Source organism: Ureibacillus sp. FSL E2-3493 (genome assembly GCF_038077515.1).
Taxonomy (GTDB): domain Bacteria; phylum Bacillota; class Bacilli; order Bacillales_A; family Planococcaceae; genus Ureibacillus; species Ureibacillus halotolerans.
This window is the reverse complement of the sequence record NZ_JBBOPK010000001.1, coordinates 2900001-2957671: the sequence shown is the minus strand read 5'-3', so window position 1 is coordinate 2957671 and position 57671 is coordinate 2900001. Positions and strand designations below refer to the sequence as shown.

Annotated in this window: 58 protein-coding genes, 1 pseudogene and 3 riboswitches (2 of these 62 cut by a window edge); of the genes and pseudogenes, 40 read left to right on the top strand and 19 right to left on the bottom strand. The window is 35.5% G+C overall.

Annotated elements, in window-relative coordinates:
- Positions 1–620: the 3' portion of an SMC family ATPase gene (locus MHH69_RS15315; protein WP_341362662.1), read on the top strand. Its footprint begins 2455 nt before the window's first position; the window shows 620 of its 3075 coding nt (coding positions 2456–3075); its start codon lies beyond the left edge, outside the window; the stop codon is at positions 618–620.
- A gap of 253 nt (positions 621–873) precedes the next feature.
- Positions 874–2442: an IS1182 family transposase gene (locus MHH69_RS15310; RefSeq protein WP_341361490.1), complete on the top strand. Its 1569-nt coding sequence runs from the start codon at positions 874–876 to the stop codon at positions 2440–2442.
- Between the two features lie 146 nt (positions 2443–2588).
- Here the strand turns inward: MHH69_RS15310 and MHH69_RS15305 are convergent, their stop codons facing one another.
- Positions 2589–3797, bottom strand: a complete 1209-nt coding sequence (locus tag MHH69_RS15305; RefSeq protein WP_341362661.1) for an ISL3 family transposase — start codon at positions 3795–3797, stop codon at positions 2589–2591.
- A gap of 305 nt (positions 3798–4102) precedes the next feature.
- Here MHH69_RS15305 and MHH69_RS15300 point away from each other — a divergent pair, with 305 nt between their 5' ends.
- The 6 genes from MHH69_RS15300 to map all read left to right on the top strand — a co-directional run bounded on the left by MHH69_RS15300 (position 4103) and on the right by map (position 8615).
- On the top strand, positions 4103–4831 hold the full coding sequence (locus MHH69_RS15300) for a hypothetical protein (RefSeq protein ID WP_341362660.1): 729 nt from the start codon (positions 4103–4105) through the stop codon (positions 4829–4831).
- A gap of 63 nt (positions 4832–4894) precedes the next feature.
- Entirely contained in the window at positions 4895–5383 is a 489-nt protein-coding gene (locus tag MHH69_RS15295; RefSeq protein ID WP_341362659.1) for a hypothetical protein, read from the top strand.
- Positions 5384–5609: 226 nt separating this feature from the next.
- Positions 5610–5981: a hypothetical protein gene (locus MHH69_RS15290; RefSeq protein ID WP_341362658.1), complete on the top strand. Its 372-nt coding sequence runs from the start codon at positions 5610–5612 to the stop codon at positions 5979–5981.
- Positions 5982–6093: 112 nt separating this feature from the next.
- A riboswitch (TPP riboswitch) is annotated at positions 6094–6201 on the top strand.
- 179 nt (positions 6202–6380) lie between these two features.
- Positions 6381–6836 (top strand): IS200/IS605 family transposase, encoded by a 456-nt coding sequence (tnpA, locus tag MHH69_RS15285; RefSeq protein ID WP_341362949.1) that lies wholly within the window; start codon positions 6381–6383, stop codon positions 6834–6836.
- A gap of 203 nt (positions 6837–7039) precedes the next feature.
- A complete protein-coding gene (thiT, locus tag MHH69_RS15280; RefSeq protein WP_341362657.1) occupies positions 7040–7600 on the top strand; it encodes an energy-coupled thiamine transporter ThiT in 561 nt (186 codons plus the stop codon).
- Between the two features lie 262 nt (positions 7601–7862).
- A complete protein-coding gene (map, locus tag MHH69_RS15275; RefSeq protein WP_341362656.1) occupies positions 7863–8615 on the top strand; it encodes a type I methionyl aminopeptidase in 753 nt (250 codons plus the stop codon).
- A gap of 26 nt (positions 8616–8641) precedes the next feature.
- Here the strand turns inward: map and MHH69_RS15270 are convergent, their stop codons facing one another.
- Positions 8642–9373 (bottom strand): hypothetical protein, encoded by a 732-nt coding sequence (locus MHH69_RS15270; protein ID WP_341362655.1) that lies wholly within the window; start codon positions 9371–9373, stop codon positions 8642–8644.
- 519 nt (positions 9374–9892) lie between these two features.
- On the opposite strand from MHH69_RS15270, the gene MHH69_RS15265 reads away from it, so the two are divergent.
- Positions 9893–10444 (top strand): GNAT family N-acetyltransferase, encoded by a 552-nt coding sequence (locus MHH69_RS15265; protein WP_341362654.1) that lies wholly within the window; start codon positions 9893–9895, stop codon positions 10442–10444.
- A gap of 60 nt (positions 10445–10504) precedes the next feature.
- Here MHH69_RS15265 and MHH69_RS15260 read toward each other — a convergent pair whose 3' ends face one another.
- Positions 10505–11116 carry a beta-class carbonic anhydrase gene (locus MHH69_RS15260; RefSeq protein WP_341362653.1) on the bottom strand — a complete coding sequence of 204 codons (612 nt, stop codon included), beginning with the start codon at positions 11114–11116 and terminating at the stop codon, positions 10505–10507.
- 95 nt (positions 11117–11211) lie between these two features.
- A complete protein-coding gene (locus MHH69_RS15255; protein ID WP_158599695.1) occupies positions 11212–11352 on the bottom strand; it encodes a hypothetical protein in 141 nt (46 codons plus the stop codon).
- 383 nt (positions 11353–11735) lie between these two features.
- Here MHH69_RS15255 and motA point away from each other — a divergent pair, with 383 nt between their 5' ends.
- The 4 genes from motA to MHH69_RS15235 all read left to right on the top strand — a co-directional run bounded on the left by motA (position 11736) and on the right by MHH69_RS15235 (position 15426).
- Positions 11736–12539 carry a flagellar motor stator protein MotA gene (gene motA, locus MHH69_RS15250; RefSeq protein WP_122971923.1) on the top strand — a complete coding sequence of 268 codons (804 nt, stop codon included), beginning with the start codon at positions 11736–11738 and terminating at the stop codon, positions 12537–12539.
- A complete protein-coding gene (gene motB / locus MHH69_RS15245) occupies positions 12523–13281 on the top strand; it encodes a flagellar motor protein MotB (protein WP_341362652.1) in 759 nt (252 codons plus the stop codon). The genes motA and motB overlap by 17 nt, the downstream gene beginning before the upstream one ends.
- A 139-nt stretch (positions 13282–13420) precedes the next feature.
- Positions 13421–14512: a PfkB family carbohydrate kinase gene (locus MHH69_RS15240; RefSeq protein ID WP_122971925.1), complete on the top strand. Its 1092-nt coding sequence runs from the start codon at positions 13421–13423 to the stop codon at positions 14510–14512.
- Positions 14509–15426, top strand: a complete 918-nt coding sequence (locus tag MHH69_RS15235; protein ID WP_341362651.1) for a pseudouridine-5'-phosphate glycosidase — start codon at positions 14509–14511, stop codon at positions 15424–15426. Before MHH69_RS15240 ends, MHH69_RS15235 begins: the two co-directional genes overlap by 4 nt.
- A gap of 47 nt (positions 15427–15473) precedes the next feature.
- Here the strand turns inward: MHH69_RS15235 and MHH69_RS15230 are convergent, their stop codons facing one another.
- Positions 15474–15695, bottom strand: a complete 222-nt coding sequence (locus MHH69_RS15230; RefSeq protein WP_122971927.1) for a DUF1128 domain-containing protein — start codon at positions 15693–15695, stop codon at positions 15474–15476.
- A 173-nt stretch (positions 15696–15868) separates the two neighbouring features.
- On the opposite strand from MHH69_RS15230, the gene MHH69_RS15225 reads away from it, so the two are divergent.
- Together MHH69_RS15225 and MHH69_RS15220 are read left to right on the top strand one after the other, a co-directional pair.
- Positions 15869–16201 carry a YtxH domain-containing protein gene (locus tag MHH69_RS15225; protein WP_122971928.1) on the top strand — a complete coding sequence of 111 codons (333 nt, stop codon included), beginning with the start codon at positions 15869–15871 and terminating at the stop codon, positions 16199–16201.
- Positions 16202–16228: 27 nt separating this feature from the next.
- Positions 16229–17155, top strand: a complete 927-nt coding sequence (locus MHH69_RS15220) for a YihY/virulence factor BrkB family protein (protein ID WP_122971929.1) — start codon at positions 16229–16231, stop codon at positions 17153–17155.
- Between the two features lie 34 nt (positions 17156–17189).
- Here the strand turns inward: MHH69_RS15220 and MHH69_RS15215 are convergent, their stop codons facing one another.
- From MHH69_RS15215 to MHH69_RS15205, 3 genes are all read right to left on the bottom strand, one after another.
- A complete protein-coding gene (locus MHH69_RS15215; protein ID WP_122971930.1) occupies positions 17190–19088 on the bottom strand; it encodes a heavy metal translocating P-type ATPase in 1899 nt (632 codons plus the stop codon).
- Between the two features lie 265 nt (positions 19089–19353).
- On the bottom strand, positions 19354–20904 hold the full coding sequence (locus tag MHH69_RS15210; protein ID WP_122971931.1) for a fumarate hydratase: 1551 nt from the start codon (positions 20902–20904) through the stop codon (positions 19354–19356).
- A gap of 183 nt (positions 20905–21087) precedes the next feature.
- Positions 21088–21285: an SE1561 family protein gene (locus MHH69_RS15205; RefSeq protein ID WP_122971932.1), complete on the bottom strand. Its 198-nt coding sequence runs from the start codon at positions 21283–21285 to the stop codon at positions 21088–21090.
- 394 nt (positions 21286–21679) lie between these two features.
- On the opposite strand from MHH69_RS15205, the gene MHH69_RS15200 reads away from it, so the two are divergent.
- On the top strand, positions 21680–22858 hold the full coding sequence (locus MHH69_RS15200; RefSeq protein ID WP_122971933.1) for an MFS transporter: 1179 nt from the start codon (positions 21680–21682) through the stop codon (positions 22856–22858).
- Between the two features lie 121 nt (positions 22859–22979).
- Here MHH69_RS15200 and nspC read toward each other — a convergent pair whose 3' ends face one another.
- Entirely contained in the window at positions 22980–24119 is a 1140-nt protein-coding gene (gene nspC / locus MHH69_RS15195; RefSeq protein ID WP_122971934.1) for a carboxynorspermidine decarboxylase, read from the bottom strand.
- Complete coding sequence (locus MHH69_RS15190) at positions 24120–25346, bottom strand: saccharopine dehydrogenase family protein (protein ID WP_122971935.1); 1227 nt, start codon at positions 25344–25346, stop codon at positions 24120–24122.
- Between the two features lie 447 nt (positions 25347–25793).
- Between MHH69_RS15190 and MHH69_RS15185 the strand changes: the two genes are divergently transcribed.
- The 5 genes from MHH69_RS15185 (at position 25794) to MHH69_RS15165 (ending at position 30643) form a co-directional block, all read left to right on the top strand.
- The gene (locus MHH69_RS15185; protein WP_122971936.1) at positions 25794–26606 is read left to right on the top strand and encodes an MIP/aquaporin family protein; all 813 of its coding nucleotides are present in this window, start codon (positions 25794–25796) and stop codon (positions 26604–26606) included.
- A 48-nt stretch (positions 26607–26654) separates the two neighbouring features.
- Positions 26655–28145, top strand: a complete 1491-nt coding sequence (glpK, locus tag MHH69_RS15180) for a glycerol kinase GlpK (RefSeq protein ID WP_122971937.1) — start codon at positions 26655–26657, stop codon at positions 28143–28145.
- A 203-nt stretch (positions 28146–28348) separates the two neighbouring features.
- Positions 28349–28726, top strand: coding sequence for a GntR family transcriptional regulator (locus MHH69_RS15175; RefSeq protein ID WP_122971938.1), 378 nt, complete (start codon positions 28349–28351; stop codon positions 28724–28726).
- Between the two features lie 13 nt (positions 28727–28739).
- Positions 28740–29840, top strand: a complete 1101-nt coding sequence (locus MHH69_RS15170; RefSeq protein ID WP_341362650.1) for a DUF1648 domain-containing protein — start codon at positions 28740–28742, stop codon at positions 29838–29840.
- Between the two features lie 11 nt (positions 29841–29851).
- Positions 29852–30643: a CPBP family intramembrane glutamic endopeptidase gene (locus MHH69_RS15165; protein ID WP_341362649.1), complete on the top strand. Its 792-nt coding sequence runs from the start codon at positions 29852–29854 to the stop codon at positions 30641–30643.
- Positions 30644–30904: 261 nt separating this feature from the next.
- Here the strand turns inward: MHH69_RS15165 and rlmD are convergent, their stop codons facing one another.
- Positions 30905–32266, bottom strand: a complete 1362-nt coding sequence (rlmD, locus tag MHH69_RS15160; RefSeq protein WP_341362986.1) for a 23S rRNA (uracil(1939)-C(5))-methyltransferase RlmD — start codon at positions 32264–32266, stop codon at positions 30905–30907.
- A 194-nt stretch (positions 32267–32460) separates the two neighbouring features.
- A riboswitch (FMN riboswitch) is annotated at positions 32461–32594 on the top strand.
- Positions 32595–32737: 143 nt separating this feature from the next.
- Positions 32738–32871: riboswitch (FMN riboswitch) on the top strand.
- Between the two features lie 123 nt (positions 32872–32994).
- On the opposite strand from rlmD, the gene ribE reads away from it, so the two are divergent.
- From ribE to ribH, 3 genes and pseudogenes are all read left to right on the top strand, one after another.
- Positions 32995–33633, top strand: coding sequence for a riboflavin synthase (ribE, locus tag MHH69_RS15155; RefSeq protein ID WP_341362648.1), 639 nt, complete (start codon positions 32995–32997; stop codon positions 33631–33633).
- Positions 33634–33656: 23 nt separating this feature from the next.
- Positions 33657–34247 (top strand): annotated as a pseudogene (gene ribB, locus MHH69_RS15150) (3,4-dihydroxy-2-butanone-4-phosphate synthase); the annotation flags it as partial.
- Between the two features lie 63 nt (positions 34248–34310).
- Entirely contained in the window at positions 34311–34778 is a 468-nt protein-coding gene (gene ribH / locus MHH69_RS15145; protein WP_122971943.1) for a 6,7-dimethyl-8-ribityllumazine synthase, read from the top strand.
- Between the two features lie 68 nt (positions 34779–34846).
- Here the strand turns inward: ribH and pdaA are convergent, their stop codons facing one another.
- On the bottom strand, positions 34847–35638 hold the full coding sequence (pdaA, locus tag MHH69_RS15140; RefSeq protein WP_122971944.1) for a delta-lactam-biosynthetic de-N-acetylase: 792 nt from the start codon (positions 35636–35638) through the stop codon (positions 34847–34849).
- A gap of 156 nt (positions 35639–35794) precedes the next feature.
- On the opposite strand from pdaA, the gene recX reads away from it, so the two are divergent.
- Genes recX through MHH69_RS15125 form a run of 3 tightly spaced genes read left to right on the top strand, consistent with a single transcriptional unit; the run spans position 35795 to position 37203 of the window.
- A complete protein-coding gene (gene recX / locus MHH69_RS15135) occupies positions 35795–36604 on the top strand; it encodes a recombination regulator RecX (RefSeq protein WP_122971945.1) in 810 nt (269 codons plus the stop codon).
- Complete coding sequence (locus MHH69_RS15130; protein WP_122971946.1) at positions 36597–36926, top strand: YfhH family protein; 330 nt, start codon at positions 36597–36599, stop codon at positions 36924–36926. Before recX ends, MHH69_RS15130 begins: the two co-directional genes overlap by 8 nt.
- Before the next feature lie 7 nt (positions 36927–36933).
- Positions 36934–37203 carry a YfhJ family protein gene (locus tag MHH69_RS15125; protein WP_122971971.1) on the top strand — a complete coding sequence of 90 codons (270 nt, stop codon included), beginning with the start codon at positions 36934–36936 and terminating at the stop codon, positions 37201–37203.
- 44 nt (positions 37204–37247) lie between these two features.
- Here MHH69_RS15125 and MHH69_RS15120 read toward each other — a convergent pair whose 3' ends face one another.
- Positions 37248–38234 (bottom strand): metal-dependent hydrolase, encoded by a 987-nt coding sequence (locus MHH69_RS15120; RefSeq protein WP_341362647.1) that lies wholly within the window; start codon positions 38232–38234, stop codon positions 37248–37250.
- Between the two features lie 121 nt (positions 38235–38355).
- Between MHH69_RS15120 and mutY the strand changes: the two genes are divergently transcribed.
- From mutY to nikC, 9 genes are all read left to right on the top strand, one after another.
- Entirely contained in the window at positions 38356–39408 is a 1053-nt protein-coding gene (mutY, locus tag MHH69_RS15115) for an A/G-specific adenine glycosylase (protein WP_341362646.1), read from the top strand.
- A 70-nt stretch (positions 39409–39478) separates the two neighbouring features.
- Positions 39479–39661 (top strand): hypothetical protein, encoded by a 183-nt coding sequence (locus tag MHH69_RS15110; RefSeq protein ID WP_122971949.1) that lies wholly within the window; start codon positions 39479–39481, stop codon positions 39659–39661.
- A gap of 357 nt (positions 39662–40018) precedes the next feature.
- On the top strand, positions 40019–40567 hold the full coding sequence (gene ntdP / locus MHH69_RS15105; RefSeq protein ID WP_122971950.1) for a nucleoside tri-diphosphate phosphatase: 549 nt from the start codon (positions 40019–40021) through the stop codon (positions 40565–40567).
- 150 nt (positions 40568–40717) lie between these two features.
- On the top strand, positions 40718–42463 hold the full coding sequence (locus MHH69_RS15100; protein ID WP_341362645.1) for an ABC transporter ATP-binding protein: 1746 nt from the start codon (positions 40718–40720) through the stop codon (positions 42461–42463).
- Positions 42464–42781: 318 nt separating this feature from the next.
- The gene (locus tag MHH69_RS15095; protein ID WP_341362644.1) at positions 42782–43804 is read left to right on the top strand and encodes an ABC transporter ATP-binding protein; all 1023 of its coding nucleotides are present in this window, start codon (positions 42782–42784) and stop codon (positions 43802–43804) included.
- A complete protein-coding gene (locus MHH69_RS15090; protein WP_341362643.1) occupies positions 43776–44750 on the top strand; it encodes an ABC transporter ATP-binding protein in 975 nt (324 codons plus the stop codon). Before MHH69_RS15095 ends, MHH69_RS15090 begins: the two co-directional genes overlap by 29 nt.
- 31 nt (positions 44751–44781) lie before the next feature.
- Positions 44782–46398, top strand: a complete 1617-nt coding sequence (locus MHH69_RS15085; protein ID WP_341362642.1) for an ABC transporter substrate-binding protein — start codon at positions 44782–44784, stop codon at positions 46396–46398.
- A 122-nt stretch (positions 46399–46520) separates the two neighbouring features.
- Positions 46521–47525 carry an ABC transporter permease gene (locus MHH69_RS15080; RefSeq protein WP_122971972.1) on the top strand — a complete coding sequence of 335 codons (1005 nt, stop codon included), beginning with the start codon at positions 46521–46523 and terminating at the stop codon, positions 47523–47525.
- 15 nt (positions 47526–47540) lie between these two features.
- Positions 47541–48443 carry a nickel transporter permease gene (nikC, locus tag MHH69_RS15075; protein WP_445954574.1) on the top strand — a complete coding sequence of 301 codons (903 nt, stop codon included), beginning with the start codon at positions 47541–47543 and terminating at the stop codon, positions 48441–48443.
- A gap of 30 nt (positions 48444–48473) precedes the next feature.
- On the opposite strand, the gene cysK is transcribed toward nikC, so the two are convergent.
- The 4 genes from cysK to MHH69_RS15055 form a co-directional block, all read right to left on the bottom strand.
- Entirely contained in the window at positions 48474–49400 is a 927-nt protein-coding gene (gene cysK, locus MHH69_RS15070; RefSeq protein WP_341362641.1) for a cysteine synthase A, read from the bottom strand.
- 150 nt (positions 49401–49550) lie between these two features.
- Complete coding sequence (locus tag MHH69_RS15065) at positions 49551–50570, bottom strand: ABC transporter substrate-binding protein (RefSeq protein WP_341362640.1); 1020 nt, start codon at positions 50568–50570, stop codon at positions 49551–49553.
- Positions 50571–50581: 11 nt separating this feature from the next.
- The gene (locus MHH69_RS15060; RefSeq protein WP_225230316.1) at positions 50582–51331 is read right to left on the bottom strand and encodes an ABC transporter permease; all 750 of its coding nucleotides are present in this window, start codon (positions 51329–51331) and stop codon (positions 50582–50584) included.
- Complete coding sequence (locus tag MHH69_RS15055) at positions 51297–52163, bottom strand: ABC transporter ATP-binding protein (RefSeq protein WP_122971959.1); 867 nt, start codon at positions 52161–52163, stop codon at positions 51297–51299. Before MHH69_RS15055 ends, MHH69_RS15060 begins: the two co-directional genes overlap by 35 nt.
- A gap of 127 nt (positions 52164–52290) precedes the next feature.
- On the opposite strand from MHH69_RS15055, the gene MHH69_RS15050 reads away from it, so the two are divergent.
- The gene (locus tag MHH69_RS15050; protein ID WP_341362638.1) at positions 52291–52908 is read left to right on the top strand and encodes a Crp/Fnr family transcriptional regulator; all 618 of its coding nucleotides are present in this window, start codon (positions 52291–52293) and stop codon (positions 52906–52908) included.
- Positions 52909–52981: 73 nt separating this feature from the next.
- Here MHH69_RS15050 and MHH69_RS15045 read toward each other — a convergent pair whose 3' ends face one another.
- Together MHH69_RS15045 and MHH69_RS15040 are read right to left on the bottom strand one after the other, a co-directional pair.
- The gene (locus tag MHH69_RS15045; RefSeq protein ID WP_122971961.1) at positions 52982–54070 is read right to left on the bottom strand and encodes an FUSC family protein; all 1089 of its coding nucleotides are present in this window, start codon (positions 54068–54070) and stop codon (positions 52982–52984) included.
- A gap of 126 nt (positions 54071–54196) precedes the next feature.
- Positions 54197–55486, bottom strand: coding sequence for a glutamate-1-semialdehyde 2,1-aminomutase (locus tag MHH69_RS15040; protein WP_341362637.1), 1290 nt, complete (start codon positions 55484–55486; stop codon positions 54197–54199).
- A 119-nt stretch (positions 55487–55605) separates the two neighbouring features.
- Here MHH69_RS15040 and bcp point away from each other — a divergent pair, with 119 nt between their 5' ends.
- The 3 genes from bcp to perR all read left to right on the top strand — a co-directional run.
- Complete coding sequence (gene bcp, locus MHH69_RS15035; protein WP_341362636.1) at positions 55606–56079, top strand: thioredoxin-dependent thiol peroxidase; 474 nt, start codon at positions 55606–55608, stop codon at positions 56077–56079.
- Positions 56079–57023 (top strand): D-2-hydroxyacid dehydrogenase, encoded by a 945-nt coding sequence (locus tag MHH69_RS15030; RefSeq protein ID WP_341362635.1) that lies wholly within the window; start codon positions 56079–56081, stop codon positions 57021–57023. The genes bcp and MHH69_RS15030 overlap by 1 nt, the downstream gene beginning before the upstream one ends.
- A gap of 217 nt (positions 57024–57240) precedes the next feature.
- Positions 57241–57671, top strand: partial view of a peroxide-responsive transcriptional repressor PerR gene (perR, locus tag MHH69_RS15025; protein ID WP_122971965.1) — the 5' portion only. It continues 16 nt past the right edge of the window; 431 of the gene's 447 nt are visible here — the first part of the coding sequence; its start codon is at positions 57241–57243; its stop codon lies beyond the right edge, outside the window.

Here is a 57671-nt window from a genome sequence, read left to right as displayed (position 1 = left end):
GTGAGCGACATGCGATTGATTTTTCAGAAAAACTTGATCATGTAGCGAACCAAATTTTCCAATTAGAAGAAAAGTCGAATCAAATTATTAACTTATATAATTTGTTGCGCGGTCAAAATAGTAAAAAAATATCTTTTGAACGCTACGTTCAAATGGGGTATTTGGAACAAATTACAGAAGCAGCTAACATTCGATTGAAAAATTTGTCCAATGGTCAATATTACTTACAATGTTCAGACCGTCAAGAATCCCATGGACGCCAAAGTGGTTTAAGCTTAGATGTGTATGATACGTATACTGGGCAATCAAGGGATGTAAAATCCCTTTCAGGAGGAGAGAAATTCAATGCTTCTTTATGTCTTGCTTTAGGAATGGCGGATGTTATTCAAAGTTTCCAAGGCAATGTAAAAATCGATACGATGTTTATCGATGAAGGATTCGGTTCCCTTGACGAAGAATCGCTTATGAAGGCCATTGATACATTAATCGATCTCCAAAAATCAGGAAGAATGATTGGGGTCATTTCACATGTTTCTGAGTTAAAAGCAGCAATGCCGGCAATTTTACAAGTTGAAAAATTAAAAGAGGGCTATAGTAAAACATCGATCGTCGTAAAGTAAAAATAGGCTCATTTTCTTATTCAATGAGAAATAGAGATTCTAAGAATAAAAAACTTAACAAAGAATATAAATAATCATAAATTTATAGCAAAAAGAAAAGAGGCTGGGACAAAACCCTCCTCTAAATAAAAAAAGCCGGTGAAATTTTACGAAAAGTAAAATTTCACCGGCTTTGAATTTTTTACAATAAAATAAGGACCTCTTCTGATAAAATTAAGTTACCACACAAAACCATATCGAAAGAAGGATCCTTATGTTTAAAGATTATAACATGAATCAACTCATTTTGCCTTTAGATTTAGAAGTAAAATTACAAAATAATGATATTGCTTTCCATATCCATCATCTAGTTGAAAGTATCCCTCATGAAGCGTTCGAACCATTTCTACGAAATGAGGGGTGTCCTGCCTATCATCCACGTATGATGCTTAAAATTATCTTATGTGCCTATACACAATCTATCTTCTCAGGACGGAAAATTGAAGCCCTATTAAAAGACAGTATCCGAATGATGTGGCTAGCCCAAGGATATGAACCAAGCTACCGTACAATCAACCGATTCCGTATTCAACCAGAAGTGAAAGATTTAATTCGTCAATGTTTCGTTCAATTCCGTTGCCAATTGATTGAAGAAAAGCTTATTGATCAAGAAGCGATTTTTATCGATGGTACAAAAATTGAAGCAAATGCGAATAAATTTACGTTTGTTTGGAAGAAAACCATTGAAAAATATCACCAAAATTTAATTGAAAAGTCAAACCAGCTATACAATGAGCTACTAGAGAGTGAAATCATACCTGAAATTCAACGTGAAAGCGATAAACAGTTATCATTGGAAGAACTCGCTCAATTAGTTCAAAAAGTGGACGATGTCGTAACTGAATATGATAAACAAATTGAAACATCATCAGATGTTCTAGAACGAAAAGCCTTAAGAAATAAACGTAAATACCCGAAACAATTACGCAAGCAGTTGATTGATTTTGTCCTACGTAAACAAAAATACGAAAGAGACTTTGAAATCTTTGGTACACGCAATAGCTATTCTAAGACAGATTCAGATGCGACGTTTATGCGAATGAAAGATGATTATATGCAAAACGGACAATTAAAAGCTGGATATAATGTACAAATCGCAACGGAAGGTCAATATACGCTTGCCTATAGTATATATACAAATCCAACAGATACACGTACGTTAATTCCATTTCTAGATGAGATTGAGCAACATTATTTTGAGTTACCAAAACACATTGTTGCAGATGCAGGTTACGGTAGTGAACAAAACTTTCATGATATCCTTTCGAATAGAAAACGAGAAGCACTTATTACGTATAGTATGTATTTGAAAGAACAAAAGAAAAAGTATAAACAAAACATATTTAATCCCGATAACTGGACGTATGATGAAGAAACCGATACATATACATGTCCTAATCAAAAACGTCTTGAATTTCAATATTATTCTGTCCGTAATGACCACACAGGCTTCCAACGGAAGCTCAAAATTTACGAGTGTGAAGACTGTTCGGGATGCCCATTCCGTTCATCGTGTACCAAAGCTAAAGAAGGCAACAATCGAAAATTAATGGTAAATGAAAAATGGGAACAGCAAAAAGAATATGTAAGAGCGAAGCTTTCAGAAGAGAAAACAAGTGCCATTTATCGAAGACGCAAAATCGATGTGGAACCAGTTTTTGGATTCTTGAAGGCTAATTTGCGTTTCACTCGATTTTCTGTACGAGGAAAATCGAAGGTAGAAAACGAAATGGGCCTCGCGTTAATGGCTGTGAATTTAAGAAAATTCACGGCCATTAACTAAAGAAAAAAGGTCCTTTGTCAAATCTGGGGGTGAAGTTTGAGAGAACAAGAGAATTTGAGGAACAGATTAATCTTTTCCTGCCATCCAATTCTTCCGAAGCGTAGCGAGGAAGAATTGGATGGCAGGTCGCGGCTCGCTTCGATCCCTCATCCAACATGCAACCCTATTTTTCTATACATGTGACCTAATAAAATTTTTGCTTTAAAGTGCTCATATTTGCGGAATCCATAAGCATTTCGCTTGAGCACTTTTGATTTATTGTTAATCCCTTCTAGAAATCCATTTGAATAATTAAATATAAAACTGTTCAAGATTTCTACCTGCCAGTTTTTTATCGTTTGAATACGTTTTATAAAAGATGGAATGTTTGCCTCTTCTACCTTGCGGTAAAACGCTTCTAAACCTTCTTTGACCTTTTGAATATTCTTCTCTTCCTTAGCTTGTGTAAACCACTTTTTATACGCTTCTTTTAACTCATAGGCTTTTTTCAATTCAGGTGATAATCCAAGATAACGGTTTAAATACCAACGCTCATCTTCTGTTAATTTTGCAGAGTTTTTATGTAAAACAAATCGCATACGTTTACATTTTTTGCGATCATAAGCATGCATTTCTTTTTGAACTTTCCTTCTGACGTCGTCTAAAGCCCAATGAATATAACGACAATAATGGAATCGATCCGCTACAATGATTGGCTTTGCTAATGCTTGATGGACAGCTGCTTTAAAGCTTCCATTCATGTCCATCACAACGATTTCCACATCTTGTCCATATTTTTGTAAATATGTTTTTATCGTTTGTAGTCGCCGATTCGGCAAAATATCAATTGGTTCATGTGTTTCCGCATTTGCTATAATTAGCTGATATTTCCCGGCATCTGTATCTGCTTTATATTCATCAATGGCAATCGCCTTTGGTAAACGAAACCCTTCTGGTAACGCTGCTTTTGCCTGTTTATTGAATCTACGTAGTATTGTTGAAATGGATGTACCGAGTATCATTGCAGCATCTTTAAATGTTTTTGATTTAACCGATTGAATAATCATGGCTTGATTTGTTTCTTTAGAAAAACGTTGGTAACGCTCAACAAATGGGGCCTTTTCGGCAAATCGCTTCCCACAAATACAACGATAACGGCGGCATTTATACATCAATTGCGTTGAACGTCCCCACATTGGAAGATGCCCAATCTTACGCATTCGATAGTCATGTACTTTCGACGTCTTTTCACCACATGCTGGACAAATGTGTTCTTTTATGGGTATTGAAATATACACTAAAATTCTATTTTCTTGTTCAACAATTTCCTCAAGGTTTACTCCTTTTAATCCTGGTAAATGCATGTTAAAATTCATACTGCACAACTCACCTTTACTACTTGTTTCTCGACAATTCAAGTATAGTAAAATAGGCGATGTTGTGCATTTTCTTTTTCATAATTGAATGAAAACCCCAACAATTATAATAGAACCAGAAAAAAAGAATTTACACACCAAAATAGAGAAAGGTGAATTTGAGTTTCCTCAAATTCACCTTTCTCACTATTTGAAGCTAGTTATGTCCCAGCCTCTTTGTTAGAATCTGGTACCATTATATTTATAAGCAATTTGAACTTGTGGAGTAAATTGGGGTTAACACAAAGGTAAAGGTAGGTTTATGAATGAAATTCGATTTAAAAAGGATAGGTAGATTATTAATCACACTCTCTATTGTAAGTCTATTAGGATGGAGTGATGTAAATGAAAAAATAGCTAAAATCATTGAGGAAAAGTTATCCGAAAAGTACAATGAATCCTTTGAAGTTCAATATTTAGGGGAACGGTGGGGGACGAAAAGTAATGATACGGTAACGACGTATGTGAAAGCATTAGAATCTGACATTCTATTTACAGCCATTATGGACAAATCAAAAAACATTATTGAAAATTACCCTGAGATGCTTTTAATGAATAAATTTGCATCGGTTTTTAATAAAGTGATTGAAGATCAAGGATTAGATGCTTCTTCATGGATTAATAGTTATACTGAACAATCCTTTGATATTACAACAGATATGACAATCGATGAATATATTGAAAAATCGAAAACGGACTATATTTTCGTTGAAATTGTCATGAAAAATGGTGATAGTATTACAGCAGAAAAATTAAAAACGATTGTACAACAAACTTACAATCAGTTTAATGGCCCTTCTATTTCCGCAACTTATTGGATATTTAATGATGATGAATATACAAAAGTGAATAAAACGTTAAAGAATGTGGCAAATATAGATCCCTCTGATTTAGAAGGTTATGACTATGATAGTAAAGTTTTTGTTGAGTTAACAAAAGATGGTTTCGTCGATTCGGACGAAGCTATAAACAACATGTTAAATCGGGGAAATTAATTAAAAGTTATGCGAGAGTAGGTTGGAAATGAAAACAAAATATTGTTTTTAGATAGTGTTGTGATGGTAGCTACACTCTTGACTCTATGTGGATGCAGCTCATTAAATGAAACAACGTCTAACAAGATTGAAACATCGCTTGAGGATAAATATGGTTTTAAATTTGAAGTGTCCTCAATTGGAGGAAGATCCCGTAGAGGTGGAAGCGGCACGGTTCAAACATATGTTTACCCCCAAAATGACGAAACACTCCATTTTAATGCGATTACAACAAAAGAGGGTGAATTAAAAGACGATTATATTGGACGAATTATTAGTGAGAATATAAATGAAGAAATAAAAGGTGAAATGGATGGAGTCGAATTACAGACTTCTACTAATATGTTTTATCTTAGTGCTAATGATAAAGAAGAAACAAATCTTGATATCACGCTAGCTGAATATGTTGAAAAATATTCTCCTAGATATATTACAACTTCAGTTGTTGTAAAAGAGAATTCGACAATTACATCTACTTCATTTCAGCTTATTATGGAAAAGATTCACAGCTAAATCCCAGAAATAGTATATTATATGAATGTTTTTTTAATTTCGGATAAGGATTACGAAAGCTTTTTTGGAAAAGCCTAGTAGCTTATCTTTCTTTGATAAATCTAATTTAAAAGATTATAAGATTTTGAATGAATATAGACTTTATATCGATAAAGATGGTTTTAAAGATTACACATCAAACAAGAATAAGTAGGATAAAAGGAAAAATTAACCAGGTTCCGAATATATGAACGAAATTGTACGAGAATACTTACCAAATGCGAATACAAAAATAAAATTATTAACACAAAGTATAAAAGAATACAAAGACGGTATTGAAGACTTTGAAGATTATTATAATAGTAAATATTTCTTGATTAAATTGTATGTTTTCGATAGCACTCTCTCATTTGAAAATAAAAGCAAAATTAATAGTGTTTTAGAGAGATTAAAAAGTAAACCAATCATGGTGGAGTTTGTGCAAATAAAGGAGCAAGCTAAAGTTGAAGATTTTGTTAAAAATCATACATTAAATGAAATTTTAGAATCAGAGTTACCGATAAAAAGTTTAGAGTTTACCATTTCAAAAAATGGAGAAATTGAAGGAACGATTAAGTAAGCTAGTATTTCTCCTTTTCTTTTTTAAGACACATATTTTTATCTTAATAACCTAGTTGAAAAAATCATATACTTTGATACAATAAATGTGTTCTAACAATAAAAAATGATGTATTTACCACAAGGGGAGCTGATGAAGTCAGCTGAGATTGTGCACTTATTGCACTAACTCTTTGAACCTGTAAGTTAGTACTTGCGAAGGGATGTGGATAGAAACCGACTCCATTCATGGCGTTTAGGCTCTGTCCTGACGCCATTTTTATTAATTCTTTTAAAACCACGTGCTCTGCACGTGTGAAAATATACTTTTAGAGTGGTAATGGAGATGGAATTAAAAACTCCTCTCGATATAATGAAAATGGCCGTCAAACCAAATTCAAATCGAGAGGAGTTTTGCTCAATGTCGAGCGACAATAGTTTATCACACACAAGATGGAATTGTAAGTATCACATAGTTTTTATACCAAAATACAGAAGGAAAGTAATCTACGGTGAATTAAGAAAAGACATCGGAGCGATTTTAAGACGTCTATGTGAAATGAAAGACGTAGAACTCATAGAAGGACATGCAATGCCAGATCATATACATATGCTGGTTAAAATTCCTCCAAAATTATCCGTATCACAATTCGTAGGCTATTTAAAAGGAAAGAGTTCTTTAATGATTCACGATAGACATGCAAATTTAAAATATAAACACGGAAATCGAACGTTTTGGGCAAAAGGATATTATGTCACTACAGTAGGTCTTAACGAAAAAGCGGTAGCAAAATACATTAGGGAACAAGAAGCTGAAGATCGATTACGTGATCAAATGACGAGTAGAGAATATATAGACCCATTTAAACGAGATTAAAGAACAAATACGGTTGACGGTCAATTAAAAAAGCCCCTTTAGGGGCAGTTAGTAAGGAGCCCTTATAGGGCGTTACTAAAACCGCCTGTTTTACAGGCGGATATTTATTTGGAGTAAAGGGGCATTGTTTCCAAATAATAATGGGCGAAGATTTCTATTCCTTCTCAATGTTCTACATCGGAATAAAAGAGAGGAGAGTTGTTATGAACAATAAAAGATTATTAATGCTCGTTGAAATTGCTATTTTCGCGGGAATTGGTGTTGTGTTAGACAAATTATCGTTTTCGTTATGGGCACAAGGTGGCTCTATTAGTTTTGTGATGGTTCCGATTCTTTTAATCGCTATTCGTTGGGGATTATCTGCTGGAATAATCACTGGACTATTAATCGGTCTTATCCAAATCCTTCTTGGTGGCTATATCCTTCACTGGGCTCAAGGGTTACTAGACTATATTGTTGCCTTTTCAGTAGTCGGATTTGCAGGTATATTCCGCAAGCAAATCGTCGATGCTGCTACGAATTTAAATAAAAAAAGAATGGGATTATACATTGTTTTTGGAACAGTTGTTGGTGGATTGTTGCGTTACGCAGCACATACCATTGCTGGTGCTGTATTCTTTGCAGAGTATGCAGGAGATCAAAACGTCTGGGTGTACACAATCGTTTATAACGGATCTTATATGATTCCAGCGATTATTTTAACTGCGATCGTTGGTGTACTAATCTTTACGGCTTCTCCTAGATTACTAAAAGCCAATTCTTAATAAAATAAATTCTATAATATGATAAAGAAGAACCAAGAATCGATACGGTATTCTTGGTTTTTTAGTTGTTTAAATAGAAACAATGAAAGTTCGAGAAATGTTTTATTACTGAATAGATAATCCCATCATTCGATCTAAAAAAGGACTACGTATAGATAATTCTGAAAAGAAAAAACGATTTCCTATCAGGTGCAATTGTCATAAAAACCTTTTCGATTATGGTATATTATATAAAGATATGTATATAGGAAGGACGTTTAACATGATTGTTCAAACAAAAGAAGAATTAGAAGCATTGAAAAAAATTGGCCGTATTTGCGCTGAAATTCGTGAAGCCATGAAAGCAGCAACAAAACCGGGTATTACGACAAAAGAGTTAGATGAAATTGCAGGACGTATGTTTGAAGAGGCAGGCGCAATTTCTGGACCAAAAGGAGAATATGATTTCCCTGGTTATACTTGCATTAGTGTAAACCACGAAGTTGCCCATGGGATTCCTGGTTCAAAGGAAATTAAAGAAGGAGATATGGTCAATATTGACGTTTCTGGTTCTTTAAATGGATATTTTGCGGATACGGGTATTTCCTTTGTTGTAGGAAGTGGTTATACTGAAAAGGAAAAGCTATGTACGGTTGCAAAATCTGCCTTTGATCGTGCGATGACAAAAGTAAAAGCGGGCTCAAAGTTAAATCGAGTTGGTAAAGCAGTTGAACGGGAAGCGAGAGATAATGGTTTAACTGTTATTATGAATTTAACTGGTCACGGAATTGGCCGTTCCCTACATGAAAAACCAGATCACGTTTTAAATTATTATGATGCTTGGGATGCAACGATTATGAAGGAAGGAATGGTTTTAGCTGTAGAGCCATTCATATCCGAAAAAGCAGAACATATTGTGGAAGCTGGAGATGGGTGGACATTTATTACACCTGACAAATCTTTAGTAGCACAAATCGAACATACGGTTATTGTTACGAAAGACAAACCAATCATCATTACACAAATTGAAGATTAAAAAAAAATTCCTGTTCACTTGAAGAATTACTTCAAGTGCGCAGGATTTTTTTTCATAAAGAATATGCCCACTACCAAAACACCTATTAAGAAAAGAGCGGCGGTCGTTACTAAAAGTTCATCAAAACCATTTGAAACTGCAATTCCTAAATAACACCATATAAAAACGATTGGATACACAATATCAAAATGATGATAACGAAGATGTAGTGCAATGGCTGTACCGATTGTCATAAGAATAACTGTCCAAAGGGCACTGCTTAAACCGAAACCTTTCCACTGCATATCAACAAGTAAGTACCAACCATGTAGAATTAGTAGATAGGTAGACCAACTAAAATAAATAGCAATAGGCATTCTTAATTTGAACAATTCCTTTTTTAATGGATAAGTTAAATAAAGTCCAAATAATAAAATGACTTGTATAAAAAATAAAACAAAGGATAGTAAAAAATGTTCACTATGCCAACTCCACAGGGAAGCAATTTGAAAAATAACTACACATAAAAAAAGAATAACTTGGGGTATCGAAATAAAATAATCAGTGCGGCGTAATTTTATGTAGTTATATATCCAAAGGAAAAGAAAAATGAACACAAGAACCCATATGTAATAAATAAAATTAGCTGGTGCAAATAGAATCGGTAAACGATCTATAATTTGAATAGTGGAATGCCCTTTGAATTGTAGCCAAAATGCATTGACTGTAAAAAGTGTGACTACAATAACCGATGTAAATAGCAGGATTATACGACCCATTCTTTCCTCTCCTTTCTATAAAATTATATACATTTACTAAGATTTGAACAACAATTTCCAAATAGTAATAAAATTTTGGAAAAACCTAAACAATCTTTCAATTGCTTTCGATAAAAAAATACAGATATAAAATATAGCTACAGTTCTCCTAGTTTTCAATGGATGTTTAGAGCATATGAATTATAATATCCTACTTTTGATTAGATGGTGAATCCCTTTTTTGAAAATAAGTAACCTTTACTAATATAATGTTCAAACATTTAGAAAGCATAATAAGCTGGGCGTAAATATTCAGTTTATTGTATGCATACATGTAATAGTGGATAAAAAATAAGCGATTATTAATAAGAAGTATTTTAAAGGAATTTTTTTAATCATCAAGAATAATTTCTTAAGGGTTGTATAAAGACGTTCATAATGTAAATGATGGAAACAGTTGGATAAAATTTGAGGAAAGGCTTTAAGGTATACGGGATGGTAAAAAAATTTTTGAATTTACTACATAAAAAGGGTGATCATTTGATAAAGCTCGAAAGTGATCGATTATTATTACGGACATTAGTGGAATCCGATGCAAAAAATTTAGCGGATTTAATGAGAAGGAATAAGTATTTTTGGTCTATCCACGAACCTCTCCATGAGGATGAGTTTTACACGGAAGAAGCTCAATTTAAAAAAATATTAGAGAGTATGCATTTGCTACGAGCAAATCGAGAATATTCCTTTGGTATTTATGAAAAGGGAAGGAATTATTTAATCGGTCATATTTCGTTATATGCCATAAAAAGGTTGCCTTATAATAGTGCGTTCATCGGGTACTCGATTGATGAAAATTATACTCGAAAAGGTTTTGCTACGGAAGCAGTTAAACAAGTCGTTGAATTTGCCTTTCAAAATGTACAATTACATCGTATTGAAGCCTATGTATCACCGAAAAATGATGGTTCCATTAAAGTATTAGAAAACGCCCATTTCGTTCGAGAAGGTCTATTAAGAGAGCTTTTATATATTAACGGCCGTTGGGAAGATCATTATTTATATTCTTTACTACGATATGATTATTATTCATAAACGTTTTCGTACAATAAAAGGGCTAATGTTAAACGATCGTTTAAGATTAACCCTTTTACATTATTGTTCAATTTTTGTCGTATCAATCAAATTATTTTTCGTTAAATATTCATTCCCATCGGAAAGTAAATCCAGCTTCCCAGTATTCGGATCCATGATTAGTCCGTGGACAGGCGTTCCGTTTGGCATTAATGGGTGATTGCGAATTAAATCAACGCTTTTCAAAACACTTGTTGAAACATCTCCAAATCCTCTAAGCCACTCCACTAAGTCAATACCTGAAAATTTTACAGTATTAATAATATCTTCATTTACACCACGTTCAATCATATGGTGAATCATCAATTCTGGATCAATTGCACTCATCCCACAATCATGATGGCCAATCACATATACTTCATCTGCTTTTAGTTCATAAACAGCTACTAATAAGCTACGCATAATAGCTCCAAAGGGATGGCTAACTTGTGCCCCGGCACTTTTTACTATCTTTACATCTCCGTTACGCATATTCATAGCTTTTGGAAGCAATTCAACTAAACGAGTATCCATACAAGTTAAAATAACTGATTTTTTATCAGGAAATTTTGATGTAATGTAGGGTTCGTATTGTTTAAATTTAACAAATGACTCATTAAAACTAAGAATTTCATTTAAAGATGATTTCATCATTCCACAACCCCTTATTGTTGATAGCTTAAATTATAGTATATATGAAAAAAGTCGACAAACCCGGAATGGATTTGGTCGACTTAACGAATATTTCATTAATATTTTTCAGTTGGTTTAGGATCGATTTTAACAGATGATGCAGAGTTTAAACCGACGCGTAAGTAATGAATGAACATAGCCATAGCAATCATAATTACTACGAAAAAGCCCACTACAGTAGAAATATACATACCCATTGTTGAAAGACTCCTTTCTTATAAACAAGTGTCATTGTTTCCTATTATACAATATATTCATAAACAATTGTATCTTAAGATGAAAATTAATATTGGCAATTTCACGAAGCTTTGAGAATGAATTGCTAATATTTTTTATGCTAAAGCTAATAAATATACTAATTTATTATTATATTTGGCTAATTATACCTAATGAACTTAATTATTATGTATTATTCTTTTTACTCATTGGCCGATACAAATATTAACCTAGTTAAATAGTGTTGTTTTTTGCTGAATAAACAGGAAAAAATGATGAACCTGGCACTTTCTGAAATAAGGATGTAAAAATTATAGAAAACATGTCGAAAAAAATAGTAGGTTGAAGATTTGGAGGAGCGTATATGGATTTATCAACGATAATAGGGATTGTTCTTGGTATTATTGCTGTATTTGTTGGAATGGTGTTAAAGGGTGCTAGTTTAAGTGCTTTAATTAACCCTGCTGCTTTTTTAATTATTATTGTAGGAACAATTGCATCTGTAACAATTGCTTTCCCGACAAAAGAATTAAAGCGAGTACCAAAGCTATTTAAAATTTTATTTACTGAAACAAAACTTAAGAGTGACATAGAAATTATTAAAATGTTTTCTGAATGGGCTGACTTAGCAAGAAGAGAAGGTTTACTTGCATTAGAGGTGAAAGCATCTGAAGTAGAAGATCCATTTTTAAAAAATGGTCTTACGTTAGCGATTGATGGTCAAAATGCGGATTATATTCGCGATGTACTAACGGAAGAAGTAGAAGCATTGGAAGATCGGCATGCAAGTGGTGCACAAATTTTCTCCCAAGCCGGTACATATGCCCCAACTTTAGGGGTATTAGGGGCAGTTGTAGGTTTAATCGCTGCCTTAAAGGATATGAGTGATATTGATAAACTAGGTCATGCCATTTCTGCTGCCTTCGTTGCAACGTTACTTGGTATTTTTACTGGATATGTTTTATGGACTCCGTTTGCCAATAAGTTAAAACGAAAATCAGCAGAAGAAGTAAAACAAAAGTATTTAATGATTGAAGGTATTTTATCTGTATTAGAAGGGGAAGCACCAAGGGTAATTGAACAAAAATTAGCTTCCTACTTAACAATGGATGAACGCCAACAAATTATGAATGAAAGCGGGGCGGGTGGCCTTGGCAAAGAAAGCTAAAAGAAAAAAGCACGACGATCATGTGGATGAGTCATGGCTTTTACCCTACTCGGATTTATTAACGCTACTATTGGCATTATTTATCGTGTTATTTGCTTCTAGTACCGTAGATCAAGAAAAGTTAGAACAAATGTCTGCTGTTTTTAGTGAAATATTTGATGGCGGTTATAGTTTTATGGAACACTCTTCCGTTGTAGAGTCTTCGAATACTGTAACAGACGGTGTTTCGGTAAGTGCCTATGTTCAAGACCAACAAGAATTACAAGCAATCCAAGAGCGGGTTGATAATTTTATTGCGGTCAATGAATTAGAAAGTACTTTCGCTACGAAAATGACGGACGAAGGGTTATTAATTACAATTCGAGATAGTATATTGTTTGATCCAGGTAAGGCAGATGTGAAGCAAGATTATGTAGATATTGCCGATGAGCTATCGAAACTATTACAAATGGATCCAGCCCGTTATATTGTCGTTACAGGACATACGGATAACGTCCCTCAAAATACCGAGGAATTTAAATCGAATTGGGAATTATCCGTGATGCGGGCTGTCAATTTAATGAAATTAATTATCGACCATAATCCTGAGCTAGATCCAAAATATTTTAGTGCAAAGGGATATGGGGAATATTCGCCTATTGCTTCAAATGAGACAGAAGAAGGAAGAGCGAAAAACCGTCGTGTAGAAGTGTTGATACAACAACTTGTTCAAGAAGATGGTACAAAAGTAAATGAACAATAATAAATAACCCGAAAGTAAATTATATTACTTTCGGGTTTTTTCATTTGAAAAATTATTTTGACTAATGTCAAACAAAAGTTTATAATTTTAAACAAATGTTTCGCCATTAAAACAATTGTACATATAAGGTGGTATGTCAGTGAATGAAAAAGAGCTGCTCGTTCTTCAAGCGATAAAGAACAATCCTTTTTTATCACAACAAGAAATGGCTGAACAATTAAGTATGTCGAGGCCTGCTTTAGCCAACATTATTTCTGGCCTTATTAAAAAAGGAGAAATTGTAGGACGAGCTTATGTATTACCGGAAAAAAATTCAGTCGTTGCCATTGGCGGTGCCAACATTGACCGAAAATTCCATATTGATGGCCGTGTACAATACGGGACGTCCAATCCGTCGAGTGTAACGGAAAGCGTCGGAGGCGTAGCAAGAAATATTGCTGAAAATTTAGGAAGGCTCGGCAATGAAGTGAAATTAATTACATTACTCGGACAAGATCAAGATGCGAAGGTTATTGAACATGAAAGCAAGGCGTTTATGGACTTAAATTATATTGAAGTCTTTTCCGATTTGAAAACAGGTTCCTACAGTGCGGTATTAGATCAAACGGGAGAACTTGTTTTAGCAATGGCAGATATGTCGATTTACGATCAACTTCAGCCGTCTATTTTACAAAAACATGAAGCGATATTGAGTAACGCTAAATGTATTATTGTCGATTTGAATTGTCCAAAAGAAACGGTAGTTTATTTACAAAATCTAGCCTGTTTAAGAGATATCCCCTTTGTAATTGTCCCGGTTTCAGCACCGAAAATGAAAAATATGCCGGATGATTTAATCGGTGTTACTTACTTCATTTGTAACAAGGAAGAGGCCGAGATGTATTTGAATATCCGTATGATGAATGATCGCGACTATACAGATGGTGTGAAAAAACTGCTCGAAAAAGGCGCGAAAAACGTCGTTCTAACGTTAGGAGACCGTGGTGTAATCGTTGGAAACGTAAATGGTATTTTTTATTTTGATGCAGTGAATGTAGCGGAAGTAATCGATGTAACGGGAGCTGGTGATGCCTTTGTAAGTGCTCTCGTGCATGGCGTATTGTATGGAGAATCATTTTCTGATGCGGTAAAGTTTGGTCTATATAATGCTGCCAAAACTTTACAATCCGATAAAACGGTAAGACAAGAACTAAATGCAGATGAAATTAATCATTGGAGGGAACAATTATGAAAAATTATTTATCATTTTCACAAGAAGTATTAGAGGCAAAAGAAAAAGGATTACCTATCGTTGCCCTTGAGTCAACAATTATATCCCACGGCATGCCGTATCCTCAAAATGTACAAACTGCTAGAGAAGTAGAACAAATTATTCGAGATATGGGTGCTGTACCAGCTACAATTGCGATTATCGACGGTAAAATTAAAATCGGTTTAACAGATGAAGAATTAGAAATGTTCGGGAATGCCAAAAATGTGGCAAAAGCTTCACGTCGTGATTTTGGCTATTTATTAGCTACGAAAAAAATTGGTGCAACAACAGTAGCAGCAACAATGATTGCAGCTGAATTAGCAGGTATTGAACTATTCGTAACAGGTGGAATCGGTGGTGTACACAGAGGCGCGGAAAACACGATGGATATTTCTGCAGACTTAGAAGAATTAGCTCAAACAAATGTAGCTGTAGTATGTGCTGGTGCGAAATCTATTTTAGATATCGGACTTACACTAGAATATCTTGAAACAAAAGGTGTTCCTGTTGTAGGATTTGGAACAGATATTTTACCTGCATTCTATACAAGAGAGAGCGAGTTTAGTGTTAACTTCCGTCTAAATACTGTGGAGGATGTAGCAAATATGATGAGAGCGAAGTGGGAAATCGGTTTAAACGGCGGTGCTGTCATTGCTAACCCAATCCCTGAAGAAGATGCCCTTGATGCCAAGTTCATTAATAATATTATCGAAGAGGCTTTACAGGAAGCTGAGGAAAAAGGCATTAAAGGGAAAGACGTGACACCATTCCTACTTGGTAAAGTGAAAGAATTAACGGAAGGTGAATCATTAAAAGCGAATATTGCCCTTGTAAAAAACAACGCTAAAGTTGGAGCAGGCATTGCTATTGCTTTAAATAATAATAAAAAATAAAAAAAGGAAGTTTCCAACGAGGATGTTGTCCTTGTTGGAAACTTCTTTTATTTACGTAATGCACCTAATTCTGAAACGATCGCTTGCATCTCACTAGGGCTGAACGTGTTTCTTTTCATAACCATTTCGTAAAGATACAATATGTCTTCGTAATTTTCATCTGTAAAATGCTCTGATTTCATAGCGTCCACATTGACCATTCGAAGCTTTTCTTTAATTTGCTCAATCATATAGATGACATTGTCCCGCGATGGTTTAGTTAAATCCATTGTGACCCCACCTTTCAAAGTATCCAATTTATCATTTCATTACTGGCCCTTCCTGTCAATAACATTTAGTGCTTGCTTTAAAAAACTATTATTTTTTTATAGAATGGTACTGTGAAGAAATAATTACCATTATACATGAAAATGTTTTAATCTTGTTTAGGAGGAAAACATAAATGAGTGAAAGTAAATTATTAAAGTCAATGGTTGTAGGAGCAGTAGCAGGTGCTGTTATAAGTATGTTTGACCGTAAAACAAGAGAACATGCAATTGAAACAACAAAAAAAGTGAAAAGTACGTTTGTTTATTATGCAAAAAATCGAGAAGAACTACAACAATTAATTGAACGAAAAGTAGAAGAGGCACAAGAATTATATGTGGATCTTTCGGGAAATATTAATACGATTGTAAGTAAATTAAATGAAGTGAAGGAAATACCGAATACAGTCCAAAGCATTGTAAATGATACGAAGAAGGTTATTTCCAATTCATCTAAAAAGGAATCGTAAAATTTAATCGAGGGGAAGTGGGCGAAATTGAGTGAAGAGCGAAAACCATCCGTATCAGAGACGTTATCGTTAGTAAAATCCTTTATAGATCCTGATGAATCGAAAATCGACATTACTACGGGTAAAGGGTTTATACAAGATTTAATTGTTCGAATGAGGGATGTAGACATATCCGGAATGGGCGCTCAATTAGCCTACTTCTTTCTACTGTCCTTTTTCCCGCTACTCATTTTTATGGTTACTTTACTACCTTATTTAGATTTGGATGAAGAACATGTTTTCGATTTCCTTCAAAGTATCGTACCAACAGAAGTTTTTTTGCTTACCCAAGGAACGATAACCGAAATTTTAACGACCCATCAAGGTGGTGGATTGTTATCTATCGGGGTCATCGGGACAATTTGGTCGGCATCTAGGGGAGTCAATGCGTTAATTAAAACGTTAAATGACGCCTATGAAACTGAAAGGAAACCTGGATTTATTAACAGAGGGTGGTCTCTCGTTTTTACAATCGCCCTAGTCATTCTCATTCTGCTAGCCTTATTAATACCGATATTGGGGCATCAATTTGCCTTTTCGTTATTTAGTTATTTAGGTGTCGAAGAGACCTTTTCAGAATTTTGGAGATTTGTCCGATGGATTATACCTCCAATATTAATATTTATCGTTTTAAATTTAATGTACTGGATTATACCGAATACAGAGCCGAAATTACATATGATTAGTGTTTTACCCGGTGCCTTTTTTTCAACGGTGTCATGGGTCGTACTAATTTATGGTTTTTCCTACTATGTGAATAATTTTGGAAACTATACTTCTACTTATGGAAGTATTGCTGGCATTATTATTTTAATGCTTTGGTTATATTTCACCGGAATGATTTTAATATTTGGTGGATTGTTAAATGCAACAATGCATAAAAGAAGGATAGTTAAAAAAGGATATAATGAATAAAGCTTTCGCTAAAATTTAGCGAAAGCTTTTTAGTTTATAATTTTAACATTCTTAAACCGTTTAAAATAACTAAAATGGTACTGCCTTCATGTCCGATTACACCAAAGGGTAGGTCGACTACTTGTATAAAGTTAGAAATGATTAATAGACAAATAACAGCGATAGAAAAGAGAATATTTTGCTTCACAATTTTTTGCATTTTTTTTGATAAACGAATCGCATAAGCAATTTTGGATAAATCATTTTTCATTAATACAACGTCTGCTGTTTCAAGTGCCACATCTGTTCCGCCTCCCATAGCAATTCCAACTGAAGCGGTTGCTAATGCAGGAGCATCGTTAATACCATCTCCTACCATTCCGACATTTCGATAAGTTTGTAAATAATTTTTTATATGATTTACTTTCGTTTCAGGTAAACATTCGGCGATAAATTTATTAACACCAGCCTCGCTTGCGATTGTTCGAGCGGTTTTCTCATTATCTCCTGTAAGCATCGCAACTTCAATTCCTAGCTCTTTTAACAATTTTACAGCCACTTTTGCTTCATCACGGACTGTATCTTTCATAGCTACTAAAGCGGCAATGCCTCGTTCATCTTTCATAAAGATAACGGTTTTACCTTCTTCAGCTAACTTTTCTGCAGCATTGTTTGCAAAGTTTGTAGCTTCAAGTTTCCCGACAAATTCTGGTTTCCCAACTAAGTAAGAATGATTTTGGTCATGGGCTTTTAACCCCCATCCCGGAACATCTTCGATTTCAATTCCTTGTATCGTATTGATCTTTTCTTTTTTAGCATAGTTTACAATAGCTTGTGCTAATGGATGATTTGCTTGTGATTCAATGGAAGCTAGAGTAGCAATTGTATCCTTTTCGTTTAAGTCTTCCCTTACGATAATATCTGTTACGGTCGGAGTTCCAACAGTTAAAGTCCCTGTTTTATCGACCGCTAAAAGATTTAAGGCACTTAGTTGTTCTAAATGAACACCACCTTTAAAAAGAATGCCATTTCTTGCACCGTTTGAAATCGCAGCAAGGGTCGCTGGCATGATGGATGCTACAAGGGCACACGGCGATGCAACGACTAATAATACCATTGCACGATAAAATGTTGTTGTCCAATCCCAGCCAAGTAAGTAGTGGGGGAGGAATAACATAAGTCCGACAGCAAGCAGTACAAATTTTACATAAGTCCCTTCAAAACGTTCGATAAACTGTTGGGAAGGAGATTTTTCACTTTGGGCAGATTGTACAAGGTTAATAATTTTTTGGAATAACGTTTCAGAGTTCGGTTTGGTCATATTGATTGTAATGGTACCGTTTAAGTTCACAGTACCAGCATATACATGTTCACCGACTTGTTTTGTAACAGGCATAGATTCTCCGCTAATAGCCGATTCATCAATAGAAGAAGTACCTTTTAGAATTTGACCGTCAGCAGGAATACGTTCACCTGGTTTGATGAGTAAGTGATCTCCAACCTTTAATGTAGAAACGGGAACTTTCATCGGTTCAAAGGTACCCCGAACTAACCATGCTTCTTCAGGCTGTAAGTTCATAAGCGCTGAAATTTCACGATGGCTTTTATTCATTGCATAAGATTCTAAAGCACCACTTAAAGCAAAAATAAAGATTAGAATTGCTCCTTCAGTCCAATACCCGATAATGGATGAACCGATAGCAGCTAACACCATTAATAATTCAACATTTAATGTTTTGTTCTCAATTGTGTCGAGGAATCCTTCTTTTGCTTTCGCGTATCCACCGATAACAAAAGCACTTAAATAGGCGATAATCGCTGCTGTTATAAGTCCGTTTGATTCCATACGCCAAGCTAATAATGTTATGAAACCTGATAGTAAAGCAGCAATAAGTTCTTTATGTTCTTTTATATTCTCAATTAGATTATTATTTTCTCGATTAGAAGTATTCATTTTAGCCTCCTTATGATAATGAATATCAATATCAAAACTCATATAATTCAATATTGATAATAATTTTCAATTGCCATATGAGTTTTTAATAATTCTTATTAATTTATAATTATTATAATATAGACGTGTGGAATTGTAAAACATATTTGTTTTACTCATGAAAAAAGTTGATGTAAAGGGAGGGGGAGGAAAAGAAAAAACCTACAAGAATCAATGATCCTTGTAGGTTTTGATGAACAAATATTGATGAAATTACATTGTTTAATTAGAATACTCTTTCCGCATATTGGGAAAGTTTTTCTAATGAAGATTTTTCAACGTCTGCGTGTAAAGAGTTACCGTGGGAGTCCATTGTAACAACAGCAGTGAATCCTTCTACATTTAAGTGCCACATTGCTTCTGGAATGCCGAACTCTTGTAAATCGACACCATCTACACTTTTAATGCAATCCGCATAGTACTGGGCAGCACCGCCGATAGCGTTTAAGTAAACACCGCCATGTTCTTTAAGGGCAGCAAGTGTTTTCGGCCCCATACCACCTTTACCGATAACAGCACGGATACCGAATTTTTTCATAATGTCACCTTGGTAAGGCTCCTCGCGGATTGAAGTAGTTGGACCAGCAGCTTTAACAGTCCAGTTACCATTTTCGTCTTTTGCCATAACAGGTCCACAATGGTAAATAATTTGACCGTTTAAGTCTACAGGTGCATCGTGGCTCATTAAGTGGTGGTGAATTGCATCACGACCAGTATACATACGACCGTTAATTTTGACAACGTCGCCTACTTTAAGTTCACGAATTTGTTCTTCAGTAATTGGTGCAGTAAGTTCTACTACTTTACTTTCTGAATTTGTTTCAGCTTTTGGCTCATCACGGAATGTAACTTTTTCTCCTTCTTGATAATGCCATTTTTTAATTTCACCAGTTGTCGCATCAATATCGATGGCCATACGACGGTAAGCCCAACAGTTATAAGCAACGGATACATAGAATGATGCCGGGATACGGTGCATAATGCCAATTTTACATCCTAGTAATGTTGCTTCACCTCCGAAGCCCATTGTACCAACGCCGAAAGTATTCGCTTTTTCAACGATATATTCTTCTAATTTTGCTAAATCAGGGTTTGGATTGACATCGTCAACGGGACGGAATAATTGTTCTTTTGCAAGATCATATCCAGAAGAACGGTCCCCACCGATTCCAACACCGATAAAACCAGCTGAACAGCCTTGTCCTTGTGCTTGCCATACAGAGTGTAAAATACATTTACGGATACCATCTAAGTCACGTCCAGCGCGGCCTAAACCTTCTAATTCGCATGGTAAACTGTATTGGATGTTTTTATTTTCACACCCGCCACCTTTTAAAATTAATTTAACTTCAATATAATCTTTCTCCCATTGTTCAAATTTCACAACTGGAAGTCCGTCTCCTAAATTATCTCCACTGTTTTTCCCAGTTAAAGAGTCAACTGCATTTGGACGTAATTTAGCATCTTTAGTTGCTTGAACAATTGCGTTTTTAATAGCAGCTTTAATTTCTAATTGGTTAACACCGATTGGAGTTTTTACTTTAAAAGTAGGTAAACCTGTATCTTGGCAAATAGGTGAAACGTTATCTTCTGCCATAACGATGTTATTTGTAATCGTGTCTAAGCTCATTGCAGCACGTGTTCCGGCATTTTCAGCTTCTTTAGCTTTTTTAATCGCACGGCGAACGTCTGCTGGTAAATTAGTGGAAGTTTCGCTCACTAAGTCATAAAGACTTTTTTCTAATGTTTGTAAATAGGATGTCGCTACTTGAGACATTTATATTCCCCCCAGAATATTAAAGAAATTTACTCTCAATTCTATTATACCTTTTTCATTTCACGAAAAAAAGAGAGATAGAGAGTTAAGGTTTTTATTCTATCATTTTTTAATGGTTTAACTTTTCTTTCCAATATAAAAACCATCCGAATAGTTTCAGATGGTTTCATTCGATTTCATTACTTATTCTTTAGTTGAATCGTTACGGTGATTGAATTGGTCCATTTTTTCTTCAACATCATCGATAATTTGAATGAGTCTGTCGATATCCTCAATATCTGCAGTTTCGGGATCAATGGCATCTAAAACTTCAACAAAAATTTGAAGACGTTCTTTTAAGTAATTCACTTGTTTGTTTTTATCTGTAATAGGGTTCGACATAATTACACCTCTTTCGTCATGACCATCATAGCGAATTTGGCGTTATTGTTCAAATATTATGTGGAAAAGAAGGGGGTAATTTTAATTGTAAAGAAAATTATTCTGAATATTTACAAAATTGAATTTATATGATAAGTTATATTTAACTAATCGAAAGGAGATGGTCGAAAAGAAGATGCTCACTCTACGAAAAAGAAGGAGGGAGTTTAAACAATTTTTCGGCTATCGAATGGCCGAAACGTAGTTTATTCAATCAATTATGGAGTTAACTGAACTGTAGAAACCTTAGTGATGCAATGTCACTAAGGTTTTTTTATAAGCTAAAATGTAGGGGCTATTTATTTCCTTCTATGGTAACATATTCTTAGTTTGTAGTTTTAGTTGGAGGAAAATTATGATAGCAACTGAAAAGTATGTACAACGTAGATTTTGGATTTTGGTAGCAATTGTATCAATTTCAGGTTTCTCACAAGGTATGCTATTACCACTTATTTCGGTTATTTTTGAAAGCGATGGTGTATCATCCGCTCTTAATGGTTTAAATGCTACAGGGCTATACATAGGAACGCTATTAATATCACCATTTGTCGAAAAGCCACTACGTAAATTTGGTTATAAACCGATTATTATTATTGGTGGAGCTGTTGTTTTTGTTTCTTTATTTCTCTTTCCTTTATGGCAAAATGTGATGTTTTGGTTTATTTTACGAATGTTAATCGGTATCGGAGACCATTGTTTACATTTTGCTACTCAAACATGGCTTACAAGCACATCACCAGCTGAAAGTATCGGAAAAACGATGTCCATTTATGGATTATCCTTTGGCGTAGGATTTGCGGTAGGACCGTTAATGGTGAACTTAATAAAAATATCTGAAACGTTCCCATTTATTTTGTCATCTGTACTTTGTTTAATTGCTTGGTCTTTTGTTTTCTTTGTTCACAATGAAAAACCAGAAGCATTAACAGGGGATAGTAAGGAAGTGAAAAGTTTCCATCGATATAAATTATCATTCAAATATGCATGGATAGCATTTTTACCGCCTTTCGTATATGGCGTATTAGAAACTTCTTTAAATTCTCTATTCCCAGTTTATGCTTTAAGAAAAGAATTTAACGTTTCTATGGTATCAATAATATTAGCTGCCTTTTCAATAGGTGGTATACTTACTCAAGTACCAATAGGAATATTGGGCGATAAAATAGGTCGAAGAAAAATTATATTAATTACCTTTTTAGGTGGGACTTTATTTTTCGGAATTGGAAGTTTGTTTGAGCATTCTGAGTTCGTTATAGCGGCGGTATTTTTACTAGCTGGTATGTTCTTAGGATCTATGTTCTCTCTAGGAATAACATACATGGCGGAACTAACGCCGAAAGCTCTATTGCCAACGGGGAATTTATTATGCGGTATTTTCTTTAGTGTCGGCAGTTTAGTAGGGCCAACTGTTGGTGGATTATATCTACAATTTATCCATAACTTTAGTTTCCTATTATTTATATCAGCTATTTTGTTTGCTATGTTTCTTATCGTATTAATCTTTGGAAAACAAATGAAACAAGTAGCAAATTAAATTGAAAGTAGAGAAGGGTACATGTCAGAAACAAACTGATATGTATTCTTTTTGATTTGGAGAGTTTTCCTTTAAAAAAATAAGCTAACTCAATAATTCTGAGTTAGCTTATTTGTGCTTATTAAGATAATCTATTTCGGTAGTCTTCATAACCAAACTGACGTACGACTTTTACGCCTTCATCTTCGTTATATAAACAAATGCTTGGTAAGTTTACACCATTGAACATATGGTTTTTCACCATTGTATAGTGAGCCATATCGGTAAATACTATTTTGTCACCAGCTTTTAATGGTTCGTCAAATGAGTAATCGCCAATTACGTCACCAGCTAGACATGTCATACCACCTAGACGGTAAGTATACGGTTTGTCATTTGGTGTACTCGCGCCAATAATTTGGGGACGGTAAGGCATTTCTAATACGTCTGGCATATGACATGTAGCAGAAGTATCTAAAATGGCAATTTCCATTCCGTTTTTCACTACATCTAGGACAGTCGTTACTAAGTAACCAGTATTTAAAGCAATTGCTTCTCCTGGTTCTAAAATAACTTTCACGTCATATTTTTCTTGCATGTAGTTAATTAATGATACAAGTTTGTCAACATCGTAATCTTCTCGGGTAATATGATGACCACCGCCGAAGTTAATCCATTTCATTTGATGTAAATATTCACCGTATTTTTCTTCGAAGTGTACTAAAATACGCTCCAATACGTCTGAACCTTGTTCACACATCGCGTGGAAGTGGATACCTTCAACGCCGTCTAATTGATCTGGACGGAATGAATCAACAGGTATTCCAAGACGAGAATTGATATAACATGGGTCATAAAGTGGTGTTTCAACTTCAGAGTAACCAGGATTTACACGTAAACCGATCGAAACGTGCTTGTCCAAACTTTGTACTTTTTCTTTATACTTGTTTAATTGGTCAAAGGAGTTGAACACGATATGATCCACATATTTTAAATATTCATCAATTTCATGTTCTGCATAAGCTGGTGCATAGGCATGTACTTCTTTTCCGAATTCTTCATAACCTAGGCGGGCTTCAAATAAAGAACTTGATGTAATACCTTTTAAATATTGACGCACCATTGGGAAAGTAGAAAACATGGAGAACCCTTTTAGTGCTAGTAAAATATCACAACCTGTACGATCTTGTACAGATTTTAATATTTCTAAGTTACGTAATAGCAGGCGCTCGTCCACAACATAACTTGGAGACGGCGCTGTATTCCAATCAATTGTCTTCATTTACTTCGCCTCTTCTTTATCAAGGCTAAGGTCCACTAATTCTGGGTTATGGCTTTCTTGCCATGGTAAGCCCCATTTATTTAAAGCTTCCATGAATGGATCTGGATTGAATTCTTCCACGTTCCATACACCTGGTTTTTGCCATTCGCCATTCATCACTAACATTGCACCAATCATTGCAGGTACACCTGTTGTGTAAGAGATAGCTTGACTACCTACTTCACGGTAACATTCTTCGTGGTCACAAACGTTATATACATAGTAAGTTTTTTCTTTACCATCTTTTATTCCACGGAAGATACAACCGATATTTGTTTTACCTTTTGTACGAGGTCCAAGGGATGCTGGATCTGGTAAAACAGCTTTTAAGAATTGAAGTGGTTGAATCATTTGACCTTCAAATTCGATTGGTTCAATAGATGTCATTCCTACGTTTTCTAAAACTCGTAAGTGAGTTAAATATTTTTCAGAGAATGTCATCCAGAAACGAATTTGTTTAATGCCTTTAATATTTTTTGCTAAAGATTCTAATTCTTCATGGTATAGAAGGTACATATCTTTAGGTCCAATTTCAGGGAAGTTATAAACTTCTTTAAACTCTAAAGGTTCAGTTTCTACCCATTTGCCTTCTTTCCAGTAACGACCGTTCGCAGTAATTTCGCGAATGTTGATTTCTGGGTTGAAGTTTGTTGCGAAAGGATAACCGTGGTCACCAGCATTCGCATCTAAAATATCGATGTAATGAATTTCATCGAAGTGATGTTTTAGAGCGTAAGCAGAGAATACGCCAGTTACACCTGGATCGAATCCACTACCTAATAAAGCTGTAAGACCAGCTTTTTCGAATTTTTCTTTGTAAGCCCATTGCCATTTATATTCAAATTTAGCTGTTTCAGGTGGCTCATAGTTTGCAGTATCAACATAGTGCACACCTGTCTCTAAACATGCATCCATAATTGTTAAGTCTTGATATGGTAAAGCAACGTTAATTACCACATCTGGTTTAAATCCATTGATTAATTCAACAAGTTCGTTAACATTATCCGCATCAACTTGTGCAGTGTGGATAATTGTTTTACCGCCGTCTAATTTTTCCTTTAAAGCGTCGCATTTTGACTTAGTTCGACTAGCGATCATAATCTCCTCGAACACTTCTGAATTTTGTACACATTTGTGTACGACTACGCTAGCTACACCGCCAGCTCCAATAATCAATGCTTTACCCAATTCTTTATAACCCCCAAATATTTTATTTTTTTAAAACAAAACGATTATACACAATAATGTTGAGGGTATCAAATAAAATTAGGTTTCAGTTGTTTATTTCATTGTAGAAAGATAAAGGATATTGGAGAATTTTAACTAGTTTTGAAGAATATTATCCTAAAGATGAAACTATTTAATGTATAATAGAGTCAAGTTTTTAAAGAATTTTACTCATATTCTTTCAAATATAATAGTTCGTTTGAGCAATAAAGATTGGACAATCCTTCAAAATTTATTTGTTACGACAACGAATAAATAAATTTGTCTAAGCGTAATTATGAGTAAAAATGATAGCGTTTCCATTCATTTTTTTAGTTTGGAGTACAAAAGGGAAACACTTATTGCCCTTATACCTTTAAATAATAAAAGGTGTTTCCTTATTATTTTAAAACAAAGGAGATGTTGAAGATGTCACCGTTTTGGGGAGAAGTTTTAGGGACGATGATTTTAATTTTGTTTGGAGCAGGTGTTTGCGCGGGCGCTAATCTAACGAAGTCCTATGCAAAAGATGCCGGCTGGGTAGTCATTTCGATTGCTTGGGGGCTAGGTGTAACATTAGGGGTTTATGCCGTCGGAAGTATTAGTGGTGCCCATTTGAATCCGGCAGTAACAGTAGGTTTAGCATGGACGGGTGATTTTGCTTGGAATGATGTTCCACTATATATTCTTGGACAATTAATCGGAGCATTTTTAGGAGCATGTATTATTTTCCTTCAATATTTACCTCATTGGAAGGAAACGAAGGATCCAGGTGCAAAACTAGGCGTATTTTCTACTGGACCGGCTATACCTCATACGTTTTCCAATTTGTTAAGTGAAATTATTGGGACATTTGTATTGCTATTAGGTCTGCAATTTATCGGAGCGGGGCAATTTACAGAAGGGTTAAATCCAATTGCTGTAGGGCTTCTAATTGTTGCCATCGGTATGGCCTTTGGAGGTACTACAGGTTACGCTATTAATCCTGCCCGGGATTTAGGCCCACGTATCGCCCATGCAGTTCTTCCGATTGCTGGCAAAGGGTCTTCAAATTGGAAATATTCTTGGATACCAGTTGTTGGTCCACTGCTTGGTGGCTCTCTAGGTGCATTATTCCATAAAGCTGTATTTAATAATACGATGACGACTGAATTTTGGATTGTATTAGTTGTGACAGTACTTGTTTTAGGTATTGCTTATTTTATGAGTCCAAGAAATTTAACAAGTAATGAAATGCTTTAAAAGACAAACGAAGTTAAAAATGAACTATAGATAGGTGGGAACAGGAAAATGGGAAAATATATTTTGTCAATCGATCAAGGAACAACTAGTTCAAGAGCAATTCTTTTTAATAAGCAAGGAGAAATTGTCCATAGCGCTCAAAAAGAATTTACTCAACACTTTCCAAATCCAGGGTGGGTTGAGCATAATGCCAACGAAATTTTAGGTTCGGTTTTAGCTGTCATTGCTTCTTGCTTATCAGAAGCAGACGTTTCTCCTGAAATGGTAGCAGCGATAGGGATAACAAATCAACGGGAAACAACGGTTGTTTGGAATAAAGAAACAGGAAATCCGATTTACAATGCAATTGTTTGGCAGTCACGTCAAACAAACGATATTTGTGAGGAATTGAAAAGCAATGGATATAACGAACTTTTCCGTTCCAAAACGGGATTATTAATCGATGCTTATTTCTCAGGAACGAAAGTGAAATGGATTTTAGACAATGTGGATGGTGCAAGGGAACTTGCTAATGAAGGAAAGTTATTATTCGGTACAATCGATACTTGGTTAATTTGGAAACTGTCTGGCGGTAAAGCCCATGTGACGGATTATTCCAACGCATCCCGAACACTTATGTATAATATTTACGAATTAAAATGGGATGAGGAATTATTATCGATTCTTGATATCCCAACATCTATGTTGCCTGAAGTTTGTCCTTCATCAACAGTGTATGCGACTACCGATAAAGAGCATTTCTTCGGTCAGGAAGTACCAATTGCTGGGGTGGCTGGAGACCAGCAAGCAGCATTGTTCGGCCAGGCATGTTTTGAAAAGGGGATGGCAAAAAACACTTACGGAACAGGCTGCTTCATGCTCATGAATACTGGTGAGAAACCAGTTAAATCTGTCCATGGCTTATTAACAACGTTAGCATGGGGATTAAATGGCAAAGTAGAATATGCGCTAGAAGGAAGTATTTTTGTAGCCGGATCTGCTATTCAATGGTTACGTGACGGTTTACGTATGTTTAATAATGCTGCTGACAGTGAGCAATATTGTAGAAGAGTTGATTCAACGGACGGAGTTTATGTTGTTCCTGCCTTTGTTGGATTAGGAACGCCTTATTGGGACAGTGAAGCAAGGGGAGCAATATTTGGTTTAACGCGCGGAACAACAAAGGATCATTTCGTTCGTGCTACAGTGGAATCATTAGCATATCAAACGAAGGCTGTTCTCGATGCGATGGAAAAGGATTCAGGAATTTCATTGAAAACATTACGTGCCGACGGAGGAGCTGTTAAGAATAGTTTCTTAATGGAGTTCCAAAGCGATATTTTAAATGTTCCAGTAGAAGTGCCAAAGGTAAATGAAACAACGGCGCTAGGAGCAGCCTATTTGGCTGGATTAGCGGTTGGCTTTTGGGAAAGTCAAGAAGAAATTGCATCCCAATGGGCAATTGACCAATCTTATGAGCCGAAAATGGACGAAGCGAAAAGAAAAGAATTGGTCGACGGTTGGGAAAGAGCTGTTGCAAGTACGCGAACATATAAATAATTCTCGTTTTAGAAATTAAGCTAGATTATTTAGAGATCACTTAAACATACCTTTAAAGGTGGTGTTTTGTGATCTCTTTTTTATGGCCAGTGGAGGAGGCATAGATGCTTCCTCTTTTTTCACTTTGTTAAATTCGCTTTTTGTTCTATACATTATAGAACAGTTCTGTTATAATAAATATAGAACAGATTGGAGGGGAATTCGTGATCATTCGAATAGAAACAACTTCAGATGTCCCAATTTATACACAATTAACCAATCAAATAATCGAAGGGATTGCCCGAGGGGACATTCAATATGGTGAATCGTTACCATCCGTACGAGCGTTTGCAGCAGACTTAGGCGTTAATATGCATACGGTAAACAAAAGTTACCATGAGCTAGAAAAGAAAGGGATTATTAAAATTGTCCCTAAATCCGGTGCGATTATTTCGCCAGGTGAACATGTCACTAATGAAACGAACGAAAGAATTCTTTCCGTAATAAAACCTATTATTGCTGAAGCACTCGTGCTAGGAGTAAAAAAAGAGGAAATTCAAAATATGATTTTTTCTATTATGGAAGAAATGAAGGAAAGGTAAAGGAGGAAATAACATGGCGTTTTTAGTTTTTCTTATCATTACTTTATTTATAGCTGTCACTCAAATCGTTATTCCGTATTTAGTTAAAAAGACGGTTATTTTTGGTGTGACAATACCTGAACAATATATGAACGATGGGGCAATTAAAAAGTTGAAAAAGCAATATGCTATTGCAGTTGCCCTTATATCCATTGTGTTACTAACAGGTTATTCAGTTTGGTCATTAACTACTGAACCACAGGAAGAACAAATGGCGATTATCGGTATGTTAATGGAATTTGGAATTCTTCTCATTAGTTTATCTTTATATATTTACTATCATGGGAAAACGAAACAATTAAAAATTCAACATAAATGGGTAGAACATTTAAAACAAGTGAAAGTAACGGACTTATCCGTGCGAAAAGAAGATGAAATGTTACCGTGGTATATCTATTTATTACCCATCATTACGACGTTAGGTTTAATGAGTTATACAATTTTTAACTATGATATTTTACCGCAACAAATACCGACCCATTGGGGACCAAGTGGGGAACCGGACGCTTTTACAGAAAAATCGCCTCTTTCAGCAATACAACACACATTACTATTATTAATTATGCAATTAATGTTCTTAGGTGTTCATGTCGCGACGAAAAATTCTGGTATTAAGTTAAGTGCATCCAATTTAGCTGCATCTAAAAATCGTCAATTAACTTTAAGAAAATATTCAAGCTGGTTTCTGTTCTTCGTCATGTTAGCTTGCACTATATTAATGAGTTTTTATCAACTAACAATGATTCATCCTGAATTTGCAGTAGGTAGTATAAAAATAATTTTACCTTTTGCTTTCTTATTTATTGTATTAGCTGGCTCACTTATTTTTGCATTAAAAGTAGGTCGCTCTGATAAGAAGATAGAAGGAACAATTGATGAGAAGATTATGGAAGTAGATGAAGATCAATATTGGAAAGGCGGTATGTTTTATTTCAATAAAAATGATCCATCCATTTTTGTAGAGAAACGTTTTGGAGTAGGATGGACTATCAACTTTGCTAATCCAGTGGGTTACTTAATTGTTTTTGTACCGTTAATCATTATTATTATCATTTCTTTCGTTATGGGAGGGTGAGGTGCCGTTTCTTGAAAAAAGTAGATTTAAAAATTTCATTAATATTAGCATTTATCTGCTTAATTGGTGGGTTCTTTTTAGTACCATACCAGTTAGAAATGTTGCAAAATACTTCTTCGGATCAATACGATTCGTTAATTAAAACAATCCCAATCCCTATTTATATTTTATCGATGATAAGTTCGTTGCAAATTGCTATTTTTTCATTTGTTTTATCTTTTATCGGGATAAAACTAGCGAGGAAAGTAGGATTTAAGTTAAATATTTTCGATTCGTTTTTCAGTAAAGAAAAAACGAAGATAGATTTGAAAAGTACTTTAATGGCAGTGGGCTTTGGCGTAATTACAGCCTTTGTTTTAGTTGGGGCAGATCAATTTTATTTTCAACATAATATTGAAGCTATTGGTAAAGGGCAAGCTGAAACTTCAGTGATAGGTTTACTCGCGGGAATTTTCTATGGCGGGGTGTTCGAAGAAATTATGCTAAGGTTGTTCTTCATGAGCTTATTAGTATGGCTTATGATGAAACTCTTTAGACGCAATCAGCAAAGCTTATCAAATTCTTTCTTTTGGATTGCTATTGTAATTGCTTCATTATTATTTGCAGCTGGCCATTTACCTGCAACGGTTATGGTATTTGGGGATTTAACAGTAGAATTAATTATAAGATGTTTCTTGCTAAATGGCATTGGCGGTATATTCTTCGGGTATCTTTATTGGAAAAAGGGATTCGAGTATGCAGTGTTAGCCCATATGTTTACACACATTGCATTACAGCTGTTGTTTATTCCACTATTGTCATGATAGTTGCATGAACTGTCTTTAAATAGGAAAAAGAGATGACTAGGTCACCTCTTTTTTAATTAATTCTTTTAAAACCACGTGCTCTGCACGTGTGAAAATATACTTTTAGAGTGGTATTAGAAATGGAAATAAAAACTCCTATTGATATAATGAAAATAGCCGTCAAACCAAATTCAAATCGAGAAGAGTTTTACTCAATGTCGAGCGACAATAGTCTATCAAACACAAGATGGAATTGGAAGTATCACATAGTTTTTATTATTATTTCTTTTTCAATGTTAATTTCGCTACGATTTCAACCCTTGCAGTTTGAGGAAACATATCTACTGGTTGAATGTAGTCCACGTTATAAAACTTCGTTAATTCCTGTAAGTCTTTAGCAAAGGTGGACGGATTACAAGAAGTATAGACAAATCGTTTCGGTTTAATTTTCAATACGGTTTTGATGAAGCTTGGTGCAAGACCAGTCCGGGGTGGATCGACAGTAATTACGTCAGGGATAAATCCATCCCGTTTCCATTTTGCCAACCATTCCTCTGCTGTACCTGTATAATAGCGAACATGTTTATATCCGTGATTTCTTGCATTTTTCTTAGCATCAACAATACTTTCAGGAACAACATCCATACCGCGGACTTCCTTTGCTTTAGGTGCTAGCCATAACCCAATTGTCCCAACCCCACAATAAGCATCTACTACTTTTTCCTTTCCAGTTAACTGGGCAGCTTTTTTAATTTCATCATATAAATGAACCGTCTGCTCAGGATTAAGTTGAAAGAAAGCGCGGGACGATAAGTCGAAGGCAAGTTCTCCTAAATTTTCATGAATCGTTTCTTTACCATATAAACTAATCGTTTCATCTCCAAAAATAAGGGAAGTTTTTTCTCGATTTATATTTTGGGTAATCGAAACGATACTCGGATCGATTTTTAATATGCGCTCGATTAACTCTTTCTTATGAGGTATATCTTTTCGTGTCGTCACTAAACAAACTTGGGTTTCGCCTGTTTGAACAGCTGTGCGAACGACAATTGTGCGAACTAATCCGTCCAACGATTTCCCATCGTAAATGGAGATATTTAGCTTTTGTAATATTTTTCGAGTCCCTACAGTGATTTTGGACGTTAGGGGATGTTGAACAGCACAATCATTAATATTTAATAATTTATTTGTCCCTTCAATATATAAACCTGCATAAACCCGTTTCCCTTCTTTTCTTACTTGGAAGGAACTTTTATTTCGATAATGCCAAGGGGTGTCCATCCCAAGGGTAGGGCGGATATCCGTCGTTTCAGCAATTGATTTAACGTACTTTTCTAATGCTTGTATGACCATATCCCGTTTTTCTTTAAGTTGCCCGCTATATGTTAAATGTTGCAGCTGACATCCTCCACATTCATTGTAAACAGGGCAGCTTGGCTCTTGGCGGTCTTTCGATACTTTACGGATGTTTAAAATTTCCGCTTCAGCAAAATTTCGCTGTACTTTTGAAACTTTTACAGTTACTTCTTCTCCAGGTAATGCACCTTTTACGAATACTACATTTCGTTTATAAAAGCCGACCCCTTCACCATTAATACCTAATCTTTTAATCGTTAAAGGAAATTTTTGACCAATTTCCATTACTACATTTTCGCCCAAAAGCGTTCACGTCCTTTATTTTGTTCATTTAACCATTATATCGAAGCACTATTTGAAAGCAAATGAATAAATTCTTCCTTTAAGTAAAAATCTATAGAGATACGTTTAGTGTTATTTTAAAATAAGTTATTAGCAATTATTTTGAAATCGTGTTATTCTTATTTCAATTAAATAAATTATTCCTTCGGGGTCGGGTGAAATTCCCAATCGACGGTGATGAAGTGAAACTTCTAAGCCCGTGAGCTTGTTATAAGCAGGATTTGGTGCGAATCCAAAGCCGACAGTATAGTCTGGATGGGAGAAGGAACTATTATAGATGTACCATTAAAATTGTTATTTTTAATGGTTTATTTGCTATAGTATTTTTTCTTTTTCAATCCCGATTCATTTCTGAACGGGATTTTTTATTTAATAGTTTAAAATTGAATACGGTTAAGCTTAAGATATATCTTAAGCATCCTTCGGGGTCGGGTGAAATTCCCAATCGACGGTGATGAAGCGAAACTTCTAAGCCCGTGAGCTTGTTAAGAGCAGGATTTGGTGCGAGTCCAAAGCCGACAGTATAGTCTGGATGGGAGAAGGATGAATTTTGGCACTTTTTGAAAATTAATTTCAAAAGGTTTATTTCGTTACGCCATTTTTTTTAAATACTCCCAACTCCTTAGGACATTTTCTAAGGGGTTTTTTATTTTTAGAAAGAGGTGAGTAGATTGTTTACAGGCATAATTGAAGATAAGGGAAAAGTAGTTGGGATTAAAAAAGATATCGACAGTAGTCAATTGACCATTGTTACACCCAAAATTGTGTCTGATGCTAAATTGGGTGATAGCATTGCGGTTAATGGTGTATGTCTGACGATTACCCACTTAACTAGTGAAGAAATGACTGTAGATGTCATGCCAGAAACAGTAAAGGTAACAACGATTCATACGTTAAAATTAGGAGATATGGTCAATTTAGAACGGGCAATGAGTGCCAATGGCCGATTTGGTGGTCATATTGTTTCAGGACATGTAGATGGTGTAGGAACGATTAGAAGTAAAAGACCGGTTTCAAACGCAGTTTACATTGAAATTGAAATACCTAGAGAACTTATTGAAAATTGTATACCTAAAGGTTCTATTACAATTGATGGGACAAGCTTAACGCTATTTCAAGTATCCAGTAATACTGTTACAGTATCCCTTATTCCTCACACGTATGCAGAAACGATTTTAGGCATGAAAAGTGTAGGAGATAAAGTAAATATCGAAACAGATATGTTAGGGAAATACGTTTTACATCATTTAAGAAAAACGGATAATACGTCAAATATATCAATAGAATTTTTAAAACAAAACGGATTTTAACTATAAAAACGGTGGTGGAGAAAATGATCAATACAATAGAAGAAGCTTTAGAAGACTTAAAAAAAGGAAAGCCGATTATTGTTGTGGACGATGAAAATCGTGAAAACGAAGGAGATTTAGTCATTCTAGCTGAATTTGCCACACCGGAAAATATTAATTTTATGGCGACATTTGGTCGAGGTTTAATTTGTACACCGATTACGGAAGAACTGGCCAATAAACTAGAATTATTTCCGATGGTTGAACATAATACGGATAATCATCAAACAGCTTTTACAGTAAGTATCGATCATATGGAAACGACAACTGGAATCAGTGCGTATGAGCGATCCTTTACGATTTTACAAATGATTAAAGAAAATGCTAAGCCAGCCCATTTCAGACGTCCGGGTCACGTATTTCCGTTAATCGCAAAAAGAAACGGAGTGCTCGAAAGAAGAGGACATACTGAAGCAGCTATTGATTTGGCAAGAGCTTGTGGCAGCGTTCCGGCAGGTGTTATTTGTGAAATCATGGCTGAAGATGGAATGATGTTACGCCTTGACGGCTTGAAGGATTTTGCAACAATGCATCGATTAAAAATTATTACGATTGAAGATTTAGTTGGATTTCGTTCAAAACAAAAAATTGGATAACACATTTTAAGACAATAATTTTATGACGAGGAGAATAGAACAATGGGAAAACGATTTGAAGCACAATTAATAGGAACAGATTTAAAAATAGGGATTGTTGTAGGACGTTTTAACGAGTTTATTACAACAAAATTATTAGATGGTGCCCTTGATGGTTTAAGAAGACATGGAGTAGATGAAGAAAATATTGATGTAGCATGGGTACCAGGAGCGTTTGAAGTACCATTTATCGCTAAACAAATGGTTGAAACAGGTAACTATGATGCGGTAATTGGGTTAGGTACAGTAATACGTGGAGCAACAACTCATTATGATTATGTTAATAACGAAGCAGCAAAAGGAATTGCTAGCGTTTCATTAAATTCAAATGTGCCAGTAATTTTCGGGATCGTAACAACAGAAAACATCGAACAAGCAATTGAACGTGCAGGTACAAAAGCGGGCAACAAAGGTTATGATTCTGCTGTTTCTGCCATTGAAATGGCCAACTTGAAAAAAATGTTTAAATAATGAATAGAAATCAATGCTTTTAACAAAATAAGTGCCAACACGCCTACTTTTCGTGTTGGCACTTTTTATTATTCTAATACGGATTCCATGACTAAATCGTCAAGGGAACCAAAAGTATACCCTTGTTTTTTCGCTTCTTTTATAAATTTCGGAAGGGCATCGGCATTATGTTTTGCCACAGTATGCAATAAAATTAATGCGCCTGGGTGCAATTGGTTCATTAGTTCATCGTAAGCATATTCCCACCCTACATTGGAATCAGCATGCCAGTCTACAAATGCTGTATCCCAGAACATGTGGGTATAACCGTGTTTATTTCCAACTTCTAAAACTCTTTCGTTAAATATACCTTTTGGTGGACGTACATAATGGGTACGTTTAATTCCGGCAACTTCATTTAATTTTGAATCGAATTTTTTCCATTCTTTTACAAGTTCTTCGTCGGATAACTTAGACATATCTGGGTGTCCATAGGAATGATTCCCGATAATATGACCTTCTTTAATCATTCTTTTTACTAAATCCGTTGCACTTGTTAAATAGTGCCCCGTTAAGAAAAAGGTTGCTGGAACATTTTCTTCCTTTAAAGTATCCAAAATACTTTCTGTATATCCGTTTTCAAAGCCGTTATCAAAGGTTAAATAAATAACCTTTTTGTTTGGGTCTCCTCGATAAAATGCGCCATACTCTTTTAACATGCTTTCAAATTTTGCCCCCGCATCTGCCGGCTTTCCATCTTTTGATTTACTAAAGCCCCAGTGATAGGAGTTTGCGTTAGCAATATCTGGTTTAATAAAACTAAAGGCAAAGAAAAATGCGATTGCCCATAATGTTAAACGAAAAATGGGATGTTTCCACATAAAAAATTTTAGCCTCCTTTTTGCTTATATTGTGCGAAAACTGTTCCTTTATGCCAATGAATATTCGCTTATCCTAGAAGGAAATGATTTAACAAATGAACGGCAATGAAACGAACTTAAAAAAAATGTATACTAATGCTTAGAAGGAGTGTTTGTATGCAAGTCATATCGAAAATAAGCAGACAGAAAAACAATCCAGAACGATATAATATTTATTTAAATGAAAGTTATGCCTTTGCTGTTGATGAATCGACCCTTATTAAGTTTGGTTTAACAAAGGGAAAAATACTCGAACAATTTGATATCGATGAAATTACATATGAAGATGAAATCGCAAAAGCGTTTAATCGTGGGTTAAATTTTTTAAGTTATCAAATGCGCAGTGAATTTGAAGTGAAAAAGAAATTGTTAGATGCAGGCTTTGGAGAAGCTGTTGTGTTAGAGGCCATTCGGAAGTTGGAGAAACTTGGTTTTTTAAATGATGAAACTTATTCGAAAGCTTTATTAGAAACAAAAAAGAAAACAGCCAAAAAAGGGCCGAGAGCGATTAAACAAGATTTGATGAAAAAGGGAATCGATAAAGATACTCAAAGCAAAGTACTTGAATCTTTTACTTATGAAGAACAAGTGAATATTGCGATGGAGCTGGCAGAAAAAACAGTGCGGGCAAATAGTAAAAAGACACCGATGCAAATAAAACAAAAGGTGCAAGATCTTTTAATGCGGAAAGGTTATTCCTTTTCAGTTGTAAACGAAATACTTGACCAAATTCGTTTAGAGAGAGAAGATGATGATTGGCAACATTTGATTGAACTACAAGGGGATAAACTGTGGAAAAAGTATGCTGCCAAGTTAACAGGTAATGAATTGCGAATGAAAACAAAACAAGCCTTATACCAGAAAGGCTTTCCAATAGAAGTAATCGATCGTTATTTAGATGAAAAGGAGCAGGAAGCAAATGGCTGAAAAAAATTATGCGGAAATGACGGAACAAGAATTAAGAGAAGAAATTGCCAACTTAAAGGAAAAGGCTAGAAAAGCTGAACAGCTTGGGATTGTAAATGAGTATGCTGTATATGAGCGAAAAGCAACGATGGCTGCTGCTTATTTAATTGACCCGAAAACAATTGTACCAGGAGAAATGTATCGTATAGACGGTGCTCCAGGGGAATTTTTTAAAGTAGAATATTTAAAAGGACGATTTGCTTGGGGTTATCGTTTAGGTGGAGATCGTTATGAAGAAGCATTGCCGATTTCTATTCTTTTACCAATGAAAGTAGGGAAGTAATATGAATGTGAATCAATCAATAGATAAATTAACACAAATTTTAGTAAGTAAAAATCCTAATTTATCCGTTAATAAAGCAAAAACATGGATTGAACTACTCTGGTCTGATTTTGAATCGACTTATGCAAAAGCGGGATATGATTACCGTGGAATGGAATATACAGAAAAGATAGTCCAACAATGGATTGAAAGTTACGGAGATAAAATTCATGAGTTTGCGGGTAGAAATCCAAAGTATGCCCATCTATTAGATGAAAGTGATGAAAATCTTCATTAAATAATAGAGGAGTTGTCCTAATAGGTGGGACAACTCCTCGCTATTTAATTACTCGAACCAATTTGTAGTTTGCGTTGTAGTTTATCTTCAGAATAAATCCAACCCGTATAGGAATTGACAATGTTCAACTCCTCATCCACATGGGCAACAGCTACAAAAGGATAACGATCATTACTTCGATAACGTAAATCGATTAAACGCACTTCCGTTAAGTTGCAGTCTATTTCGGAAATTTCCCAACGATATAAGGGAGAGAAAGAAATGAATGCAGCTAAATTCGAATCTTCAAGAGCTTTATTAACAATCGGTGTTCTTGGAAGCGGATGGATTTCAAATTTGTCGTAAATGTTTATTTTTTTGCCGTAAGCCCGACCAACATAATAATGGGTTTTTGATTTTGCAGCTACTCGCCAATTTAAAAAACGCATTGTTGGTGCGACAATGACATAATCTTCATCCGGAATAGCATCATGAACGGCCTTCTTTACAGCTGCTTGTAAAACGAAACGTATAATATAGTAAACAAAAATAATCGTATACATGACAGTGAATGTTATGACAGGGTCGAACCAAAAAGCCCATAACATAATGCCGATGCAATGTAATCCGAAAATAATCGGATCAAAGGTATTAATAACACCAAGTGCAACCCATTTCTTTGAAAAAGGACGAAGGGCTTGCGTACCGTAGGCATTAAATATATCAACAAAAACATGTAAAAAAACAGCTAGGAAAGTCCAAAGCCATAAATGAAATATATTGGCGTCTTGAAATATAAAAGATAATACAGCTGTAATGGCAATGGGCCATAAAAGGACTGCTGGGATCGAATGGGTAATGCCACGATGATGTCGGATGTAAATCGCATTATTTCGAAGTTTTAATATAGTATCCACATCTGGTGCTTGTGAGCCAATAACGGTACCAGCCATAACAGCAACAAATGTTAAATTATTTTCGGCTACAACAGGATCTGCTAAAGCTAAGCCGCCTAATGCAACGCCCATTACTAAATGTGTGCCTGAATCCAAAGTATCAACTCCCTGTTTATGGACACATTTCTTATATACTTGACGGTTATTTTCATGAATCTTAATAGAAGTATTATACCCTAATTATAAAATTTAAAATCGAAATTCGTCGGAGGTTATCGTGAATTATCAATATAAAAATGAATTTCGCCATCATTTAGTCGATTGGTTTAATAGAGAAAAAAGAGATTTGCCGTGGAGGCGAACATCGGACCCTTATAAAATTTGGGTCTCCGAAATTATGCTTCAACAAACAAGGGTAGACACGGTCATCCCGTATTATAATCGTTTTATAGAAAAATATCCTACGATGCAGTCCCTTGCTTATGCTCCGCAAGAAGAACTGTTAAAAATGTGGGAAGGGTTAGGATATTATTCAAGAGCTAGAAATTTACAGGCGGGCGTTAAAGAAGTGGTCGAGAAATATAACGCCGTTGTACCGGACAATCGCCATGATCTTTCAAAATTAAAAGGTATTGGACCATACACTGCTGGCGCTATTTTAAGTATTGCCTATAATAAACCAGAGCATGCAGTGGATGGAAATGTTATGCGTGTTTTAAGCCGCGTATTACATATTGAAGAAGATATCGCCCTACCCAAAACGAGAAAAGTTTTTGAAGAAGCAGTCGATATGTTAATCGATAAAGATTACCCTGGTGATTTTAATCAAGCCATAATGGATTTAGGAGCTATGATTTGTACACCAACTTCTCCGAAATGCTTGCTTTGTCCTGTACGTGATTATTGTATTGCGTTTCAAGAAGGTGATACAGAACAATTGCCAATAAAATCAAAAAAAATAAAAACGAAAAAAGTAATATATAATATATATGTAGCTGTCGATAAACAAGGGAATTATTTAATTGAAAAGCGACCAAATGAGGGGTTGTTAGCTAATATGTGGCAATTTCCAATGATAGAAATGACGAAAGAAACTACAAAAGACGCTTTTGAAAAACAGTATAATGTTCAAATTGAAAATTATTTAAATAATGATTTCATGAAATTTAAACATATCTTTTCCCATTTAACTTGGGAGATGGAATGCAATCTTGTACAAGTTCAACAATTGAATCAATTACCGGCCAATGCCCATTTTTTACCTATAGGAAAAATTAGGGAATTACCAATGTCAGTACCAATGTTGAAAATTTTGAATGTTCTGAATTAACTTATTTTTTAACTTTCGCATAATCTCAATAACATCAGTCCACAATAATTATTACGGAGGTGAGTTTGAGATGGCGAAGAAAAACAACAACAATAACAACAATAATAACAACAACTTCAACAATAATGAAGAATTTGGTGTTGATCAAGACTTCCAACAAGCACGTCAACAAAACCAAAAACAAAATCAACAAAACAACCAACGCAATAACAACAATAATAACAATAATAAAAATAACAACAACGAATTTTAATTAGATTGCTTTACAATTGTGAATAAGACAATTCACGTTAAGGTATAGACAAATTTATTTGTCTATACCTTAATTTTATATAAAGGATAAAAGGATGTTCTAATCTAATTTTTACCAAATTCATTAAAAAATATGTTCTTCTAACTACAAGTTTTTTATTTCCATTGTTATAATATAAAGAAATAACTGCTAGATGTTGATTTTTCTTCATTTAGCGGGTGTATAGAAACCCGCTGAATAAGATGGATTTTATTCACAGAGTTTGAAATGATTAATCGATACCGTTTAAGGTCATATCAAATCCTGGACATTTTCAACATGAGGAAATTGATACATAGACGAAAAGGTGGGCTTTAAATGACAATACCTACAGAAGGAGAAACGATTCAAATACATAGTTATAAACACAATGGTCGCATCCACCGTGTCTGGCAAGAAACGATGGTTTTAAAAGGAACGAAAAATATCTTTATTGGAGCCAATGAGCGTACACTTGTTACTGAATCGGATGGACGAACATGGCTAACACGCGAGCCCTCTATTTGTTATTTTCACGCAGAACATTGGTTTAATATTATTTGTATGTTGCGTGAAGATGGTGTGTATTATTATTGCAATATGAGTTCTCCTTATGTTTTTGATAATAATGCTATAAAATATATCGACTATGATCTAGATATTAAAGTTTTCCCAGATATGTCTTATACACTTTTAGACGAAGATGAATACGAGCAGCACAAGAAGGAAATGGGCTATCCAGAAGTGATTGATAAAATTTTAAAACGAAATGTGAATAAATTAATCAGCTGGATAAAACAAAAAAGAGGTCCCTTTGCGCCAGATTTTATTGAAGTTTGGACGAATCGATATTTATTTAATAAAGAAATGCAATCAAATGAAAAATAATAGTGGAAAAGTCTACTAGGAGAATCAGTAGGCTTTTTTTATGTATTTACTGGTAAATTAGAGTATAGTGTTATTCGTGTGTCCAAAATGGGACAACTTTTAATTAGGACGATTTAAGTTTGTTTGTTGATAAAGGGAAGTGAATAGAAATTGGGTAGTATTAAACGATATATGAGATTTGTAAAGCCTTATAGATGGGAAATTTTATTAACCATTTTTATTGGTATATTAAAATTTGCCATTCCGTTGTTCATTCCGATTTTAATCAAAATTGTAATAGACAATATTATTAGTGCACCAGATTTAACAAATGGGGAAAAAATTGAACAACTGAGTTATTGGTTAGGTGGTACTGTCATTTTATTCTTTATTATTCGTCCACCTATTGAATACTACCGTCAATATTTTGCCCAACATGTTGGGAACAAAGTATTGTTCGATATACGACAAGAATTATTTGGCCATTTACAGAAATTGAGTTTAAAATATTACGCTAATACTCGAGCGGGCGAAGTAATATCCCGGGTTATTAACGATGTAGAACAGACGAAAAACTTTATTATGATTGGCTTAATGAATTTATGGCTTGATGTTGCAACGATCCTCATTGCAATTGGGATAATGCTTGCGATGGATGTAAAACTAACATTAGTTTCAATCATTGCATTACCGCTATTCGCCATTAGTGTAAAATACTTTTTCGGAAAACTTAGGGATTTAACACGTAAACGATCCCAAGCGTTAGCCCATGTCCAAAGTTATTTACATGAAAGAGTAAGCGGAATTAGTATTATTAAAAGTTTCACGTTGGAGAAGCATGAACAGAAAATTTTCGATAATGAAAATGGAGAGTTTTTAGACCGTGCCCTAGATCATACAAAATGGAATGCAAAATCCTTTGCAGTCGTAAATACTATTACCGATATCGCCCCATTATTAGTGATTGCGTATGCCGGTTATCGAGTAATTCAAGGTGATCTATCCGTCGGAACAATGGCTGCGTTTTACGCTTATATTGAACGATTGTATAGTCCATTAAGACGTCTAGTTAATTCATCTACAACTTTAACCCAATCTATTGCTTCAATGGATCGAATGTTTGAACTAATGGATGAAGAATACGATGTTCAAGATAAAGAAAATGCTCGTCATCTTGCTCCTGTAAAGGGACAAGTTTCCTTTGAAAATGTAAATTTCCAATATGAACAAGACGGACAAATGATATTGAAAAATGTTCAATTTGATATTAAACCTGGAGAAACCGCTGCCTTTGTTGGGATGAGTGGAGGCGGAAAATCAACGATTGTAAGTTTAATTCCTCGCTTTTACGATGTAACAAATGGGGCAGTTAAAATCGATGGGATGAACGTGAAAGATGTATCCATTCAGTCGTTACGTTCCCAAATTGGAATTGTATTGCAAGATAATATATTATTTAGCGATTCGGTAAAACAAAATATTTTAATGGGTCGACCGGATGCTACGGATGAAGAAGTGATTGCAGCTGCTAAAGCAGCCAATGCCCATGATTTTATTATGACATTACCTGAAGGGTACGAAACAAAAGTAGGAGAGCGCGGTGTGAAACTGTCCGGGGGTCAGAAACAACGTGTTGCGATTGCCCGTGTATTCCTAAAAAATCCGCCAATTTTAGTATTGGATGAAGCGACTTCTGCCTTGGATTTAGAAAGTGAAGCATTAATTCAAGATTCCTTAGATCGATTGGCAAGTGATCGAACGACTATCATTATTGCCCATAGATTATCAACAATTACCCATGCGGATAAAATTTTCGTTATTGATCATGGTGAATTAGTAGAGGAAGGTAACCATGAATCGCTTATGGAAAAACAAGGTGTTTACTATGATTTATTCCAAATTCAAAAATTAGACTAAAAAAATAATACGACAAGAAAATGCCTAACAAGTCAACGTTCGACTAGTTAGGTATTTTTTATTTTTTGCAAAAATTTGATGTATAATCCACTGTTTATATACGTTTTCAAATTTTAGTGAACCAGAATTTAATCGATTAAAGCAGTATAACTGTTGCTTTTTGTCGAGAAAATTACATTGAAGTTTTGTGTTAATTTAAGGTATTTTATCATAAAAACATATGATTAAGAGAATTCAAATCTATTATTGTTTTTAAGCAAATAGAGAACGAAATAGAATGATAGATTTGTAAATTAGCGTTATGCGAGGGGGTACAAGATGGAAAAAAAAGTACTATTACAAGTTAAAGATTTGGAAACAACTTTCTTTACTGACGATGGAAAAGTACCAGCAGTTGATCATATAGACTTTCATATTAATGAAGGAGAAATATTAGCTATTGTAGGAGAGTCAGGCTGTGGGAAAAGTGTTACCTCTCTGTCTATTATGGGGCTCGTACCATCTCCTCCTGGAAAGATTACATCAGGTCAGATCCTTCTAAATGAGTTAGATTTAACAAAGCAAACAGAAAAGGAAATGCGTAAAATTCGTGGAAAAGAAGTGGCAATGATATTTCAAGAACCGATGACTTCTTTAAATCCTTTATACACTATTGGGAATCAACTAACAGAAGCCATTTTAATCCATAACAAAGGTATGAAGAAAAAGGATGCAGCGAATAGAGCGATTGAAATGATGAAACTGGTTGGATTACCAAGGGCAGAAGAATTAATGAAAGACTATCCCCATCAATTATCAGGCGGGATGAGACAACGGGTCATGATTGCAATGGCTCTACTATGTAATCCAAAACTATTAATCGCCGATGAGCCTACTACTGCCCTAGACGTTACAATACAAGCTCAAATATTAAAGTTAATGAAAGAGTTGAATAAACAATTTAAGACGGCAGTTTTACTCATTACCCATGATTTAGGTGTTGTTGCTGAAACGTGTGAACGGGTAATCGTTATGTATGCTGGTCAAATTGTCGAAGAAGCTCCCATATCTGAAATATTCAAAAATCCTCAACATCCATATACGAAAGGTCTAATCCAATCTGTTCCTGACATGCGTTATAAAAAGGAAACTTTATATTCCATTAAAGGTAATGTACCAAAGCCTGGTTCCATTCAAACTGGTTGTCGATTTGCTCCCCGTTGTGAATTTGCTGCGGAACGGTGCTTTACAGAAAATCCGCCATTATACGAAGTAAGCTCTTCCTTTGTTCATAAATCAAGATGCTTCTTACAGGAAACGGAGGGAATTCCATTTGCAGAACGTGCTATTGAAAGTCGATAACTTAAAAAAATATTTTCCAAAGGGAACGAGTTCTTTAAAAAAGGGCCCCCATGTGAAGGCAGTCGATGACGTTTCATTTCAAGTTTATGAAGGAGAAACCTTAGGAATCGTAGGGGAGTCGGGATGTGGAAAATCAACGACCGGTCGAATGATTATGCGTCTTCTTGAACCAACAGAAGGTTCCATTAAGTTTGATGGTGTCGAACTTTCCTCATTATCTAAACAAGAAATGCGAAAAGCAAGACGAGATATTCAAATGGTATTTCAAGACCCATATGCTTCATTAAATCCAAGACATACTGTTAAAAAAATTTTAGAAGAACCCCTTATTGTCCATGGTATTGGAAGTTCAGCGGAACGTAAAAAAAGGGTAGAGGAGTATTTAGAAATTGTCGGCTTGAGCTCATATCATGCAAAGCGCTATCCCCATCAATTTAGTGGTGGGCAAAGACAGCGTATCGGTATTGCTAGAGCTTTAATGACAAATCCGAAGCTAATTATTGCTGATGAGCCGGTATCTGCATTAGATGTTTCGATTCAAGCACAAGTTTTAAATTTAATGCAAAGATTACAGCAAGAGTTAAAGCTAACGTATATTTTCATTGCCCACGATTTAGGGGTAGTTCGCCATATTAGTGATCGGGTAGGCGTAATGTATTTAGGTAGATTTGTAGAGTTAGCTGATAGTGAATCTTTATATGCGGAACCATTACACCCGTATACGCAAGCTTTGTTATCAGCCGTACCGATTCCTGATCCTACTTATGAACGGGAAAAAATTATTCTCACAGGTGATGTTTCGAATGCCATTCCAGATAAGGGATGTACTTTCCAAACTAGATGTCCATATGCAACGCTTACTTGCAAAATGACAGTTCCAGATTTAGTAGAAGTCAAACCAGGTCACTCTGTTGCGTGCCATTTATTTAATGAAGCGCAGCAATGACATATAGAACAAAGAAATTGGGAGGGTAACTATGAAAACAGGGAAGTTTTGGTCTCTAAAACTATTTTTATTACTAGTTCTTTTAGTAGTGCTAGCTGCATGTAGCGGAGAAGAAGGTACTTCAGAAGAACCAGCAGACACAGACACAAGTGGAGATACAGAAGAAGCAGTACCTCAAACTTTAGTATTCGGTCGTGGTGGAGACTCTGTCTCATTAGATCCAGCCATTGTAACAGATGGTGAGTCTTTTAAAGTAACAGAAAATATTTTTGAGACATTACTAAACTTTGGTGAACAAGATACGACGGTACAGCCAGGTTTAGCGAAGGAATGGGAAGTTAGTGAGGATGGTCTAACATATACATTCCACCTACAGGAAGGTGTTAAATTCCATGACGGAACAGATTTTAACGCTGAGGCAGTGGTGAAAAACGTTGAACGTTGGAAAGGTGGCGCTGAAGAAAAGTTTTATTATTTCCATTCCATGTTTAAATCTGAAGGGGAAGATATTATTAAAAGTGTAGAAGCTGTTGATGATTACACGGTTGTCTTTACCCTTACGCGTCCACAAGCACCTTTCTTAAAAAATATTGCGATGAGTCCATTTGCTATTGCATCACCGACTGCCTTTGAATCAGCGGGTGATGCCTTTGGAGATAATCCGGTAGGAACTGGTCCATTTAAATTTGTTGAATGGAAGCGAAACGATTCAATTACAGTTGAGAAAAATGAAGATTACTGGCAAGAAGGATTACCGAAATTAGACAAAATTATTTTCCGTTCCATTCCCGATAACTCTGCTCGTTTAAATGCATTAACAACTGGAGAAATCGATTTAGCGGATGGAATTAATCCGTCTGATGCAGCAACTGTAGAATCCAATTCTGAACTACAATTAATCGAACGTCCATCTATGAACATTGGTTATCTAGGGTTAACATCTACACGAAAACCTTTTGACAATGTACTTGTTAGACAAGCTGTCAACTATGCGATTGATAAACAAGCGATTGTCGATGCCTTCTTCCAAGGTAGAGCTGAAGTAGCTGTAAACCCAATGCCTTCTTCGATTAGTGGTTATAACGAAGAAATCGAAGGATATCCATATGACCCTGAAAAAGCAAAAGAATTATTAGCTGAAGCAGGGTATGACGGTGAAGAAATTGAGCTTTGGGCAATGCCAGTTCCACGCCCATATATGCCAGACGGTCAAAAGGTTGCTGAAGCCATTCAGAAAAATTTAGCGGACGTTGGTATTCCATCTAAAATCGTAACTTTTGAATGGGCAACATATTTAGAAAAGGCAAAAAATGGTGAAGCGGATGCCTTTTTAATGGGTTGGACAGGCGATAACGGTGACGCGGACAACTTCCTTTATACATTGTTAGATAAAGATACGATTGGAAGTAATAACTATGCTTATTATTCGAATGATGAAGTTCATGAATTATTAATTGCTGCTCAAACTGAAACGGATGAAGAAAAGCGAAATGATCTTTATAAACAAGCACAAGTTATTATCCATGAAGATGCACCGTGGGTACCATTAGCCCATTCAACGCCATTACTTGCTGCGAAAAAAGGTGTTACAGATTATTTACCTCACCCAACTGGATCTGAAAGTTTAATTAATGTATCGATTCAATAAGTGTCTATTGCTTGAATAAGTGCTAAGCTGCTTACGAATTTTGTTAATAGACATTAAAAAAATGGGGGGTATTTTTACCTCCCATTCTTTCATTCATGCATTCTAACGAAAGAGGTGAAGATATGCTTCGCTACATAGGTAAACGAATTCTTCATTTAATACCTGTGCTATTAGGAATGACATTTATTGTTTTTTTAATTATTCGTGCGATTCCTGGGGATCCAGCCCAAGTGATTTTAGGTCAGCAAGCGACAGAGGAAGCGATTAAAGCGTTAAGAGATAAATTAGGACTCGATCAGCCATGGTATATTCAATACTTCGATTATTTAAAAGGACTACTAACTGGCGATTTAGGAGAGTCGCTACGTACAAGTCAGCCGATTACTAGTGAAATTTGGCCCTATTTAGCTGCCACTATGGAATTAGCCTTCTTTGCGATGATTTTAGCTATCCTTATCGGAATGAATGCCGGAATTATTTCGGCTTGGTTCCAAAACTCTTGGTTTGACTATATTGCAATGGTTATTGCTTTAATCGGTGTATCTGTACCGATTTTCTGGCTTGGTTTAATGGAGCAATGGGTATTTAGTTTAGAGTTAAATTGGTTGCCTACTTCCGGAAGGGAAGAGGTGCGAGCACCTGTTGAAGCAATTACCCATTTCTATTTAGTCGATACATTGATTCAAGGACGTTTTGATCAATTTTGGGTAACGATTCAGCATTTAATCTTACCGGCCTTTGCCCTTGCAACGATTCCGATGGCGATTATTGCCAGAATGACCCGCTCTTCCATGTTGGAAGTAATGCGCTCAGATTATATTCGTACTGCTCGAGCAAAAGGGCAAAAAATGGTGAAAGTGATTTATAAGCACGCATTAAAAAATGCTCTTATTCCGATCTTAACAGTAATTGGATTACAAACGGGCTTGTTATTAGGTGGAGCTATTTTAACGGAAACGATATTCAGTTGGCCAGGAATCGGCCGTTATATTTACGAGGCGATAGGTTACCGTGATTATACAGTCATTCAATCGGGTATTTTAATCGTTGCCTTTATGTTTGTCATCATTAACTTGGTTGTTGATATTTTATATACAATCATCGATTCAAGGATTAAATATAACTAGAAGGGAGAGGGAAAGATGCCTGAAATGGTCTCAAATTCAGTCGATTTATCGACGAAAGAAGAGAAAGTAGTTGGACCATGGAAAGAGGCGTGGCGCAGCTTTCGAAAAAGTAAAGCCGCCCTCGTTGGAACAGCCATTGTTGTATTTTTCATCCTTTTAGCTGTATTTGGTCCATTGATTGCGCCAGAAGGAATAAATGAACAAAAATTACAAGACTCAAGCTTAAGACTTGCACCTCCATCCAGTGAATATTGGTTTGGTACAGACGACTTTGGAAGGGACATTTTTTCAAGAGTAGTTTACGGAGCGAGAATTTCTTTGGCGGTCGGATTTTTATCGGTTATCGTTTCAGCTATAGTAGGGAGTTTTCTTGGAATTATCTCTGGCTATTATGGCCGCTGGATAGATACGATTATTTCAAGAGTTTTTGATATTATGCTAGCTTTCCCTAGTATACTTTTAGCTATTGCTATCGTATCAATATTAGGTCCTTCTTTACAAAATGCCCTTATTGCGATAGCGATTATTAATATCCCGAATTTCGGGCGATTAATTCGCTCTAAAGTTTTAAGTGTAAAGGAAGAGGAATACATTGTAGCAGCAAAGGCTATAGGAATGAAGGATTCTCGAATATTATGGAAACACATTTTGCCTAATTCCTTATCGCCAGTCATTGTACAAGGTACGTTAGCTATTGCAACGGCTATTATTGAAGCGGCTGCATTAAGTTTCCTTGGGCTCGGTGCAGAAGCGCCCCAACCTGAATGGGGGAAAATGTTATCGGACGCTCGGATCCATCTTATGACTGCACCATGGACGATGATTTTCCCTGGATTGGCTATCATGTTAACCGTGCTTGGCTTTAATTTAATGGGGGATGGTTTGCGAGATGCGTTAGATCCTAAAATGAAAAATTAAAGGGAAGGGGGAGCGAATTTAGCTCTCCCTTTATTCGTACGGAAATAAATCGGATGATAAATAACGTTCCCCTGTATCGGGCGCAATGCATAACACCTTTGCATTCGGAGGAAGTTGTTTAGCTATTTGCAACGCGAAGTAAGCAGAAGCAGCGCCGGAAGCTCCTACTAAAATTCCTTCTTCCGTACCAAGACGTCTTGCAGTAGTTTGGGCATCGAGATCTTCAATGTGAAGAATTTCATCATATATTGTTTGATTTAATATTTTTGGAATAAATCCCGGACCAGTTCCAGGTATTTTATGAGGTCCTGGATTACCACCAGCTAATACTGGGGAGCCTGCTGGTTCTACTACATAAATTTTTAAATCGGGCATAACCTTCTTCAATTCTTCCCCCGTTCCGGTTACGGTTCCACCTGTTCCTGCTGTCAATACGAGAACATCTAGTTTATTGTCAAAGGCATTTAAAATTTCAATAGCAGTTGTTTGGCGATGGGCATCAGCATTTGCATTATTTTCGAATTGTAATGGGATAAAGCTATTTGGAATACTTTCAGCAATTCGTACTGCTTCATCGATAGATCCTTGCATACGTAAGCTTGCAGAGGTTAAATGGACTTCTGCACCGTAAGCTCGCATTAACTGTACCCGTTCTTTTGTAGCATTGTCAGGCATTGTAATAATACATCGGTAACCCTTTACCGCACATACCATAGCGAGACCAATTCCTGTATTCCCACTAGTTGGTTCAATTACAGTACTCACTCCTGGAATCAGTTTCCCTTCAATTTCTGCTTGTTCAATCATATTAAAAGCAGCTCGATCTTTAACGCTGCCACCTGGATTAAAAGATTCTAATTTCATATAAACTTTCGAACCGTTCGCATCAGGTAATGCATTTAATTTTACAATCGGTGTGTTTCCTATTAATTCAAGAATGGAGTCATGTATTTTCATTATGAAACACCTTTCAAAAAAATTTTGAAAAAGCTAGGCAAGAGTCCAACCTAGCTTTTCTTACTCTATACAGTATAATACGGTTATTCAAAAGTGACGAGTATAGGGGATAAGTTAAAACAGCTAAAGTTCCTTTAGAAACGGATGAAATTATTCGTTTGAAACTGCTTCTAAGAAACTAAGGTTTAATAAGCCGTCGATATTATCCGTTGTAATATAACCTGCTTCCTTTGAAATAGTTGCCATCTCTTTAATAATCTCTTCATTTATTTCCGATGTTGGCGTTATACGATCAAAAGATTTTGTCACTTCTTCCTTTGAAAGGTCCTTACCAGTAATTTTTTTTACGTGGTCAAGGAATAACTGTATAGCTTCTTCAGGATTTTGTTTAATAAAATCAATGGCTTGTAGATGCGCTTTTAATATTTTTTTTGTCATCTCTGGATTGTTTAATGTAAATTCCTTACGTGCAGCTACAACGGTGTTAGTCGATTCACTACCCCAAGCAAATTCCTTTTCATCTAGTAAAAGTTTTGCTTTTCCGTTCGTTTCAATGTTAACCCCCCACGGTTCTTGTGCTGCTGCAGCATCAATGTCTCCTCTTAACATTAAGGATGCTGTATCAGCAGAAGCTAGTTTAATGGAATTGACATTTCCACCGCTTAATTTTACTTTTAAACCTGCATCTTTAAGGGATTTCATTAACCCAATGTCCTGTGTACTACCGTAAGCAGGTACTGCAACCGTTTTACCTGCCAAATCTTCTACACTAGTAATATTTGAATCGCCTCGTACGACAAGTACTGCCCCGGCATTGACAGCACCAGCAATAATTTCATGTTGTGGATGTCTCGTATAAGTGTTTAATGCAGGTGTAGGGCCAACTGTTCCGATATCGATGGCGTTCGTAGACATTGCCTCCATGAAGGCAGTACCATCGTTAAAGGTTTTCGTTGAAATGGTAACATCTTCGCCTAGTTGTTGTTGGAAATAGCCCTTTTCTAGTGCGACGATTGTTGCGATATGGGTCATATTCGGAAAGTACCCGATTCGAACAGTGGAAGCTTGATCCTTTTCTTCGTTGGAAGAAGCTTCACTATGACTACATGCTGCAAGGATAATAGTCATCAGGGTCATCATTGTTAAAAATAAAAAATGCTTCTTTTTCATTTTTTCATCTCCTAAACTGTTTGCATACCCCATTTTCTTAATGCATAACGTTCAATACGTACAAAAATAAAGTTATCGATAAAGGAACCAATGACACCGATGATAATAATAATACTAAAGATTAAATCCATTGCTTGTATGGAGCGTCCAAGGTCTAAAAGGGTTCCGAGACCCCCGCTTCCTCCGAGTAATTCCCCTGATAATACTGCCCGCCAAGCAAGTGCCCATGCTAAACGTAAACCTGAAATTAATTGAGGTACCGTTGCTTTAAAAATAACAGTACGGAATAAATGGAATCCGTCTGAACCCATTGTTTTCGCTACTCGAATTAGCAAGGGAGGTACACTTTTAAAGGCGGCACTTGACGTAATAATAATAGATAACGCCGCTCCTAATATGACAATGAAAATAACGGAACCGACCCCTAAACCGAACCAAAGAATAGCTAAAGGCATCCATACGATATTTGGGATAGCTTGTAAACTTGTGACAAAGAAACCAAGGGTATCGTCAATTACTTTGTATTTATAAATTAAATATCCAAGTATTAATCCGATAACGACTGCGATAAAGAAGCCAACAAATAATCGCACAAGGGAAGCGCTAGTTGCTTCAATTAATTGTCCAGTCATTAATCCGTTTACTAACGTTTTTAGTATTGTGACACCACCTGGATCATTCGGAATGATTAAAGGTGGCCACATAAAGGCAGGGAAGATGTCGAATTTAGATATCGCTTCCCATATTGTTATGAGGATCAACACGAAGACGATCCTTCTCAAGAGAGTAGTCACTACCTAATTCCTCCTTCAGCACTTTTTCCATTTCCTGCTCCAGCTCTGTTAATATACGATTCTCTAAATGTATTAAAATGCTGTCTGAAGATTTGCGCGGACGAGACGCCTGTACAGGAAAAACATTTTTAATACCTCCAGGACGCGTCTTCATTAAAACGATGCGGTCCGATAATACAACTGCTTCACGAATATTATGAGTGACAAAAAGGATGGTCTTTCCAGTTTCACTCCACAATGTTTCCAGTTCTTTATGTAAAACCATACGAGTTTGTTCATCTAAAGCAGCAAATGGTTCATCCATTAAAAGGATTTCCGGATCCATTACAAGGGCACGGGCAATCGCCACCCGTTGCTTCATGCCTCCAGACAATTGATGGGGCATAGAATGGGCAAACTTCCCAAGGTGTACTTTTTGTAACCATGTCATCGCCCGCTCCTTAGCTTCTTCCTTAGGTATTTTTTTAATCAGTAGACCATACATAACATTTTCAAGAACTGTCATCCAAGGGAATAAACCAGATTCTTGGAAGACAACGATTCGATCGTTCCCGGGTCCCTTTACCGGACTATCATTGACTAAAAAAGTGCCAGAAGAATGTTCTTCAAGTCCTGCAATAATATTTAAAAGTGTGGATTTCCCACAACCAGAAGGGCCTAATAAGGAGATAAACTCACCTTTATTAATAGTTAATGAAACGTCATCTAACGCAATTGTTGGAGCATGCTCATTACTTTGAAATTCCTTATGAACATTTTTTAGAATAATATGTTCATTTGACAAAATAAATCCCTCCATTCCTATAAAACATATTAAAATACTAAGTTTTAATTTATTTTATGTGTTGTATTCGCTTCTTTCTGTCACTTTTGTTACAAAATTTCAGAATAATTTATATAATAGAATTATAAGGGAGAGGGAAACAATGGAATTAGAGAGTTCATTGAAGTTAATAGAACAGCTTGCTAAGAAAATACATGCTAGAAAAGGACAAATTATTTATCAAGCTGGAGAAGAAGCAAATAACGTATATTTTTTAAATGACGGAATCGTTAAAATTGCGATCGATGGAGACGATGGACATCCAGTTACGATTTCCTTAATTCGAATGGGGGAAATGTTTGGATTTCTAGATCGATTAAACAACCGGTTAGAGCATACTCAATATGCCGTTGCGATGACGGATGTTGAATTATTTGTTTTACCGATAGAAATTTTAACTCAACATTTGAATAAATTATCTGAAATGGAACGGAGCTTATTTTATTCCTTAGGGAAACGATTAATAGAGGCTCAAGAATTTGTCTATGTTCATTCTAAAATGACGATTCCTGAACGACTTGGCTGGCTTTTGAAGAAGTTAGCAAAAGTAGAAAATAATATTTTAACAATCAGTATTCCTTTAACCCACGAGGAAATATCTTTTATGATTGGCTGTAGCCGTCAAAAGGTAACGACTTATTTAAGTAAGTGGAAAAAGGAAGGAGTTATTCAATATGAACGGGGATTTATTCAACTAATGGACTTAGAAAAACTTCAATAATTAAAAAACTACCCAAAGGTTTCATCAAATCCATCTTGTACCATGGATTTGACGTCCCTTTATGGGTAGTTTTTTAGTAGAAATCCTCTTCTAAATCCGAATTTTTTTCTGTACTATGATAGCTTCGGAAAGAAACAATTAAAGTATCTAAGTGTTCTAAATTCTCCTCATAGTCAAGGAGGCGGGAGAAGATGTAAAACAAATGATAACTTGAAAACTCTTCTTCACCTTCTCGATTTTGTTCAAAGGCGATTTGTTGGATAAGGTGTTCCATAACGTCCGCATGTTTGTCGTCTTCTTCGTCGACCCACTTTGAATGTTCGGGTTTTAACTTACCAGTAAATTTCAATAATAATTGTTCGTGGAAAGTAAGAAGAAAATCTAAACGTTCTTGAATCATCGTTCGAAACGGAACGGGTAAATTAGCTATTTCATTTTCATGTTTATTTAAACGATGCAAAAGCTCTAAACTTTTTTTCGTCGTGATAATCATTTGTCGATACATAACAAGTTTTCGGGCTTGTATAAATCGTTTTTTCTTAGAATAATGGCGCTCTTCTTTATAGAAATCATACATATTTTCAATCCCCGATAAACGGCTATGGAATTTATTAAGAGCGTTTTTCGTTGATGTATGTTCAGACGCTTGTCTAGCAGCTAAGCGAGTCCAACGAATAATATCATCCTGCAATGAATCGATCATTTTAAATAATTTTATTTCATAGCGTGGTGGGATGAATACGAGATTCACTAGAAAGGCTGCAAATACACCTACCATAACAGTTATAAAACGTATAATTCCAAATTCTAAAAAGTCTTCTCCTTCATAAACCATAATTGCAACTACAGTTACAAGGGCAAGGGACAGGGAACTGTTTAATTTGAACTTAAGCATTATCGCGATAACGATAATTGCTGCAAGTCCAATTGTAACGGTATGATGGCCAAATATTAACCCGAAGGTAACTGCGATTGTTGCGCCTATGAAATTCCCTTGAAGTTGTTCAATAATTGTTAAATAAGATCGATAAATCGAAGGTTGGATTGCAAATATAGCTGCAATCCCAGCAAAAACAGGAGAAGGTAAGTTCAGTAATTCCGCTAAAAAAAGGGCAAATACAATAGCAAAACCTGTTTTTAAAACACGGGCACCTACTTGCATTAAAAAATAAATCCTCTCTTTCAAGAAACATATGATTGAAATCACATTACTTTACCTAATATTTTCCCATTGGTCAACTAGTTTCATGAAAGATTCACATTATAATCAACTTAACATGGTTTTGACTTATTTTAATTGTGAGAAAGCATAGTCGACAGCTTCAATTGTTTCTAAAATATCCTGTTCTGTATGTTCTGTCGTTAAGAACCAAGCTTCATATTTAGACGGTGCTAAATTAACACCCTTTGAAAGCATTAATTTAAAGAAACGTCCAAACATTTCCCCATCAGAGTTTTCAGCTTGTTCGTAGTTTTCTACTTTTTCATTTGTAAAGTAAACAGTTAAAGCACCTTTTAATCGGTTTATTGTTATTGTTACACCATGTTTTTCAGCTGATTGTAAAATGCCTTTTTCCAACATTGCCCCTAGTCGATCCATTTCTTCGTAAACACCAGGTTGTTTTAACACTTCAAGACATGCAATTCCTGCAAGCATAGACGCTGGATTTCCAGCCATTGTTCCAGCTTGGTAAGCAGGTCCAAGGGGAGCAACGGTTTCCATAATTTCCTTACGACCACCGTAAGCACCGATTGGTAGACCACCGCCGATAATTTTACCCATCGCAGTTAAATCTGGAGTTAAACCTAGTAAGTCTTGAGCTGCACCGTAATGGAAACGAAATGCTGTAATAACTTCATCGTGAATCGTTAAAGCTCCTTTTTCCTTCGCCACAGTATGAACGTATTCTAAAAATCCTTTGTTTGGTTCGACGATACCGAAATTCCCTACGATTGGTTCGATTAAAATCGCTGCAACTTCATCGCCCCATTTATCCATTGCTAGTTGGAATTGTTCTTTATTATTGAAAGGAACAGTAATTACCTCAGTTGCAACGGCTACAGGTACACCTGCTGAATCTGGGGATCCTAAAGTAGCTGGACCAGATCCGGCAGCAACTAATACTTGGTCGAAATGTCCATGATAACATCCAGCAAATTTAATGATTTTCGTACGTCCTGTATATGCTCGGGCTACGCGAACCGTTGTCATAACTGCTTCCGTACCTGAATTAGTAAAGCGAACTTTATCCAATGAAGGAATCGCCTCTTTTAACATTTTGGCAAATTTCACTTCATGTTCTGTTGGTGTTCCAAATAACACACCTGTTTCTGCAGCAAGAGTGATTGCTTTTGCGATATGTGGATGACCAAATCCTGTAATAATTGGACCGTAAGCAGCTAAGTAATCGATATAACGGTTACCGTCTACATCCCAAAAGTATGCGCCTTTACCTCTTGCCATGACAACCGGTGAACCGCCGCCTACCGCTTTATAAGAACGTGATGGACTATTAACGCCACCAACGATATGTTGTAATGCTTCTTCGTGAATTTGTTCAGATTTCGTATGATTCATTTTCAAATGCCTCCTCATAATTTACACATCTTATTGTAGACCTATTCCCATTTGAATGCCAAAGAATTTGAAACTCCAATGTTTGTTCGGTACGATATAAATAAAGGGGAGGAATATTTATGGAAACTTTATTAAATATGGAAGCACCAAATTTTACTATATTAAATGAAAAAGAAGAAAAAGTAACTTTAAGTGATTATAGAGGGAAAAAGGTGATTCTTTATTTCTATCCGAAAGATATGACACCAGGCTGTACTACTGAAGCGTGTGATTTCCGCGATCAACACGAGGCATTTTCCGATTTAAATGCTGTTATTTTAGGTATAAGCGCAGATGATGCAAAGAAACATACAAAATTCATTGAAAAATATGGGTTGCCCTTTTCATTGCTAGTTGATGAAGATCATGAAGTTTGTGAAAAATATGGAGTTTGGGTATTAAAGAAAATGTATGGTAAAGAATTTATGGGGATTGAACGTTCTACTTTTCTTATTAATGAAGAGGGCATTGTAGAAAAGGAATGGCGTAAAGTAAAAGTGAAAAATCATATTGAGGAAGTTTTAACTTATTTGCGTGAAGGGGAAAAGAAATAATGAAAGTATATTTTACATTTAACTCAAGACCAGATTTACAACAGCAGTTAATCGAACATTTCCCCAAAGTTGAATTTACTTTTCATAGTCGAATCGAGAATGAAGTGTTAGCAGAGGCAGATGTTCTTGTGACTTATGGTGAAGATTTGAATGATGAACATATTAAAATTGCCAAGAATTTAAAATGGATTTTCGTTGCTTCAGCGGGAATTGAGAAAATGCCAAGAAAGGCAATCGCCGATCGAAATATTATCGTTTCAAATGTGCGTGGAATTCATAAAAAGCCAATGGCAGAATCGATTATCGCTCATATTTTATCACTTAAACGTTCTCTACCTTATATTTATAACAATCAACGAAATAAAATTTGGGATAAAAAAGGAAATCCAACCGAATTAAATGGAAGTACTGCTTTAATTATTGGTCCAGGTGCGATTGGTGCAGAAATTGGTAGACTTCTTCAAGCCTTTGAAGTATATACAATTGGGTTGAATCGAAGTGGTGAAGATGCACCATTTATGAATGAGACACATCGGATTTCAGATTTAGCACAACAGTTACCAAAAGCTGATATTGTTATTTCGATTTTACCGAGTACGGAAGAAACGACACATATGATAAAGTATGAACATTTTCAACTAATGCGCGAAAATGCCATTTTTATGAACTTTGGACGAGGAAATTTGGTGGAAACAGATGTATTAATTCGTGCCCTAGAAGAAAAACTAATATATCATGCGGTACTGGATGTATTTGAAGTAGAGCCACTACCATATGACAATAAATTATGGGAATTAGATAACGTGACCATTTCGCCTCATTGTTCGAGCCATTCGTCCCGTTACCTAGAAAGAAGTCTAGAAATTTTTAAGCCAAGTTTGGAGAAATGGTTAAAAGGTGATACTGATATTGAGAATCAAATGGATATTTTGAGAGGTTATTGAGAATATTATCCATAAAGTGAGAACATTCATAAAGTTCCTTTTTACAGAAGAATTATATATTTATGATAATTAACGGTGATTTTTATTCAATTTTTGATAAAATAGGCAATAGCGTAACCGTTACCAATAAGGAATTGTTGACTATTTACAACGATTTGGTTACACTAATGATAACTATTATAAATTAAGAATTATGTATGAAAAGAGGTGCATGACGATGTCTGAATTGCATTTGAAAGATGCACTAGACACGTTAAAGACAACTGGTGTAAGAATTACTCCGCAACGTCATGCTATTTTGGAATATTTAATCGAATCAATGACACATCCAACTGCAGATGAAATATATAAAGCTCTAGAAGGTAAGTTTCCTAATATGAGTGTTGCAACGGTTTACAATAATTTACGTGTATTCCGAGAAGCAGGTTTAGTGAAGGAACTAACTTATGGAGATGCAGCGAGTCGATTTGATTTTGTTACAAACGATCATTATCACATGATTTGTGAATGTTGTGGTAAGATTGTTGATTTCCATTATCCGGGCTTAAATGAAGTGGAGCAATTTGCATCGCATGTAACGGGTTATAAAGTTCACTCACACCGCCTAGAATTATATGGTACATGTCAAGATTGTCTTGAAAATGATGG

What these genes read in the sequence shown, in the direction of transcription:
- MHH69_RS15310 (WP_341361490.1), top strand. Translation starts at nt 874, where the DNA reads ATGTTTAAAGATTATAACATGAATCAACTCATTTTGCCTTTAGATTTA.
- MHH69_RS15305 (WP_341362661.1), bottom strand. Translation starts at nt 3,797, where the DNA reads ATGAATTTTAACATGCATTTACCAGGATTAAAAGGAGTAAACCTTGAG.
- MHH69_RS15300 (WP_341362660.1), top strand. Translation starts at nt 4,103, where the DNA reads ATGAAATTCGATTTAAAAAGGATAGGTAGATTATTAATCACACTCTCT.
- MHH69_RS15295 (WP_341362659.1), top strand. Translation starts at nt 4,895, where the DNA reads ATGGTAGCTACACTCTTGACTCTATGTGGATGCAGCTCATTAAATGAA.
- MHH69_RS15290 (WP_341362658.1), top strand. Translation starts at nt 5,610, where the DNA reads ATGAACGAAATTGTACGAGAATACTTACCAAATGCGAATACAAAAATA.
- tnpA (WP_341362949.1), top strand. Translation starts at nt 6,381, where the DNA reads ATGTCGAGCGACAATAGTTTATCACACACAAGATGGAATTGTAAGTAT.
- thiT (WP_341362657.1), top strand. Translation starts at nt 7,040, where the DNA reads ATGAACAATAAAAGATTATTAATGCTCGTTGAAATTGCTATTTTCGCG.
- map (WP_341362656.1), top strand. Translation starts at nt 7,863, where the DNA reads ATGATTGTTCAAACAAAAGAAGAATTAGAAGCATTGAAAAAAATTGGC.
- MHH69_RS15270 (WP_341362655.1), bottom strand. Translation starts at nt 9,373, where the DNA reads ATGGGTCGTATAATCCTGCTATTTACATCGGTTATTGTAGTCACACTT.
- MHH69_RS15260 (WP_341362653.1), bottom strand. Translation starts at nt 11,116, where the DNA reads ATGATGAAATCATCTTTAAATGAAATTCTTAGTTTTAATGAGTCATTT.
- MHH69_RS15255 (WP_158599695.1), bottom strand. Translation starts at nt 11,352, where the DNA reads ATGGGTATGTATATTTCTACTGTAGTGGGCTTTTTCGTAGTAATTATG.
- motA (WP_122971923.1), top strand. Translation starts at nt 11,736, where the DNA reads ATGGATTTATCAACGATAATAGGGATTGTTCTTGGTATTATTGCTGTA.
- MHH69_RS15235 (WP_341362651.1), top strand. Translation starts at nt 14,509, where the DNA reads ATGAAAAATTATTTATCATTTTCACAAGAAGTATTAGAGGCAAAAGAA.
- MHH69_RS15230 (WP_122971927.1), bottom strand. Translation starts at nt 15,695, where the DNA reads ATGGATTTAACTAAACCATCGCGGGACAATGTCATCTATATGATTGAG.
- MHH69_RS15225 (WP_122971928.1), top strand. Translation starts at nt 15,869, where the DNA reads ATGAGTGAAAGTAAATTATTAAAGTCAATGGTTGTAGGAGCAGTAGCA.
- MHH69_RS15215 (WP_122971930.1), bottom strand. Translation starts at nt 19,088, where the DNA reads ATGAATACTTCTAATCGAGAAAATAATAATCTAATTGAGAATATAAAA.
- MHH69_RS15210 (WP_122971931.1), bottom strand. Translation starts at nt 20,904, where the DNA reads ATGTCTCAAGTAGCGACATCCTATTTACAAACATTAGAAAAAAGTCTT.
- MHH69_RS15205 (WP_122971932.1), bottom strand. Translation starts at nt 21,285, where the DNA reads ATGTCGAACCCTATTACAGATAAAAACAAACAAGTGAATTACTTAAAA.
- MHH69_RS15200 (WP_122971933.1), top strand. Translation starts at nt 21,680, where the DNA reads ATGATAGCAACTGAAAAGTATGTACAACGTAGATTTTGGATTTTGGTA.
- nspC (WP_122971934.1), bottom strand. Translation starts at nt 24,119, where the DNA reads ATGAAGACAATTGATTGGAATACAGCGCCGTCTCCAAGTTATGTTGTG.
- MHH69_RS15185 (WP_122971936.1), top strand. Translation starts at nt 25,794, where the DNA reads ATGTCACCGTTTTGGGGAGAAGTTTTAGGGACGATGATTTTAATTTTG.
- glpK (WP_122971937.1), top strand. Translation starts at nt 26,655, where the DNA reads ATGGGAAAATATATTTTGTCAATCGATCAAGGAACAACTAGTTCAAGA.
- MHH69_RS15170 (WP_341362650.1), top strand. Translation starts at nt 28,740, where the DNA reads ATGGCGTTTTTAGTTTTTCTTATCATTACTTTATTTATAGCTGTCACT.
- rlmD (WP_341362986.1), bottom strand. Translation starts at nt 32,266, where the DNA reads ATGGAAATTGGTCAAAAATTTCCTTTAACGATTAAAAGATTAGGTATT.
- ribH (WP_122971943.1), top strand. Translation starts at nt 34,311, where the DNA reads ATGGGAAAACGATTTGAAGCACAATTAATAGGAACAGATTTAAAAATA.
- pdaA (WP_122971944.1), bottom strand. Translation starts at nt 35,638, where the DNA reads ATGTGGAAACATCCCATTTTTCGTTTAACATTATGGGCAATCGCATTT.
- recX (WP_122971945.1), top strand. Translation starts at nt 35,795, where the DNA reads ATGCAAGTCATATCGAAAATAAGCAGACAGAAAAACAATCCAGAACGA.
- MHH69_RS15130 (WP_122971946.1), top strand. Translation starts at nt 36,597, where the DNA reads ATGGCTGAAAAAAATTATGCGGAAATGACGGAACAAGAATTAAGAGAA.
- MHH69_RS15110 (WP_122971949.1), top strand. Translation starts at nt 39,479, where the DNA reads ATGGCGAAGAAAAACAACAACAATAACAACAATAATAACAACAACTTC.
- ntdP (WP_122971950.1), top strand. Translation starts at nt 40,019, where the DNA reads ATGACAATACCTACAGAAGGAGAAACGATTCAAATACATAGTTATAAA.
- MHH69_RS15095 (WP_341362644.1), top strand. Translation starts at nt 42,782, where the DNA reads ATGGAAAAAAAAGTACTATTACAAGTTAAAGATTTGGAAACAACTTTC.
- MHH69_RS15085 (WP_341362642.1), top strand. Translation starts at nt 44,782, where the DNA reads ATGAAAACAGGGAAGTTTTGGTCTCTAAAACTATTTTTATTACTAGTT.
- MHH69_RS15080 (WP_122971972.1), top strand. Translation starts at nt 46,521, where the DNA reads ATGCTTCGCTACATAGGTAAACGAATTCTTCATTTAATACCTGTGCTA.
- nikC (WP_445954574.1), top strand. Translation starts at nt 47,541, where the DNA reads ATGCCTGAAATGGTCTCAAATTCAGTCGATTTATCGACGAAAGAAGAG.
- cysK (WP_341362641.1), bottom strand. Translation starts at nt 49,400, where the DNA reads ATGAAAATACATGACTCCATTCTTGAATTAATAGGAAACACACCGATT.
- MHH69_RS15065 (WP_341362640.1), bottom strand. Translation starts at nt 50,570, where the DNA reads ATGAAAAAGAAGCATTTTTTATTTTTAACAATGATGACCCTGATGACT.
- MHH69_RS15055 (WP_122971959.1), bottom strand. Translation starts at nt 52,163, where the DNA reads ATGGAGGGATTTATTTTGTCAAATGAACATATTATTCTAAAAAATGTT.
- MHH69_RS15050 (WP_341362638.1), top strand. Translation starts at nt 52,291, where the DNA reads ATGGAATTAGAGAGTTCATTGAAGTTAATAGAACAGCTTGCTAAGAAA.
- MHH69_RS15045 (WP_122971961.1), bottom strand. Translation starts at nt 54,070, where the DNA reads ATGCAAGTAGGTGCCCGTGTTTTAAAAACAGGTTTTGCTATTGTATTT.
- MHH69_RS15040 (WP_341362637.1), bottom strand. Translation starts at nt 55,486, where the DNA reads ATGAATCATACGAAATCTGAACAAATTCACGAAGAAGCATTACAACAT.
- bcp (WP_341362636.1), top strand. Translation starts at nt 55,606, where the DNA reads ATGGAAACTTTATTAAATATGGAAGCACCAAATTTTACTATATTAAAT.
- MHH69_RS15030 (WP_341362635.1), top strand. Translation starts at nt 56,079, where the DNA reads ATGAAAGTATATTTTACATTTAACTCAAGACCAGATTTACAACAGCAG.